49 protein-coding genes (2 of these 49 running past the window's edge) are annotated in these 57,671 nt (G+C 70.9%); 30 read left to right on the top strand and 19 right to left on the bottom strand.

What is annotated here, in order from left to right; translation table 11 throughout:
* Positions 1 to 6, top strand: the final stretch of a protein-coding gene (locus VAB18032_RS16555) for an IS701 family transposase (RefSeq protein WP_415877999.1). The gene continues 1,278 nt to the left of window position 1, outside the view; 6 of the gene's 1,284 nt are visible here — the last part of the coding sequence; its start codon lies off the left edge, out of view; it ends in the stop codon at positions 4 to 6.
* Between the two features lie 123 nt (positions 7 to 129).
* Here VAB18032_RS16555 and VAB18032_RS16550 read toward each other — a convergent pair whose 3' ends face one another.
* From VAB18032_RS16550 to VAB18032_RS16525, 6 genes are all read right to left on the bottom strand, one after another.
* A complete protein-coding gene (locus VAB18032_RS16550; protein WP_013734017.1) occupies positions 130 to 4,074 on the bottom strand; it encodes a tetratricopeptide repeat protein in 3,945 nt (1,314 codons plus the stop codon).
* Between the two features lie 192 nt (positions 4,075 to 4,266).
* Complete coding sequence (locus VAB18032_RS16545) at positions 4,267 to 5,157, bottom strand: hypothetical protein (protein WP_013734016.1); 891 nt, start codon at positions 5,155 to 5,157, stop codon at positions 4,267 to 4,269.
* 13 nt (positions 5,158 to 5,170) lie between these two features.
* Positions 5,171 to 6,733, bottom strand: a complete 1,563-nt coding sequence (locus VAB18032_RS16540; RefSeq protein WP_013734015.1) for an AAA family ATPase — start codon at positions 6,731 to 6,733, stop codon at positions 5,171 to 5,173.
* Positions 6,734 to 6,743: 10 nt separating this feature from the next.
* A complete protein-coding gene (locus tag VAB18032_RS16535) occupies positions 6,744 to 7,298 on the bottom strand; it encodes a hypothetical protein (protein WP_013734014.1) in 555 nt (184 codons plus the stop codon).
* A 3-nt stretch (positions 7,299 to 7,301) separates the two neighbouring features.
* Positions 7,302 to 7,496 (bottom strand): hypothetical protein, encoded by a 195-nt coding sequence (locus VAB18032_RS16530; RefSeq protein ID WP_013734013.1) that lies wholly within the window; start codon positions 7,494 to 7,496, stop codon positions 7,302 to 7,304.
* Position 7,497: 1 nt separating this feature from the next.
* Positions 7,498 to 9,267 (bottom strand): hypothetical protein, encoded by a 1,770-nt coding sequence (locus VAB18032_RS16525; RefSeq protein WP_013734012.1) that lies wholly within the window; start codon positions 9,265 to 9,267, stop codon positions 7,498 to 7,500.
* Between the two features lie 745 nt (positions 9,268 to 10,012).
* Here VAB18032_RS16525 and VAB18032_RS30130 point away from each other — a divergent pair.
* The 4 genes from VAB18032_RS30130 to VAB18032_RS16505 all read left to right on the top strand — a co-directional run bounded on the left by VAB18032_RS30130 (position 10,013) and on the right by VAB18032_RS16505 (position 18,348).
* A complete protein-coding gene (locus VAB18032_RS30130; RefSeq protein WP_126711005.1) occupies positions 10,013 to 11,326 on the top strand; it encodes a hypothetical protein in 1,314 nt (437 codons plus the stop codon).
* Positions 11,326 to 13,284, top strand: coding sequence for a caspase family protein (locus VAB18032_RS16515; RefSeq protein WP_013734010.1), 1,959 nt, complete (start codon positions 11,326 to 11,328; stop codon positions 13,282 to 13,284). The genes VAB18032_RS30130 and VAB18032_RS16515 overlap by 1 nt, the downstream gene beginning before the upstream one ends.
* The gene (locus VAB18032_RS30125; protein ID WP_013734009.1) at positions 13,281 to 17,201 is read left to right on the top strand and encodes a CHAT domain-containing protein; all 3,921 of its coding nucleotides are present in this window, start codon (positions 13,281 to 13,283) and stop codon (positions 17,199 to 17,201) included. The genes VAB18032_RS16515 and VAB18032_RS30125 overlap by 4 nt, the downstream gene beginning before the upstream one ends.
* Positions 17,202 to 17,346: 145 nt before the next feature.
* Entirely contained in the window at positions 17,347 to 18,348 is a 1,002-nt protein-coding gene (locus VAB18032_RS16505; RefSeq protein ID WP_013734008.1) for a CehA/McbA family metallohydrolase, read from the top strand.
* A gap of 159 nt (positions 18,349 to 18,507) precedes the next feature.
* On the opposite strand, the gene VAB18032_RS16500 is transcribed toward VAB18032_RS16505, so the two are convergent.
* From VAB18032_RS16500 to VAB18032_RS16485, 4 genes are read right to left on the bottom strand one after another with little or no spacing between them, the layout of a single operon-like run.
* On the bottom strand, positions 18,508 to 18,996 hold the full coding sequence (locus VAB18032_RS16500; RefSeq protein WP_013734007.1) for a hypothetical protein: 489 nt from the start codon (positions 18,994 to 18,996) through the stop codon (positions 18,508 to 18,510).
* Positions 18,997 to 19,000: 4 nt separating this feature from the next.
* On the bottom strand, positions 19,001 to 20,317 hold the full coding sequence (locus VAB18032_RS32900; RefSeq protein WP_013734006.1) for a WXG100-like domain-containing protein: 1,317 nt from the start codon (positions 20,315 to 20,317) through the stop codon (positions 19,001 to 19,003).
* A complete protein-coding gene (locus VAB18032_RS16490) occupies positions 20,314 to 20,625 on the bottom strand; it encodes a type VII secretion target (protein WP_013734005.1) in 312 nt (103 codons plus the stop codon). The genes VAB18032_RS32900 and VAB18032_RS16490 overlap by 4 nt, the downstream gene beginning before the upstream one ends.
* Complete coding sequence (locus VAB18032_RS16485) at positions 20,612 to 21,007, bottom strand: hypothetical protein (RefSeq protein ID WP_013734004.1); 396 nt, start codon at positions 21,005 to 21,007, stop codon at positions 20,612 to 20,614. The genes VAB18032_RS16490 and VAB18032_RS16485 overlap by 14 nt, the downstream gene beginning before the upstream one ends.
* A 427-nt stretch (positions 21,008 to 21,434) precedes the next feature.
* Here VAB18032_RS16485 and VAB18032_RS16480 point away from each other — a divergent pair, with 427 nt between their 5' ends.
* Positions 21,435 to 22,136: a CBS domain-containing protein gene (locus tag VAB18032_RS16480; protein WP_013734003.1), complete on the top strand. Its 702-nt coding sequence runs from the start codon at positions 21,435 to 21,437 to the stop codon at positions 22,134 to 22,136.
* 69 nt (positions 22,137 to 22,205) lie between these two features.
* Here the strand turns inward: VAB18032_RS16480 and VAB18032_RS16475 are convergent, their stop codons facing one another.
* Entirely contained in the window at positions 22,206 to 22,982 is a 777-nt protein-coding gene (locus tag VAB18032_RS16475; RefSeq protein WP_013734002.1) for an SDR family oxidoreductase, read from the bottom strand.
* Between the two features lie 233 nt (positions 22,983 to 23,215).
* Between VAB18032_RS16475 and sigJ the strand changes: the two genes are divergently transcribed.
* Complete coding sequence (gene sigJ, locus VAB18032_RS16470; RefSeq protein WP_013734001.1) at positions 23,216 to 24,100, top strand: RNA polymerase sigma factor SigJ; 885 nt, start codon at positions 23,216 to 23,218, stop codon at positions 24,098 to 24,100.
* A gap of 113 nt (positions 24,101 to 24,213) precedes the next feature.
* Here sigJ and VAB18032_RS16465 read toward each other — a convergent pair whose 3' ends face one another.
* The gene (locus VAB18032_RS16465; RefSeq protein WP_013734000.1) at positions 24,214 to 24,840 is read right to left on the bottom strand and encodes a DUF6518 family protein; all 627 of its coding nucleotides are present in this window, start codon (positions 24,838 to 24,840) and stop codon (positions 24,214 to 24,216) included.
* A gap of 70 nt (positions 24,841 to 24,910) precedes the next feature.
* The gene (locus tag VAB18032_RS16460) at positions 24,911 to 25,546 is read right to left on the bottom strand and encodes a CG0192-related protein (RefSeq protein ID WP_013733999.1); all 636 of its coding nucleotides are present in this window, start codon (positions 25,544 to 25,546) and stop codon (positions 24,911 to 24,913) included.
* Between the two features lie 126 nt (positions 25,547 to 25,672).
* Between VAB18032_RS16460 and VAB18032_RS16455 the strand changes: the two genes are divergently transcribed.
* The gene (locus VAB18032_RS16455) at positions 25,673 to 26,020 is read left to right on the top strand and encodes a hypothetical protein (protein WP_013733998.1); all 348 of its coding nucleotides are present in this window, start codon (positions 25,673 to 25,675) and stop codon (positions 26,018 to 26,020) included.
* A 6-nt stretch (positions 26,021 to 26,026) separates the two neighbouring features.
* On the opposite strand, the gene VAB18032_RS16450 is transcribed toward VAB18032_RS16455, so the two are convergent.
* Complete coding sequence (locus VAB18032_RS16450) at positions 26,027 to 26,791, bottom strand: FadR/GntR family transcriptional regulator (protein WP_223165704.1); 765 nt, start codon at positions 26,789 to 26,791, stop codon at positions 26,027 to 26,029.
* A 179-nt stretch (positions 26,792 to 26,970) separates the two neighbouring features.
* Between VAB18032_RS16450 and VAB18032_RS16445 the strand changes: the two genes are divergently transcribed.
* The 8 genes from VAB18032_RS16445 (at position 26,971) to VAB18032_RS16410 (ending at position 34,680) form a co-directional block, all read left to right on the top strand.
* Positions 26,971 to 28,218 carry an ABC transporter substrate-binding protein gene (locus VAB18032_RS16445; protein WP_415878016.1) on the top strand — a complete coding sequence of 416 codons (1,248 nt, stop codon included), beginning with the start codon at positions 26,971 to 26,973 and terminating at the stop codon, positions 28,216 to 28,218.
* A 70-nt stretch (positions 28,219 to 28,288) separates the two neighbouring features.
* Positions 28,289 to 29,239, top strand: a complete 951-nt coding sequence (locus VAB18032_RS16440) for a carbohydrate ABC transporter permease (protein WP_198408908.1) — start codon at positions 28,289 to 28,291, stop codon at positions 29,237 to 29,239.
* Entirely contained in the window at positions 29,236 to 30,051 is an 816-nt protein-coding gene (locus VAB18032_RS16435; protein ID WP_013733994.1) for a carbohydrate ABC transporter permease, read from the top strand. Before VAB18032_RS16440 ends, VAB18032_RS16435 begins: the two co-directional genes overlap by 4 nt.
* Positions 30,052 to 30,056: 5 nt before the next feature.
* Positions 30,057 to 31,205 (top strand): galactonate dehydratase, encoded by a 1,149-nt coding sequence (gene dgoD, locus VAB18032_RS16430; RefSeq protein WP_013733993.1) that lies wholly within the window; start codon positions 30,057 to 30,059, stop codon positions 31,203 to 31,205.
* 2 nt (positions 31,206 to 31,207) lie between these two features.
* Positions 31,208 to 31,846: a bifunctional 4-hydroxy-2-oxoglutarate aldolase/2-dehydro-3-deoxy-phosphogluconate aldolase gene (locus VAB18032_RS16425; protein WP_043724549.1), complete on the top strand. Its 639-nt coding sequence runs from the start codon at positions 31,208 to 31,210 to the stop codon at positions 31,844 to 31,846.
* Positions 31,843 to 32,799: a sugar kinase gene (locus VAB18032_RS16420; protein ID WP_013733991.1), complete on the top strand. Its 957-nt coding sequence runs from the start codon at positions 31,843 to 31,845 to the stop codon at positions 32,797 to 32,799. Before VAB18032_RS16425 ends, VAB18032_RS16420 begins: the two co-directional genes overlap by 4 nt.
* Before the next feature lie 23 nt (positions 32,800 to 32,822).
* Positions 32,823 to 34,052, top strand: coding sequence for a D-mannonate dehydratase ManD (gene manD / locus VAB18032_RS16415; RefSeq protein WP_013733990.1), 1,230 nt, complete (start codon positions 32,823 to 32,825; stop codon positions 34,050 to 34,052).
* A complete protein-coding gene (locus VAB18032_RS16410) occupies positions 34,042 to 34,680 on the top strand; it encodes a gluconokinase (RefSeq protein ID WP_013733989.1) in 639 nt (212 codons plus the stop codon). The genes manD and VAB18032_RS16410 overlap by 11 nt, the downstream gene beginning before the upstream one ends.
* 39 nt (positions 34,681 to 34,719) lie before the next feature.
* On the opposite strand, the gene VAB18032_RS16405 is transcribed toward VAB18032_RS16410, so the two are convergent.
* The 3 genes from VAB18032_RS16405 to VAB18032_RS16395 are packed head-to-tail and all read right to left on the bottom strand — an operon-like array spanning position 34,720 to position 36,759.
* Positions 34,720 to 34,941 carry a hypothetical protein gene (locus VAB18032_RS16405; RefSeq protein WP_013733988.1) on the bottom strand — a complete coding sequence of 74 codons (222 nt, stop codon included), beginning with the start codon at positions 34,939 to 34,941 and terminating at the stop codon, positions 34,720 to 34,722.
* 22 nt (positions 34,942 to 34,963) lie between these two features.
* Complete coding sequence (locus tag VAB18032_RS16400; protein ID WP_013733987.1) at positions 34,964 to 35,806, bottom strand: ABC transporter permease; 843 nt, start codon at positions 35,804 to 35,806, stop codon at positions 34,964 to 34,966.
* The gene (locus VAB18032_RS16395) at positions 35,803 to 36,759 is read right to left on the bottom strand and encodes an ABC transporter ATP-binding protein (RefSeq protein ID WP_013733986.1); all 957 of its coding nucleotides are present in this window, start codon (positions 36,757 to 36,759) and stop codon (positions 35,803 to 35,805) included. The genes VAB18032_RS16400 and VAB18032_RS16395 overlap by 4 nt, the downstream gene beginning before the upstream one ends.
* Positions 36,760 to 37,199: 440 nt before the next feature.
* Between VAB18032_RS16395 and VAB18032_RS16390 the strand changes: the two genes are divergently transcribed.
* From VAB18032_RS16390 to VAB18032_RS16335, 12 genes are all read left to right on the top strand, one after another.
* Entirely contained in the window at positions 37,200 to 39,353 is a 2,154-nt protein-coding gene (locus VAB18032_RS16390) for a TOMM precursor leader peptide-binding protein (RefSeq protein ID WP_013733985.1), read from the top strand.
* A gap of 55 nt (positions 39,354 to 39,408) precedes the next feature.
* Positions 39,409 to 39,591, top strand: coding sequence for a hypothetical protein (locus VAB18032_RS32240; protein ID WP_013733984.1), 183 nt, complete (start codon positions 39,409 to 39,411; stop codon positions 39,589 to 39,591).
* Positions 39,592 to 39,770: 179 nt separating this feature from the next.
* The gene (locus VAB18032_RS30785; RefSeq protein WP_081476133.1) at positions 39,771 to 39,989 is read left to right on the top strand and encodes a thiazolylpeptide-type bacteriocin; all 219 of its coding nucleotides are present in this window, start codon (positions 39,771 to 39,773) and stop codon (positions 39,987 to 39,989) included.
* Positions 39,990 to 40,063: 74 nt separating this feature from the next.
* Positions 40,064 to 40,249, top strand: a complete 186-nt coding sequence (locus VAB18032_RS33545) for a thiazolylpeptide-type bacteriocin (RefSeq protein WP_046564718.1) — start codon at positions 40,064 to 40,066, stop codon at positions 40,247 to 40,249.
* An 89-nt stretch (positions 40,250 to 40,338) separates the two neighbouring features.
* Positions 40,339 to 42,297 (top strand): TOMM precursor leader peptide-binding protein, encoded by a 1,959-nt coding sequence (locus VAB18032_RS16370; RefSeq protein ID WP_013733981.1) that lies wholly within the window; start codon positions 40,339 to 40,341, stop codon positions 42,295 to 42,297.
* A 10-nt stretch (positions 42,298 to 42,307) separates the two neighbouring features.
* On the top strand, positions 42,308 to 43,936 hold the full coding sequence (locus VAB18032_RS16365; protein WP_013733980.1) for a SagB family peptide dehydrogenase: 1,629 nt from the start codon (positions 42,308 to 42,310) through the stop codon (positions 43,934 to 43,936).
* 41 nt (positions 43,937 to 43,977) lie between these two features.
* Positions 43,978 to 46,767: a lantibiotic dehydratase gene (locus tag VAB18032_RS16360; protein WP_158309502.1), complete on the top strand. Its 2,790-nt coding sequence runs from the start codon at positions 43,978 to 43,980 to the stop codon at positions 46,765 to 46,767.
* Entirely contained in the window at positions 46,760 to 47,809 is a 1,050-nt protein-coding gene (locus VAB18032_RS16355; RefSeq protein ID WP_043724535.1) for a thiopeptide-type bacteriocin biosynthesis protein, read from the top strand. Before VAB18032_RS16360 ends, VAB18032_RS16355 begins: the two co-directional genes overlap by 8 nt.
* A complete protein-coding gene (locus tag VAB18032_RS16350; protein ID WP_013733977.1) occupies positions 47,806 to 49,035 on the top strand; it encodes a M50 family metallopeptidase in 1,230 nt (409 codons plus the stop codon). Before VAB18032_RS16355 ends, VAB18032_RS16350 begins: the two co-directional genes overlap by 4 nt.
* Positions 49,036 to 49,232: 197 nt before the next feature.
* On the top strand, positions 49,233 to 51,071 hold the full coding sequence (locus tag VAB18032_RS16345; RefSeq protein ID WP_013733976.1) for an AMP-dependent synthetase/ligase: 1,839 nt from the start codon (positions 49,233 to 49,235) through the stop codon (positions 51,069 to 51,071).
* Between the two features lie 153 nt (positions 51,072 to 51,224).
* Positions 51,225 to 51,818, top strand: coding sequence for a hypothetical protein (locus VAB18032_RS16340; protein ID WP_126711024.1), 594 nt, complete (start codon positions 51,225 to 51,227; stop codon positions 51,816 to 51,818).
* 172 nt (positions 51,819 to 51,990) lie between these two features.
* Positions 51,991 to 52,656 carry a hypothetical protein gene (locus VAB18032_RS16335; protein WP_013733974.1) on the top strand — a complete coding sequence of 222 codons (666 nt, stop codon included), beginning with the start codon at positions 51,991 to 51,993 and terminating at the stop codon, positions 52,654 to 52,656.
* Positions 52,657 to 52,721: 65 nt separating this feature from the next.
* On the opposite strand, the gene dinB is transcribed toward VAB18032_RS16335, so the two are convergent.
* The gene (gene dinB / locus VAB18032_RS16330; RefSeq protein WP_013733973.1) at positions 52,722 to 53,909 is read right to left on the bottom strand and encodes a DNA polymerase IV; all 1,188 of its coding nucleotides are present in this window, start codon (positions 53,907 to 53,909) and stop codon (positions 52,722 to 52,724) included.
* A gap of 90 nt (positions 53,910 to 53,999) precedes the next feature.
* Positions 54,000 to 55,574 (bottom strand): FMN-binding glutamate synthase family protein, encoded by a 1,575-nt coding sequence (locus tag VAB18032_RS16325; RefSeq protein ID WP_013733972.1) that lies wholly within the window; start codon positions 55,572 to 55,574, stop codon positions 54,000 to 54,002.
* A gap of 293 nt (positions 55,575 to 55,867) precedes the next feature.
* Between VAB18032_RS16325 and VAB18032_RS16320 the strand changes: the two genes are divergently transcribed.
* Entirely contained in the window at positions 55,868 to 57,550 is a 1,683-nt protein-coding gene (locus tag VAB18032_RS16320; RefSeq protein ID WP_013733971.1) for a serine/threonine-protein kinase, read from the top strand.
* A gap of 48 nt (positions 57,551 to 57,598) precedes the next feature.
* Positions 57,599 to 57,671, top strand: the beginning of a protein-coding gene (locus VAB18032_RS16315; protein ID WP_013733970.1) for a hypothetical protein. Its footprint extends 818 nt past the window's final position; the window shows 73 of its 891 coding nt (coding positions 1-73); the start codon lies at positions 57,599 to 57,601; the stop codon falls past the right edge of the window.

The raw sequence follows: 57,671 nt of genomic DNA, 5'->3' as shown, positions 1-57,671 counted from the left end.
AAGTGACGTTGGAGTACTAGGCGGCCTACCGGTCCTGGGGCTGGCAACGGGTCACCCGCCTACGCCCCGCCTGGGAAAACGCCCCCCTCTTCGACGTCCTAGTGCGGGAGCACCGACAGCCGGCTACTCCTACGTCGTTTCACCTTGCTCGGGAAGGTTGGCCAGTAGCTCATTGATTGCCTGAACGAGTTCAGTTATGCCGATTTTACGAGCGGCGGCCAGGCTAAGTTCCAGCACAGGACGAGCCTTATCGCTCAGGCCCGCGCCGACTAGCAGTTGGCCGAGGGTGTGACCCACCACTGCCATGCCGTCGGGACGTTGCAGGCGGATGAGAAGATTGAACGATGTGACCAGTCGCGGAAAGGCCGACTCATAGTCGTAGCGCATTAGGTCGATCTGGGCCAGTCCCCACGTTGCATTTGCGACTGCGTCGAGATCCCCGTGACTCTCGTGTACCTCCAAGCGCTTGCACTGTAGCTCAGCGGCACCATCGTAGTCGCCGCGTTGGTGGAGGATGTCGGCGATTCTTCCCCAGGTGATAGCGGTTTCTCGGGTGTCGCCGAGGCGTTCGTAGACGGGTAGCTGTCTCTCGCGGCGGATGCGGAGTGCTTCGTCGTAGTCGCCGCGATCGAAGTGGATGTCGGCGATTTGGCCCCAGGTGATGGCGGTGGATCGGGTGTCGCCGAGGCGTTCGTAGACGGGTAGCTGTCTCTCGCGGCGGATGCGGAGTGCTTCGTCGTAGTCGCCGCGTTGGTAGTGGATGTCGGCGATTCTTCCCCAGGTGGTGGCGGTGGATCGGGTGTCGCCGAGGCGTTCGTAGACGGGTAGTGCGATGTCGTGGTGGATGCGGAGTGTTTCGTCGTAGTCGCCGCGTTGGTAGTGGATGTCGGCGATTTTGCTCCAGGTGGCGGCGGTGAATCGGCTATCGCCGAGGCGTTCGTAGACGGGTAGTGCGATGTCGTGGTGGATGCGGAGTGTTTCGTCGTAGTCGCCGCGTTGGTAGTGGATGTCGGCGATTCTTCCCCAGGTGGTGGCGGTGGATCGGGTGTCGCCGAGGCGTTCGTAGACGGGTAGTGCGATGTCGTGGTGGATGCGGAGTGTTTCGTCGTAGTCGCCGCGTTGGTAGTGGATGTCGGCGATTTTGCTCCAGGTGGTGGCGGTGGATCGGGTGTCGCCGAGGCGTTCGTAGACGGGTAGTTCGATGTTGTGGCGGATGCGGAGTGCTTCGTCGTAGTCGCCGCGTCGGTGATGGATGTCGGCGATGCTGCCCATTGCGGCCGCAGCCTCTTGCTCCGATCCAGCCACCAGGAACAGGTGATGCGCCTGTCGCAACAGTCTCTCTGCCTGCTCCGGCTCGCCTCGGACGCTTACGAAGTCCGCCAGTTCTGCCATGATCCGCGCCTGGTCGAGCGGGTCGGGGTCCTGCTCGTCCGCGTTCTGCACGTGTTGTAGGGCGCGGTCGAACAGGGCTTCCGCCGCGTCACCGTCACCGCTGGTCTGGGCGGCGTCGGCAACCTGTCGCAGCAGGAAGCTCGGCACCGGCGTGTGGTGCCGGTCGAGCAGGGTGATCGCTTCCTGCCCGAGCCGATAGGCGTTCACCGCGAGGCCGGAGCGTAGGGCCCAGACGGCCAGCGCAGCGCAGACGGCGACGACCACCGGGTTGTCCGCAGCTATAGCCAGCCGAGTCAGTTGCAGGTCTACCGCCGGGCCCCTCCGGGACTGACGCTCGGTGCCGCCCCAGGCGTTGAACAGCGGCTCGACTGCCAGTGCGGCCAGCGTGGTCTGCTCCTGAGGCGTCAGCGGAGCGAGCCGTCCGGCGACCAGCGGGTTGACGGCCACGGCCGGACGTTGCGGATCGTAGACATCCGGGAAGGCGTCCAGGAGCCCGAGTGCACGTAGCCGGTCCACTGATCCACCGGCATGGTTGGCCAGCACCTCGATCGCCGATGCGGGCACCGGCAGGTCGAACAGGGTTACCGCCCGCAGCAGGGCGACGTGCGCTGGCCCGGTCAGGACTAGCAGGTCGTCCAGGTCGAGGTTCTCCAGGAAGGCGCGAAGGTCGGCGTCCGAGGGCAGGTCACCCTGTTTCAGGTACGCCTCCAGCCCGGCCACGGCCGTTTCAGCCCGTTCCAGGGACACCTGCTCGCTGTAGACCAACCGCCGCCCGATGAGATCCTGTAGGCCCGGGTTGCCGCCGCTCGCGTCGAGTGCCCGCTGCGCCAACTTCGCCCGCTCGGCCTGCCGCTCGGTGGGGATGAGCCCCTGCTGGCGCTGAAGCAGCTTGTAGCGCGCCACGCTGGACAGCGGACGCAACTGCACCGTCTCCAGTCGCGACTCCAACCCGCCGAGGGTGAACAGGTAACGGCTGGTCAACAGCAGTCGGCTGTCGGTCTCCAACGGGTCGAACGCGCGCAGCACGGCCGCCAGCACCGGCGCGGACCCGGTCTTTACCCGGTGCAGGCCCGTGGGGTCAGGGTCGAGAATCTGCTCCAGATCGTCGATGACCAGCAGCAGTGGACGCTGCCCGTCGCCTTCCTGGGCGCACGGGCCGGTCAGTAGATCGATCAGGACATCTTCAAGGGCTTCGGGTCGATCGCGCACCTCCGGCCGACGGCATTCGATCAGGTCCCGAGCGGTCGGGTAGGCGCGTACCGCCTTGGCGATCTCATCCAGGATCGCCATCGCGCTGTAGTCACCGAAGACGACCGCGACCGCCCGCTCCGGGAAACGGTCCACGATCCGGGCGGCCAGGCTGGATTTGCCCAACCGCCCCTGGCCGTGCAGCAGTACTCCGGCCCGCTCGCCGGAGCGCAGCGCCCGCAGCGCCTGCTGCAACTCGGGCCGTCGGCCCACGAACATGTCCGCCGAGGCGACCGGCACCTGTTCCTTGCCCGCGAGGAAGGTCGTGATTCCGCGTACGGCCCCGACAAGTGACCGCCGTCGGGTGCCTGCCACCAGGGGCCCGCCACCGGTCGGCCCCAGCCACAGCCGTGCCAGGTGCCAGTCCGCGCGTACCGTCATGTCTGTCGACTCGAACAAGGCCCGGCGTGCCTCGCCGACCGCCTCCGCTAGATCGGCCCGCTTTGCCAGCTGGCCGTAGAGCTTCTCGGCGAAGATGATGGCGGCCCGGTCGTTGACCGAACCATCCCACCCCAGCACCGCCGGCACACCTGCGGTGACCAGCGCGGTCGCCAACGAGTGCGCCACCAGGGGCGTGCCACCCTCGGAGCGTCCCTGACCGGTGCGTCTGCCGCTGCCGGGCGGCAGGTGGCCGGTCGCGTCGGCCGCGGTGGCGGTCAGGCAGGCCGAGACGAACATCAGCCGGGGCATCGTGGTCAGCAACCTGACCAGGTCGGCGGCGGTGGTCGGGCGTGCGTCGCCCACCTCGTTTTCGAGGATCAGCGCCGGCACGCCACGGCGGCCCGGCTGCGCCGACCAGTTGTTCACCCCGTGGCAGGACAGGTGCAACACCGGGAATCCGCCCAGGTCGGCCAGCCGATGCGCCAACTGCTCCGGGTCGCCGGTGTCCTCGACCATCAGGTCCAGCCGGGTGTCCCCGACCGTACGCAGGATGGCCGCCTCCTCGGCCTCGAAGTCGAGTTCATGCTGCCCGCGCGGGGCCGCCGCCATGAACGCCAACCCCAACCGGAAACCGTCGAGCAGCGGCGTGGGCCCCGGCGACCCGAGTCGGCGGACCACCGAGAACTGGGTCCATTCCTGCATCAGGAACCCGCCGCTTGGCCGGGCCAGCAGTTCGTACGGCGCCCGCAGCACCGCCCAACCCCGCTCCGAGGGGGTACGCGGCCCCTGGACCTCGAAGATCAGCGGTGCCGGTGCCTGCTTCAACAGGCCGGTCAGTTGGCGGTGCTCACCGTCCAACCAGTCGAACAACTCACGACCCAGGGCGATGAACACCTCATCGTCGTTGTTCGCCTGCACCGCGCGCACGTAACGCGCCGCCAACGTGTCCAGCAGGGTCGCATCCTCGGCGCTCAAGGTCCGTCGAGGCCCGACCCGCTCCCCGTCGACCAGCACCTCGAAGCCGGTGTCGTCAAGAACCAGACCGGTGGCCATGCGAGCCTCCCCCTACCGCTTTTCCTACCCTGCCGACTGCCGTGAATCCGAGACACGACAAGCCGTCGATGGCCACTTCTGAACTCGGCGAGCGAGTCGCCGTATCGCCGAAACGGCGGGGTAGACGGCGGCGGGAAGCCGCCATTCCGGCGTAACGGAGTCGATCACCGCCCTGGCCGATGGCAGTGCGGGTCAGGAGGAGCCGACAGGGTTCAGGCGGCGAGGCACGCACTGGTTGTCCAGGTCGGTTCCGGTGAGTTGGGGGAACTGGTTGGCGCACCAGCGGGCGACGGCCTCCTTCGAGCTGCCCGGTGGGAGCGCGAGGGTGATCCAGAGGGGCTCACCCTCGTACAGTTGCTGCCGCCCGTAGTCGGTGCTCAGCAACAGGACCACCTGGGTCTCGCCGTCGAACCTGTTCCGCAGGTCAAGATGCTCGGCCAGGATGTCCTCCGCGTAGAAGGTGTGTGAGCCGTTGGCCGCGATCTGGTTGCGGTCGACGATGCCCACCGTCTTGGAGGCCATCTGGGCGACGTACTGACCCGCCAGGGAGACCGTCGGCAGGTCCTGCTGGCGGAACTGGTGCAGCTGGGCCAGGGCCAGGTCCTCCGGATCGTCGAAGGTCGGCTCAGCGGACTCGCTGGTCGGTACGACCGGCGGGTCCGGGGTCGGCAGCCCCGCCTCCTCGGGGGGAAGGTAGTGCGGCCCCCCGGCCGGGAAATCGGGATAGGAGGTGCCGGTCGAGGTGTCGTCGTCGGTCGATCCGACCGCGACGACGAGCGCCACGACCATCACCAGCAGGGTGACACCGGCCGCCACGACCGCCTTGCCCATCGAGATTCCGCTCGGCTGCGGGACCACCTGGTCGGAACTGACCCACTCGCCCCGCAACGACGGCTGAGGGGTCGGCCCTGTCGCATCCGACGCAGCCGGGCCGCCGACCGGACGGCCCGACTGCGGCCGGCCGGCGGGTGACTCCTGCGGCCTGCCGGTGGAGGACTCCGGTGGCAGCTCATCGGCCAGGTCCCCGACCAGGGCACGAACATTCCAGATGATCCCGCCGTCGGGCTGCTGATCATTACTCATCTGATACTCCTGGTCAGGTGTCTCCCGGGACGATCACCCGGCGGCGGCCACCGGCAGCCGGCGTACCGGCGGCACCGGCGGCACCGGCGGGAATCGCCCGCTCCCGGCCCCAGGCCCGCAGCTCGGCGATCTCCTCGGGATGGGTACGGCTCATCGGGTTGGTGTTGACGAAGGTGTCCACGACGAACTCGGGCCGCAGGCTGGTGGTGCCCTCGGTGTGGACCGTGTATCCCAGCTCGCGCAGCGCCGCCTCGATGTCGGAGCCGGCGAAGCCGTCGGAGGCGGCCACGAGCCGACCGACAAGTTCGTCGTCCGGTTCGGTGCGGAGGTAGCGGCCGTGGTAGAGCCGGATGATCTCCGCCCGTTCGGTCTCGTCCGGCAGGTCGACGAAGAAGAGTTCGTCGAAGCGACCCTTACGCAGCAGTTCCGGCGGCAGGGAACGGACGTCGTTGGAGGTGGCCACGACGAACACCCGGGACCGTGACTCCTGCAACCAGTACAGGAACTGGCCGACCATGCGCCGGCTCACCCCGGTCGAGTCGTACTGCCCGGAAAGACCCTTCTCGATCTCATCGATCCAGAGCACACAGGGCGCGGTCCGGTCGGCCATCTCCAGGGCCTCCCGCAACCGGGCCTCGGACTGCCCGACGTACATGCCGAGAATGGCGGCGAAGTCGAGCCGGTACAGCGGTAGTCGCCACTGGGCGGCCACCGCCTTGGCGGAGAGGGACTTTCCGCAGCCGGGTACCCCGACCAGCAGGACCCCCCGCGGTGGGCGCAGCGAGGTCTCCCGCAAGTCGGAGAGCATCACCTTGTGGCGGCGGTCCAGCCAGGTACGGAGCTGGTGTAGACCGCCGATCATGCGGTCGGCCGGTCCCAGCGGGACACGTTCCAGGCCGGCCAGATCGGAGAAGTGCTTGTCCTTGACCTCGGTGAGCCGATCGAGATCCTCTCGGTGCAGGCGTCCGGCCGTGGCGATGGTGGCGAGGATGTTCACCGCGGTGCCCTCGGGGACCCCGACCAGGAACTGGGCGGCGCGTCGGGCGTCGGTCGCGGTCCAGTCGATGGTGATCGCGCCCTGCTGCTCCTTGAGGAAGCCGACCACGATGTCGTACATCTCGTCGACGTTGGGCGGCTCCAGGGTGATGCTCATGCCCAGCCGTTGCAGCCCACTCCACAACGGGGTGTCGGTGATCAGCACGATGCTGCCGGAGTGGTCGTCGGCCAGGCGGGCCAACTCCGCCATGTGACGGGTGACCGAGGAGTCGGCGTCGAGCATGTCCGGGTCCACGAACGCGGTCGTGGCCTGGGCCCGCCGGGTGAACTGACTGGCGGCGAAGTCCATCGCGGCCACCAGCGACCGGTCGTCCTGTAGGGAGTTGTTGGTCCGCAGATCCCGCAGGCCGGTAGCCCGGGTGTAGATGGAGAAGGGCAGGTTGACCCGACGGGTGCTGGAGGCCACCTCGCGCAGCAGCCGCACGGCGCGTACCTGCTCGGGGGTCCGGATGCCGATGAGGGGAACCCGTGCGGCGATGTAGCTGTCGAGGTCCCGGCGGGCCTCGTCGTAGTGGGACAACGGGCGCTCCTCAGGTTGGTCGTACGGGAGGATCGACGATGATCCGGCGGCCCGGCCGGGCCGGGGCGGCGGCCCAGCCGGTCCCGGCGGGCGAGCGGTCCTGCACGGTCAGTGGGTTGTCGCGCAGGGTGCGCAGTCTGGCCTGTACGAGCCGGTCGTCGAGCCCGGCCCGGCGGGCGTCGTCGATGCCGTCCTCCAGGGCCCGCTGGACCAGGCGGATCTGTTCGTCGACCTGATCGCGTAACGCCCGCGCCAGCTTCCCGGGCAGGGCGGGATGGGCCGCGACGGCCCGGATGGCGGCCAGTCCGCGCCTGGCCTGGGTCAGGGCACGGGCCATCTCGAACTCGTCACGGGTCGCGGCCATGGCGTCGATCAGCGCATCGGCCCAGGTCTGCAAGCGGTACGCCAGGGCATCGGTCAGTCGGGTGACCAGCCGCAGCCAGACCTCCGCCGGGTAGTCCTGCTCGACCAGGGTCGGCAGACCCTGCGGATCGTTGGCGGAGCCGGCCCGCCACTGCTCAAGGAAGGCGGCCCACCGCTGGTAGCCGCCGTCACCGACCAGCACCGGTCAGCCCTGCCGAGGGCGGCGGATCACCATCTCACCCGGTGGCATCGGCTCCCAGTCGGGCAACCCCTCGGCGATGCGGCGTACCCGATCGGTGTGGCGTTGACGCGGCGGTGTGGGCTGCCGGGCCCACGGCACCACCTCAGCTTCGGTGGGCCCGTCCGGGGTCGGCTGGTCGGCGCTGTCGGTCGACGGCATGTCAGTTCTCCTCCAGGGGGTCGACCGCGCGACGCTCGTGCGGGCTGCGTGGTGCGCCCGCCGTGGCGAGGTTGGCGATCAGCTCTTTCACCTGCGTCTCCTTGCCGTCGGCTGCGCTGAACCGGCTGGTCCAGTCGGTCAGCTCGGCTCCGGCCGCCCGCAGCACGAGCACGGAGTCCTTCTTGGCCGTCGCCACCCGAGCCCGAGCCTTGTCCTGACCGGCGCGGGCCTTGTCGGCCGCCCCCTTGAGGTAGACCAACCAGGCGACCCCGCCGAAGACGGCGATCACGATGCCCAACCCCACGTTGCTGGCGGCGGAGACGAAGAGTAGGACGAGAATGAGCACCACGGCCGGCACGATGAGCCGTTGACCCCACCGGAAGGCCAGGCTGTTGAGGTACGGCTGCGCGTACCGGTCCCAGTGCTGGTTCAGCGACCGTTCCAGGGCGTTCATCGGCTGGTCGAAAGAGCCCGTCCAGGCGGGTGGTCGAAATCCGGCGAGTCCGGCGTTGCCACCCAGGTCAAATCGCATCTGGACCTTGGCGGGCATCGCCAGGCGGTAGTCGCGGGTGAAGGCGGTGTGCGCCTCGTCCATCCAGACGTGACAGAACGCCACGGCCAGCCGCTGGGTCTGCGTAGACACCCCGATGCCCTCGGGTTCGAGCGCCGACTGGGTCTGGATGGTCAGATAGTCGCGGGTGTCGTCCAGGGTGGTGGTCTCGGAGAAGGCGGCCTCGGCTGCTGCCAAATCACCACCGGCCTGGACGATCGACTCGTTGGCGGCGAGTTCCCGACGCAGTGGCAGTTCCTCGTGGTCGTACTCGTCGACCAGCCGGTCGAGGATGTCGTCGATGGCGTCCTCGATGCGGCTGTTCGGCGGCGCCTCCGCGTCCATCAGGGCGGTGTACCGGTCGATGATCGACTGATGGGCCTCGGCACCGGCCAGGACACGTTGCAGTTGTGGCCACTGGGGCGATGTGGTCGCCAGGCGGGGGAACTCTGCGGCGAGTTCCTCCTCCCGGACGTGGGTCTCCATCTCCCGGCGCCAGCGGTTGACCTGGGCGACCATCGACTCCTTGTCGTCGAGCAGCAGGTGACGCCAGGTGTCCAGTCGGTCCCGGACCACCTCCATGCCGGCCGGTCCGAAGGCGCCCTGGGCGATGGCCTCCAGGATCACCGCGAACTCGCGGTTGAGGGCCTTGGGGTCCTGCGCGTCGAGGTAGTGCCGTAGCCACCGGGCGGCGCTGGCCAGCCGCCCCTGCCGACGCAGGACGAGCATCATGAACAGGGAGGTGCGATGCGGGGAGCGGCGGTACGCCTCCTCGACCGCCCGGACGCACAGATCCGGATCGTCGCCGGCCCAGGAGGCGAGGGCGACCAGCACGGGGGCCAACCAGTAGCGGGGGGTCTGCACCATCAACTGGTCGCCCACCGCCCGGACGGACTCCTCGCTGACCAACCCGAGGTCGAACGACTGGAGCATGCCGACCGCGGTTCTGCGGACCACCTTGTGATGGCCGAACTGATGCTCAAGGTCGCCCTTGAGGGTGTTGATCGCGATCTCGGCGCGTTGCAGGTTGGCGGTCCGCTCCGCCTGCTCGACGAAGCGGAGGAAGTCCGCGCGCAGCGCCAGGAGTTCCTCCCGGGCGGCCGTCTGCTGTTGCCCGAGTTGGACGACATGGGTACCCACCAGGTCCAGGGTGCGGTCGAGGTCGACAAGCATCCGCTTCGCGTCACGGACTTCGCTACGTATCGCGTTCAGTTCGGACATGATTCTCCGGCTCACGTGTCAAAGGGGATGAGCGAGCTTTCCCGGTAACGGGATGAAATGTGGATCGGACCGCGATTGCTGGTCCCATGGACGGTACTGGCAGGCATCCTGTCTGCTACTTCGACTGAAGGGATTGAATGAGTGTCCGAACGGATGTCGGAAACAGTGTCCGGGTGGGGCTGATCATTCAGCTCCGACAGACGTTCGGCTGATCGTTGCGGTCGGGAGGTTGGGTGCGGTCGCCCCGCAGGGCAGTTGTGGCAGATGTCGATCGACAGCCTCCGGGCCGGCGCCGACCCGTCGGGCTTGAGGCTGGCCCCACCTCGGCCGGTTGCCGCCGTCCAAAGTGGGGCCAGGGGATCCTGGCGGGCTGCCGTCGTTCCTTCTGCTGCGTCAGGGTCGAGCCTGACACCCCCGGGCCCGGCGGATCCCGCCTTTCTACGGGATTCCCGTGACCGGACCGGGTCATCGTTGGGAGATGCCTCAGCCGGGGAGGAGTTATCTCACGACCAAGCCGGATTCTGTCGACTGGGCGACACTTCCGCTCCTGTTCTGGAGGTTTCGGTGATGATCGGAGCCCGCGCGATGAACTCATCGGTCGTGTGTATCTCGACGCCAATCCCATGGCATACCGCGGGCGTGACATGTAGATGTCGAAATGGGTGACCCGGTGCAATCCGTACGGCCCTGACAGTGGACTGATGCTGGCTGCCGACCATTCGACGAACGGTGAACTGGAGGGTCGATGACCGCAAACCCCTCAAGGCATCCGGCGGAGGAACGGCTGCAATCCTCCGATGTGCTGGCTCGACTGCCGCTTCGACCGGAGCAGGTGCGGGGGGTCGACGAACCGGATCCGTCCTTCGGCGCGGGCACGGTGAGCTGTGGTCGTCCCCTGATCTTCCCGGTGCCGGTCGAGGATCTGCCGGTCGAACTGCGCCGCCGTGCGCAGGCGTCCGGGCGGCACTACTACGGGCTGTTGGTCGCCTTCGACCTGAACGAGCCGCCGGACGCCCGGCGCTACACCTCGGTCCGCTTCGAGGTCGCCCTCGACGACGCGGAGGCCGTGGCGGTACGGCTCGACCGGGACGGCGGCACCCTCGGCCTGAGCTACGCCGCCAGCTCTCCGCATCCGTTGACCCCGGCCGCCGACCGCGCGATCCTCGCCGCCACCACCCGGCAGGGCTGGCTGCTCCGCCTGGCCCCCCGCTCCGGCCGTCCCCGAGCCTGGTCGTTCGGCCTGCACCGGCACCGGTTCGGCTGGACGTACGAGGACCCGTCCGGGGCGATGTTCCTGCCGCTGACCTACGGGATGCACGCCATGATCGAGGTGCCCCCGTCGACCCGGCTCCTGTCCGGGCGCATCGGATTGCGGGTGGAGACCCTCGGCACCTGGCGGCATCGGCCGGTACACCGGTCCGCCACCCTCGCGGACTCGGTCGCCTTCCGTGAGGCCCTGCCGGAGAACCCCGTACCGAGTGGCGCGGCCGTGCGACTGTGCCTGGCCGCCGATGTGACAGGTTACAGCCGCCGACCGAATCATCTTGCCGAACGGACTCAGTCGTGGCTGGTGCGGTCCCTGGCCGAGGCCCGCGCCGGCGCCGGCCTGGACGAGGCCACGGTCGTGGTGCAGGCCCAGGGCGACGGGCAGTTCGCTGTCCTGCCGGTGGGCATCGATGAGTCGCGGGTGATCCCGGACCTGATCTGCGGTCTGGCCGAAGCCCTGCGTCGGACCAACGACGGCCTGAGCGCCGAGGAGCGGGTACGACTGCGGGTTGCGCTGCACCGTGGCTTGATGAAACCGGCCGACAGCGGCTGGGTCGGCACTGCGGCGATCGCGGTACATCGGATTCTCGACAGCCCACCGCTACGCGCCGCCATCCGGGACACCCCGACCGCCGACTACGTCCTGGGCGTGCCCGACCTGCTCTACCAGGACGTCATCCGGCACTCCGTGGTTCCCCCGCTGCCCCACCAGTTCACCGAGATCACCATTGACCTGCCCGACAAGGGCTTCGTCGAGCACGGCTGGCTGCATGTGCCCGTGGGGAGCCGATGATGACCAGGAGGATCTTCGCGCTGCTGGTCGGGATCGACCGCTACCGGGCCGCAGGCCAGCTTCAGGGATGCCACAACGACGTGCTCGCGGTGCGGGACTATCTACAGGTACGTGCCGGGGTGAGCGACCCGCGAGCCATCCGGCTGCTGGCGAACGAAGACGCCACCCGCAGTGCCGTCATCGCGGGCCTACGTGAGCACCTGGGCCAGGCCGGGCCGGGCGACACCGCCTTGTTCTGGTTCAGCGGGCACGGCTCCTGGGCCGCGGTGCCAAAGGAACTGTCCCACCTGGAGCCGTCCGGTCAGATGCAGACTCTGGTCTGCCATGACAGCCGACACGACGAGGTGCCGGACCTCTACGACAAGGAGCTGCTGCTCCTGTGCGACGAGATAGCCGGCACCGGTGCTCACCTGGCGGTCGTGCTGGACAGTTGCCACTCGCAGAGCGCCACCCGCGACCTGGTCCGCTACGCGCCCGCCTCGACCACCCCGCCGAGACTCGAAGCGCTGCTGCCGCAGTTGCGCCGCGTGCTGACCCGGCCACCTGCCCAGCATGTCGCACTGGCGGCCTGCCGGACGGACGAGACGGCAGGGGAGACCTGGGCGGACGGGCGGGCGTACGGCCTGTTCAGCTGGTCCTTGCTGAGCGCCATGCGTCGGCTGGCGCCCTCGGCGACATACCGCGACCTGCTGGTGGCGGCGCGATGCGAGGTGGAGCGCCAGTCCCGGCAGCAGGTCCCGCAGCTGGAGCCGGTCACCCCCGGAATCGCTGATCAGCCCTTCCTGGGCGGACGGGTCACCCTGCCCGCCATCGGTATCCGGATGCGTCGAATCCGGGGCGAATGGGAGATCGACGCTGGCTCCTGCCATGGGTTGTCCCTGCCCTCGGCCGCCCAGGACGTCCGGGTTGCCGTGCCCGGGCCGCTGCTGCGCGAGGCGCGGATCGTGCGGGTCCATCCTGGACGCAGTGTGGTGGAGCCGCTGGGCTGGGAACCCGACGAGGACACCCAGTACCCGGTCGTGTTGAGCCGGGTCCCGATGCCGAGGGTCACGGTGGCGGTCGACGGCGTACACCGCTCCGCAGCCGACCCGGTGCTCACCGCGCTGGCCTCGGCCGCGCCGGGCGGCGGGCCCTCTGCGCACGTACGACCGGTCGAGGGGGACGACGAGCGCAGCGCCGACCTGCTGCTGGACGTACACCTGCCGGACCGGGTGCGCATCCGCGACGCGGACGGCTTCCCGCTCTGCGCCGAGCTGGCCGTCGACGACGGCGGCCGGCGGGCCGTCCTGGCCCTCGAACATCTGGCTCGGGTGCACCAGATCAAGGCCCTGGTGAACCCGATCTCCGGGCTGGCGGGTGCGGTCGGCATGGAACTGGTCGAGGCCCGTCCGGGTGAGTCGACGGCACCCGCGTACCGCCCGCCCCTGCTGCCGGCAGGAGACGGCACCCTGCATCTTCGCTATCGGTGGGAACAGGGGACCTGGCGACCCCCGACGGTCTTCGTCCAGCTGCGTAACAACAGCGGTCGGAAACTCTTCTTCGTCCTGCTGAACATCACCGAACGGCACCGCGTCCACGCCACGCTCTTCGCCGGGGATCATGTCGCACCCGGGCACGTCGGGGCGGCGCTGTACGGGCGAGCGGTCGAGTTCACGATCCCGGCCGGCGATCCGGTGCAACCGGGTGCGCGCACCCGGGACTGGCTGCTGCTGCTCGCCGCCGAGGAACAGTTCAGCTCCGCTCCGTTCGAGCTGCCCGCGATCGAGGACATCTCGGCTGACAGGAGACGCTCTCCACTGGCCGTCGCCGGTCTCCTGGGCCGCCTGGGGCTGGCCGCCGTGCACCGCGATGCCGGTGCCGCCGGTACGGGTGCCAGCGACTGGATCACCCTGGCGGTGCCGGTGGTCACCGAGGTGCCCGCCGGTCGCGGTGCCCACCTGGCCGGTGAGCGTCGGTGAACGGCCACGAGGAGATCGAAGAGGTACCTCTCGACGACTGGATTGCACACCTGACCGTGCTCGTAGCCTCCCCGCCCGACGGTGAGGACCTCGCCGAACTGGCCGGGCTGCTCGGGCAGGCGTACGGCGAACGCTACGTACGCGACCAGGACGAGACGTCGCTCCTGGCCGCCATCGTCGAATTCGACCGGGCGCTGACCTACGCCCCCCACCACGAGCAGGCACCGTTCTGGCACTGGGGAAAGGGCATGTCCCACCTCGAACGGACCTGGCTCGACGACGAGAGCACCGACGACGAGAGCACCGATCACGAAAGCGCGGTCGGACACCTGATCGAGGCGTACCGGGGGTGGCCGTCGGAGGACACGGAACGCGATGACGTGGCGAACACCCTGCTGGAGGCGATCTGGAACCGGTATCTCTGGCGGTACGCGCAGAGCGAGACGCCGGAGGCGACGGTCGAGTACGGCGCCGAAGCCATGCATGCCCTCGAGGTGGTGCTGACCAGCCCTACCGGTGAGGAGTCCACCGCGTACGCCCGGATGCTGCTGGGTGTGCTCCTGCTGAACCGGTACGACAATGGCAGCAAGGACGTACCGGATCTGGATCAGGCGATAGCGCTGCTCGCCGAGTCGCTGGCCCGGCTCTCCCCGGACACCACCGCCCACTATTTTCTCGCCTGCACGGAGCTGGTCGCGGCCTACCTGGAGGCGGCCGGCCTGCGCGAGGACCGGACGAGCGTCGAGTCGGCGATCCAGGCCGCCGACCGGGCCGTGGAGGCATGCCCGCCCGGTGACGCCATGCGGCGTCACCTGCTCCGCCACCAGGCCGAGGCGTACGCCGCCTTGTGGCGCCTGGACGCAGATCCGGCGAACCTGACCCGGGCGATCGACCGCTGGCGTGCGGCGCGTGCGGAGGATGACGACCCTCTCTGCCAGGTGGCCCTCGCCGAGCTGCTGTACGCCGCCGGTGACCTCGACAGCCTCACCGAGGCGGTCGCCCTGTGGGAACAGGCGCTGCCCTCGGTGCCCCGACCGCGGTGGGTGTGGGTACACCTCGGCGCGACGCACCTGGCGCGCTGGGAGCTAGCCGAGGTGCCGGGCAGCCTGGACGCCGCTGCCCGCTGTCTGGATCATGCCCTCACCGAGGGGGAGACACCGGATGAACTGCTGTCGGTGCACGTCATGCGGGTGATCGTCGTCAGGGCGTTGCTGGGACACGAGTCTGCCCGGGACCCCGATCGCGCTCCACCGGGCCTGCACCGGGTGCGGGAGATTCTCGACGAGGGGGGACGCGCACTGGATGACGCGCCGGATAGCAGCCCACACGACCGGGCTCTACTGGCCGCCGTACTGCTGCGCTGCGAGCTCTCCTATGTCCTGCAGGCGCTGGTCGAGCCGGACTCGCCGAGGATGCATCATCTGTTGGCCGTGGGGCGAATGGGCGGTGCGGACCAGCCTGCGGACATCACCTTGGTGCTGGACTTGGTCGAAGGAATTCTGCGGCAGTTCGACCAGGTCAGCCGCAGCGACAGCACCCCGGATGATGGCCTGCCGACCTTCCTGCGAATCGTTGCCGACGAGCGGATGACCGAGGCGGACAGAACCCTCCTCCGGTCGGTGTTGCCGAACTTTCTGCAGGCCCGAGCCGCTCGCTACTTCGATGACCGCCCGCACCGCGCCGCGCAGGCCATGGCGGCGGCCCTCGCGCGCGGTCACTCCCAGACCGCGGCCGTCATTGAGGCCCAGATGCTGGCGGCCGTGTCAGAGGCGCTCGGTCGGGGTCGCCTGGGGGATGTGGAGGGGATGCGGACGGCGACCCGGCGAGCCGTTGCGCTGCGGCGTCGGCTCGGCCCGTCGCGGCTGAACGCGGCCATGCTGGATCCACTGGTCCGCCTCTGTGAGGACCTGGTGGACAACATCGACGGCCGAGGGATCCGGCCGCAACCGCCGGTTCCGCTGCCACCGGGTCCTCCCACCCACTCCGCAACCCTCTCGGTGCTGGTCGGCGGGGTCCAGGTCATGGCCGCCCTCCGGCGCGCCGACCTGCCGCTGCTGCGCCAGTGGGCGGACTATCTGACCGACCTTGCCGGCCGTTTCCCGCAGCACCATGTCCTGCGGATAGGGAGTTTGGCGACAGCCGCGAAGGCCCAGTTCCCCCTGGCGGTCCTTGGACAGCGGCAGGCCGCCGCCTCCGCCGTCGCCATTCTGGAGCAGGCGACAGCGGAGGCGGGGACCAACATGGCGATCTGGGCCGAACTGGTTCACGACCTCGCATACGCTCTGCGCCTGGCCGGTGACCCTGACCGGGCGCGGGCCCGGCGGCTCGGGCTCGACGGCCTGCACGGCCGTGCCCGGCGGGTGCTCCTGCAGGCAGGCACGGATTACGCCATGGGTACCGCCCGGGAAGCCGCCGCGACCGCGACCACCGTCGCCAGATGGTGCCTCCAGGACCAGGCCGACGACGATCTTGTCACCGCCCTCGACGCGGGGCGTGGCCTGGTCCTGCACGCGGCGACCGCCTCCCGCAACGTGGCCGAACTACTTGAGGAGGCTGGGCAGGCCGAGTTGGCCACGGAGTGGCGACAGACCGGGGGACTGGGCCGTGACCAGCTCACCGGCGCTGCCCTCGCTTCGGTGCTCGCGGCCGGGGAGATTCCCGACGACCTGCGGTTGCGTGTGCTGGATGCCCTCGACCTGACCACCCACGGCCCGCTGGCACAGGTGCGCCCCGGCGAGATCAGCAGCGCACTCACCGCATTGGAGGCCGACGCGCTCGTCTATCTGGTGCCGGCCGCGCCCCCGGTGCCGGGCCTCGCGGTGGTGGTCCCCAGCGTCGGCGAGGTCGAGATCCTCGAACTATGCGATCTGGTGGCCGGCGACAACGCGCCGGTGCGCAGGCTGCTGCGAGCCGCCTTCGGTGCCGACCTCGCCGGGGCGGGGAGGCGGGCACCCCGAGATGCCGGCCCGGTCGGCGGGCCCCGTCCGCCGTCTGCGGGAACCGCCATCGACGACCTGTGCCGGTGGGCCTGGCGAGCAGCCATGAGCCACCTGGTGGCGCACCTGCGACCGCCGGATTCGGCGGGCCCGGCTCGGGTGGTCCTCGTCCCGATGGGCGTACTGGGGTTGGTGCCCTGGCACGCCGCCTACCGCGAGACTACGTCCGGTCGCCGCTACGCCGTGCACGACCTGGTCGTCTCCTACAGTCCCTCCGCCCGGCTGCTCTGCACCGCCGCGGCACGCCCGGTACAGCCGATCCGCTCGGCTCTGGTGGTCGGGGATCCGCTCGGTGACCTGCCGTTCGCGGGCATCGAGGCCCAGGCGATCCACCGACGGTTCCACCCCGAGGGCCGCTATCTCGGCGGACCGGCCGACGATTCCGGGCACCTGGCACGCCCGGAAGCCGTCCTGGAGTGGGTACGCACGGTCGGGGCGGGATCATCCCTGCTGCACCTCGCCTGTCACGGGCGCGTCGACCCGACCCGACCTGCCGACTCACACCTGGTGCTGGCCGATGGTCTGCTGCCGGCCCGTGACCTGTTGGAGGTGTCCCGGCTGGCGGCGCTCGACCTGGGTCAGGTGTTCCTCGCCGCCTGCACGACGAACCTCGCCGGTGGGCTGCCCGACGAGGCGTTCAGCCTGGCCACCGCGTTCCTCGCGGCCGGCGCCCAGACCGTCTTCGGCTCCTTGTGGTCGGTGCCCGACGTGGGTACCTCCCTGCTGATGTACCAGGTCCACCACTTCCTGTATGAGCAGGGATGTGCACCGGCCGAGGCGTTGCACCGGGCCCAGTTGTGGATGCTGGACCCGGACCGTGAACCGCCCGAAGGTATGCCGGCGGAACTGGCCACCCACTGTTCCCGCGTCGACAACGCCGCGCCGCTGGCCTGGGCCGCCTTCACCCACCTCGGGCGGTGACCCGGGCGTCAGCGCCCACGACCCGGTCCCGGCTTGTTCGCTGCCGACCACTCGGCCAGGTGGCGGCGTCGCCAACGGTGGCTCGCTCGCGGATCCGCCGGGGTGCCCCCTGACGTCCTGGTTCGGATGGATAACCTGGACGTCGATGTCCGATGTCGCGCAGTCGCGCTATCCGCCTCGACGGGCGGCGGGCCGAGGGCCCGGTTGGTACCGGGGCGACCTGCACGTGCACTCGCTGCTGTCGCAGGGTGCCGACCTGACTCCCGCTCACCTTGCCGCCGCAGCCCGTACGCTCGGCCTCGACTTCATCGCCACCACCGAGCACAACACGGCCGCCGGGCACGGCGAGTGGGGGCCGTACGCCGGCGACGACCTGCTGGTGATCCTGGGCCAGGAGGTCACCACCCGGACCGGCCACTGGCTCGCCCTGGGCCTTGCCCCCGAGCAGGCGGTCGAGTGGCGTTACGGCGTCCGGGACGACGTGGTCGGACAACACCTGGATCAGGTACGCCGCAGTGGTGGACTCTGTGTGGCGGCGCACCCGCACGCGCCGTATCCATCGGGCACGCTGATGTACCCGTACGACTGGTTCGACGCGGTGGAGGTGTGGAACGGGCGCTGGGCCTCGGACCTGCCATGGAACGCCGACAACGAGGCGGCCCTGGCCGAGTGGGGACGCAGCCTGGCCCATGATGTCCATCGAGGACGGTGGCAACCGGCGATAGGTAACAGTGACGCGCATCTCGCCGGTCAGCTCGGTACGCCGCACACCGTGGTCCATGCCGAGGAGTTGAGCTGCGATGCGGTGCTGGCCGGCGTCCGCGCGGGTCGAAGCTGGATCGCCGAGTCGCCCGCCGTCACCCTCGACGTCACCGCCACCGCCGCCGACCGGACAGGGGGAGTGGGCGAGCACCTGGCCACCGACGGCGAGCCCATCGTGGTACGGGTGCAGGTCTGCGGTGTGCCGTCCGGCACGATCACCCTGCACACCGAGCATGGCGTCGTGCACCGCCATTCGCTGCCCGACGACGGCGCGGGCGTCACACAGTGGCGGACGACCGCGGACGAAACGTCCTTCGTCCGCGTCGAGGTACGCCACCCCGGCCGGCAGATGGGCGCCCTCAGCAACCCCATCATCCTGAGCTGAGGAAGTCGCGTCGCCGTATCGCCGAAACGGCGGGGTACGCCTCAGCGGGAAACCGCCACTACGGCGAAACGGAGTCGATCATCGCCGCCCGGACTTATCCGCTCAGCCTAGGGGTGAGGCTGCCGACGAGGGTGCGCCGCAGTGATCGGCCGGGCGTGATCACGTGTGCGGCTGGGCCAAGCGCTCGAAGTAGCGGTACCAAAGCTCTCGACTATCGGCGTCTGGTGTCGTGCCGGGCGGGAACCAGGTGAGGCCGAGTACGGGATCCCAGGCCGCGATCAGGGTGTCGAGGCCGGCGATGAGCGCCGCCGGCCACAACACCGACGCGGCCAGTTCGGTGAACGCCAGCCGGGCCTCCGCCAACTGGATGTCGCGGTCCCGGCCGGTGTACCCGAAGTCCCACAGGATCTGATAGCCGTCCAACAGTGACTGTTCCGCCTGGCTCGCCTGTGCGTCTGCCAGGTAGTTGTCCGCGACCTCGCCGCCAACCTCCTTGCCGCCGGCGACACCCCACCGGGCCGGACGGCTCACGTAGACGCCACCCTTGCGGCCGGCGAACTTTCGCATGCTCAGCGCGGCGGCAAGCTGTTCGGCGACCTCCTCCGGCGAGGAGTCCGCGTTGATGAAGATCTGCTCCTGGACCGACATGGCGTCACCGTGACCCGTCGGGCAGAGTGATGATCCGATCCTCGCCGAGGATGATCTGGACGCGATCCGGTAGTGGAGTGCCGTGCTGCCGGTGATGTCCAACCGCTCGGGCGTACCCTCTGCGCGCCTCATCTTCGGTGAGACCCACCGCGCGACCATCTATCACCACGTCGCCGCCACCTTCTTGTTCCAGCTGTTTGCCGGCTGTCAGGATGTTACGTCGGACGGCTTCACTGCTGGCCTGATTGAGGCTCTTGAGCTCGGTCACCACACCCGGGTCATCAGGACTGGCACGGGTCATCGCATCAGGGTTCTTCTGGAACTCGATGTCGTCGATGCGCTCCCGCGGATGCACCATGATGCCCTCGGCACCGAGCCGGTCGGCGACGTGCCGCTCCTTGTCGTCGAACAGGCCGTGAGGATCCTGTGTGCCTGGACGGAATTCGTCTCCGAGGGCCCCCCGGTGCTTGCCTGGGTCGAAATCGGGAGGCCTCGGCTCGCTGCCGGGCTGGCGTTGTCCGCGCGGGTTCTCCTCCGGCGATCGTCGGCCTCCGGATGGTGCGTCGCGGAGTCGGGCGAGGGCTTTTTTGAGCTGGTCGATGAGGGTGCCGAGGCGGCGGATGGTGGGGATGAGGTGGCGGAGGCTGTTGAGCAGCCCGCGCAGCAGCCGGGCGATGCGGGCAGCCCATGCGGCGACCAGCGTGGTGACCTGTTCGACGACCAGGGGAGTGGCCAGGCCCGCGGTGGCGATGAGTTCGGTGGCGTACACGATGAGGCGGGAGACGCAGGTGGCGATGGTGTCGCGGACCAGCAGTCGGACGGCGGCGACCAGGCCGGCGGCGCCTTCGGTGATGGCGGCCATCGTGTCGGCGCCCTGAGCGAGGCCGGTGAGGGCCTGGTGTTGTTCGGTGGACCAGGCACGGTAGGCACGGGCGGCCTCGCCCTGCCAGGCCGCGATGTCGGTGGTGACGTCGCGGGCCAGCGTGGCGGCCTCGTCGCGCAGCGCGGATGCCACGTTGCGCCAGGTCTGGGCGTGTGCGGTGATCTGCGCCGGGTCACCGGCGAGCCAATCGAGGGCTTCGCTGAGAGGTTTGACGTGTTCGATGAGCCAGGCGATGCCGTACTGGAGCAGGGCGCCGACCGGGTCGGAGACGAACGCGAGGGCGTCCAGGCCGGCGCTGACCACGCCGAGGGTGCCGTCGATCCAACTGCCGGTGGTGACACCCTGGTGGATCAGTTCGATGTCTTCGAGGATCCAGACCCCCGCCCAGGCGCTCGGCCCGGTGTGCACCGGGGCGGCGACGAGCGGGTTGCCGGTCACCGGACGTTCCGTACCCGATCCAGGGCGCGAGTGTCGGTGGCCCGGTAGTTCTCGGCGCTGGTGCGTAACCGGCCGGCGGTGTCGCGGACCGAGGTGGCGGCGGTGTCGAGGCCGTCGACCAGGATTCGTTGCAGGCCGTTGAGCAGCGTGGGCATGATCGCGCAGAGTTGACCGTACGCGTCGGCGCTGAGCCGGACGTGCTGGCCGGCCTGTCGGGCGGTGTGGAGGGTGTCGGCGTGCCGGTCGAGGCGTGCGGCGTGGGTCACCAGGTCGTCGGGGTCGACCTGGATGTGCTCACCGGTCGGCATCCGGTGCGTCCTGCCCGGTCATGCGGCGGTAGGAGTCCAGCAGCGCCGGCCCGGCCGGGTCGTCGTCGCCGAGGGTCTCGGTGGTCGCCGTGGTGATGCGGCGCAGCAGGTCGGCCTGGGCGGCTCGGGTGGTGGCCAGCACCTGCCGCGCGGTGTGTGCCGCGGACTGTTGGCGGATCCGTTCGTCCAGACGCAGGTCGACCAGGTGGCCTGCCGAGTCGACGGTGACCTCGACGCTGCGGTCGATGTTGTGGGCGGTGCCGGTGAGGGTGCTGACGCGTGCCGACAGGGCCTGGGCCCGCTGCGCCCGGTCGGCGAGCGACGCCTCCCACTCGTCGAGCCGGCGTTGTGTCGCGTCCAGCGCGGCCTCGTCCGCCCACATGCGAGCCTCCCGGGACATCGCCGGTCGCCAGAGGCGAGGTCGCCGTCACGTTATCAACCGGTCGCGCTGCGTGCTGCCCCGCGCACGCACGCCGCCGGGTCCACCCGCGCCGCCACCACCGCCCGAGCCGCCGCATCCGTTGCGCTTCGACCACCGCCACCACCGCACGAGCCGCCGCGACCGCGCGCTCCGACCACTGCCACCGCCGCGCGAGCCGCCGGATCCGCGTGCGTCGACCCCGCCATCGCCGCCCGAACCGCCCGGTCCGGGCGCTTCGACCATCGCCGCCGGGCGCGCTGTCCGGTCGCTTGCCGACGGGCCTGGTCGGGGTGGGCCAGAGGTCCTGTCCAGGCGGGTCGGGCAGCACTGACCGGCCCGTCCGGGTCCGGCATAGCGTGGATTCGCAAGCCTTACAGAGGAGGTCGTGATGCGGGCCTGGCAGGTGGAAGACGTGATGACCAGGGACGTCGCCACGGTGGTGGAGCAGACGCCGTACCGGCAGATCGTCGATCTGCTTGCCGAGCGGCGGGTCAGTGCCGTGCCGGTGGTGGATGACTTCGGGCACGTGCTGGGCGTGGTGTCCGAGGCGGACCTGCTGCACAAGGTGGAGTGGATGGGTGAGCCGCACGAGCGGCGGGTCTTCGAGGGTGCCCGGCAGCGCAGGTCGCGCCGCAAGGGTGAGGCGGACAACGCCCGGGAGCTGATGACGACCCCGGCGGTGACCACGTCCCCGCACACCTCCCTGGTCGCCGCGGCCAAGCTGATGGACCGTGAGCAGGTCAAACGCCTGCCGGTGGTGGACGACATGGGCCGGGTCGTCGGCATCGTGACCCGTTCCGACCTGTTGCGGGTGCACCTGCGCCCGGATGCGGACATCCGCCACGACGTGGTGCAGGAGGTGCTGCGCCGGGTGCTGGCGGTACGCGAGGGTGCCGTCCGGGTCGAGGTCCGCGACGGTGTGGTGACCATGACCGGCCGGCTGGACCGGCGCTCCGCGGTCGACATCGCGGGACGGCTCGCCGCCCGGGTGAGCGGCGTCGTCGAGGTGGTCAACGAGTTGGCCTTCGACTTCGACGACACCGACCTGCCCCGTTTCGCATCGTTCCCCGTGCAGCCGACCCGCCTGTAGCGCCGGTGGCGCACGCGGCCGGGCCCGGCCGGGAGACCCCCGTGGTGTCCCGACCGGGCCCGATCCGGTCTAGGCCGACGCGGAGTGCCCGACCTGGTCGGCGAGGAACTGCCCCCAGCTGCGGGTGCCTCTCGTCGCGCCGGGCAGGCTCAGGTTCGCCCCCTCCCGGTAGGCGTGCCCCGCGCTGCCGGGCATCCGTACCGGCATCAGCAGCCGGCGTCGACCGGTGGCCCGCAGGTAGCTGCGAATCAGCTCGCCCAGCGCGTACACCTGCGGGCCGGCCAGGTCGGGCACCAGGCCGGCCGGCGCGGCCTGGGCCAGCGCGGCGAGCCGGGCCGCGACCTCGCGGCCGTCCACCGGTTCCAGCCGCATCCCGCCGGGCGCCGGGATCACCGGCAGGGCCGACATCTTTCGGACCAGAGTCAGGGTCAGCTCGTGGAACTGGGCGGCGCGCAGCGTCGTCCACGGCACGCCGGAGTCGGCGACAGCCTGCTCGGCGGCGAGTTTCATCCGCAGCCAGGCCAGCGGCACCCGGTCGGCGCCGATCACCGAGACGAACACCAGATGGCGTACGCCGGCCTGCTGCGCGGCCCGCGCCAGGGTGCGCGCCAGCTGGTCGTCGCCCTTCTGGCCGCCGGCCAGGTGCAGCACGATCTGCACGTCGCGGACCGCGGAGTCGACGCCCTCCCCGGTGGCCAGGTCGCCGGTGACGTGGGTGACGCCGGGGGAGGGCTGCCCGCCGTGACGGCTGAGGACCCGAACCCGGTGGCCGGCCTCGTGCAGCAGTGGGACGACCAGCCGGCCGAGGGTGCCGGTGCCGCCGGTGACGAGGATCGGTGGGTGCACGACGTTCTCCCTGCGCCAGGACCGGGCATTACGCGCGGTCGATTACCGTTCGTGGCTTCACCGGCTCGACCCCGCCCTACCGATCGATGTGACCGCCGGGTGAGCTGGATCACCCGGCGGTCACATTGGGGCGCGAGGTGGGGTCGAAGCGTTAGGAAGGGCCCCTTCCTAACGCCTGCGGTATAGGAAGGGCCCCTTGTTAACGACCAGTCGGTCCAGCAGAAAGGAACGACATGGACGGGCGTACCTGGCTGGCCGAGCGGTTCGAGGAGCATCGGCCGCACCTGCGCGCGGTGGCCTACCGGATGCTCGGCTCGCTCGGCGAGGCCGACGACGCGGTGCAGGAGACCTGGCTGCGGCTGTCCCGTACCGACGTCGACGGGGTGGACAACCTCGCCGCCTGGCTGACCACGGTGGTCGCCCGGGTCAGTCTGAACACGCTGCGCGGCCGCCGGCGCCGCCGCGAGGAGCCACTGGACGTGCGGGTACCCGACCCGGTGGTCGCACCGGCAGGCCCGGACGATCCCGAGTACGCCGCCGTGCTTGCCGACTCGGTGGGGCTGGCGTTGCTGGTGGTCCTGGACACCCTCACTCCGGCGGAACGGCTCGCCTTCGTGCTGCACGACATGTTCGCCGTACCGTTCGACGAGATCGCGCCGATGATCGACCGGTCACCGACGGCGGCCCGGCAACTGGCCAGTCGGGCCCGCCGTCGGGTACGCGGCCAGGCCCCCCGACCGGACGCCGATCTGGCCCGGCAGCGGCAGGTGGTCGACGCCTTCCTCGCCGCCGCCCGCGACGGTGACCTCGACGCGCTGGTGGGCGTCCTGCATCCGGACGTGGTGCTGCGTGCCGACGGTGGCGTGGCCCGTACCCGGCACACCACCGTGCTCACTGGGGCCCGGGACGTCGCCGCTCAGGCCGTCACCTTCGGCCGGTTCTCCCCGTTCGCCCGGCCCGCTGTGATCAACGGCAGCGCCGGTGTGGTGGTGACCGCAGCCGGTCGGCCGTTGTCGGTGATGGCCTTCACCGTCTCGGCCGGCTTGATCGCCGAGGTCGACGTGATCGCCGACCCGGACCGCCTGGCCCGACTGGATCTCGCCGCCTTCACCGACTGACGACTGCACCGGACGGCGAGGTGACCGGTGTCGCGCCCCGCCTCGCGCCGTCGAGATCGTCCGGTCGGGAGCGGTCGGGCGGGGCGAGTCGATGCGGTGGGTGTGGCACCCGGTCAGAGGCCGAAGCCGGCCAGTCGGAAGGCTGCGAAGCCGATCAGAGCCAGGGGGAGTGCGGTGGCCAGCGCGAGCAGTCGTGCCCGGGTGCCGCGGGCGACGACGACCACGACCAGGACGCCCAGCGTGGTCTTGATCAGGACGTCCCAGAGCGGGTCGATGCCGTAGTTCGGGTGGTTGATCCGGCTGGCGTCGATCAGGGCCTCGGCGAAGAGGACCGCGCCGGGCAGGGCGATGCCGACCGGTTGTCGCCATCCTCGCTCGTGCGCCCAGACACCGCCGATGCCGAAGACCACTCCGGCGAGGACGCCGAAGCTCATCCAGAGCAGCGAGGTGGGTGCCCACAGTATCGACCACTCGTCGCCCTGGATGAGCGCCGCTGCGGCGTAGTAGCCGGGGACCGCGACGACGAGCGCGACGGCGGCGCCGATGGCCGCGCGTACCCAGCCGGTCCGGACCCAGAAGCCGAAGGCGAACGCGGCGACCGCCCAGACCGCACTGGAGTTGCCCAGGTCGGCGAAGGGGAAGGGGACGAACTTGATCCAGATGAAGTCGAGGATGCCGAGCAGCAGTCCGCCGAGTACGGCGGTGAGCGCGATGCTGCGGCGGTCGGGGTGGTGTCGCATGAGATCGGAGCATACTCGGTATGCATCGATGGTCCCGAGGGTGCCCCTGCCGCTGCGTGGCTGACGGGCGTCAGCGCAGCGCGGCGTACGCCAGGGGGATGCTCACGCCGTCCCAGGCGCCGCTCAGCGTCGCGACCGTGCCGTTCGGCGTACCGCCGGCGGCCGCGTCGGGACGGCGGAGGAGGGTCAACTCCACCGTGTCGGTGACGATCACGGTCAGGGTGCCGTCCACCACCCGGCGTACCGCGCCGACGGCCGGCACGTCGATGCCGCCCGGGTCGCTGCTGATCTCCATGCTCGGCGCGCGCACCTCACGGTGGCCGTCGACCTCGAAGTACTCCTCGGCCTGCCCGGTGTCGGCGAGCACGGCCTCGGCCAGCGCGGCCGCGTACACCGGATCGGCGCAGGCGTCGTAGACCCAGCGGGTGCCCAGCGCCGAGTGCTCCATGGTGCCGATCAGCCAGGCGTCGGCGGACGGTAGCGGCGCACCACGGTAGGTCAGCGGCACCTGGTGCACCGGGCCGGCCCCGGCGCGGACCAGCAGGGTCTCGATGCCGACCTCACCGGCCGGGTCGTCGAACCGGTACGCGGCCACCCGCACCACCTCGGCGGCGGCGTCCCCCTGGTACCAGCCACGGCTGGGCAGCCAGGCGGTCAACAGTTCGAGCTTGGTGGGGCGGATCTCCGCCCGGTGCAGTAGCGCCATGCGCGGCATCGTATGCCCGCTCGGTGTCCGGCGCGGTCCCGGCGGACGTGTGCGCGGCGCGGGAGCGGGTATCGCAGCCCTCTCACCGGACGGGCGGCCACCGACGCGTACCGAAGGAGCGTGACAGTGACGGATCTCGGTGCGAAGGTCTCCTACCTCGCCCTCGGCGCCGGTGTCCCGGTCTACGCCCCCGGCGGCGCGTTCGTCGGGGTCGTCGAGCATGTCGTCGCCGACGAGGCGCAGGACATCTTCCATGGTGTGATCATCGAACCGTCCCGGGAGCACCATGCCCACCGCTTCGCCTACCGGGAGCAGATCGGTGAACTCCACGAGCGGGGTGTGGTGCTGTCGGTGCCGGCCGGGCAGTTGCACGAGCCGAGCACGGACATGCCGGCCGAGCAGGTGGAGGAGTCCGACGACCCGGTGCGGCTGGGCCTGCGTCGGGCCTGGGAGTGGCTGATCCGACCGCGGTGACCCGTTTCAGGCCAGGTGCGGGTCGTGCAGTGTCTGCTCCCAGATCGACGACATCTCCTCGAACGCGTGCTCCATGATCTGCACCATGGCGCGGCGGGCGCTGTCGCCGTCGTGTCGTTGGATCCCCTGGGCGACCTCGGCGTGCAGTTGCAGGGCCTGCTCGTGCGGGTAGTGCGGCATCAGGTGGTAGTGATGCCGGCCGATGAGCACCTCGGCGACCAGGTCCTGGAGCTTGACGAACATCTCGTTGCCGGAGGCGCGCAGCACCCGCTGATGGAACTCGATGTCCAGGCGGAGGAAGCGTTCCTCGTCGCCGGCCTTGCCGGCGGCCCACATCTTCGCGGCGAGCCCCACCAGCTCGCTCGCGTCGTCGTGGTCGACGCGCTGGGCGGCCAGCCACGCGGCGTGCGGCTCGATGGCGGTACGCAGCTCGGTGATCGAGCGGATCTGGGCGATGCGTCCGGCCGAGGCCAGCCGCCAGCGGATCACCTGGGGATCGAAGACGTTCCAGTGATCGGCTGAGCGGATCATGACGCCGACCCGGCGGCGGGTCTCGATGAACCCCATCGACGCGAGCACCCGCAGAACCTCTCGGATCACCGAGCGGGACACCGCGTAGCGGTCGACCAGTTCATCGATGTTGAGCACGGCGCCGGCGGCCAGCTCACCGCCGCAGATGGCGGTGCCGAGGTGGTCGAGGACGCGTCCGTGCAGCCCAGCCTCGGCAGGGGCGGCCTGTGCGGGTGCAACCCCCGGTGAGGGCACAATCACGTCACGGATCATATCAGTCCGAGGTACCCCTTGTATAAGTCTGCTTTTTCGGCCTAGCATCCGGACGTTAAGCGGATGTAAAAACCCGTTGTCGTGCCCGTCCCCCCGGGGTCGCGACCAACACAGAAGGAGAGACGGACGTGGGACGTCGGTCAAAAATCGGGATATCTCTGGCGATGGTGTCCGCCTTGACGTTGTCCGCCTGTGGCGGCGGCGACGACAGCGGTTCCTCCGACACCGTGCGGGTCACCCTGGTCAACCATGTCTGGACCGAGAACATCCGGAAGGCGTTGCCGGAGTTCGAGCGGGAGACCGGCATCAAGGTCGAGGTCACCCAGCTCGGTGAGGACCAGCTGTCGGACCAGTACAACGTCAAGCTGAACGCCGGCTCCAGCGACATCGACGTGATGATGTACCGCCCGCTGCAGGAAGGCCGGCTGTTCGCCAAGAACAAGTACCTCGCCGACCTCACCGACAAGGCCAAGGGCAGCAGCGACTTCGACCTCGCCGACATCCAGGCGGCGCCGCTGAGCACCACCACCTACGAGGACAAGGTGGTCGGCGTGCCGATCATCACCGAGCAGCAGGTGCTCTACTACCGCAAGGACCTGCTGGAGAAGTCCGGCTTCAGCGCCCCGCCGGCGACCCTGGACGAGCTCAAGGCCCAGGCCGCGAAGATCCAGGCGGACAACCCGGGCGTGGCCGGCTTCGTCTCGCGTACCGGCAAGGCCGCCGCGGTCACCCAGTTCTCCAGCTTCCTGTTCAGCTTCGGCGGCGACTTCGTCGACGAGGCCGGCAAGTCCGCGGTCAGCACCGACGCCGCCAAGCAGGCGTACGCGTACTACGGCGGTCTGCTGCGGGAGCACGGCCCGGCCAACATCAGCACCGACATGAGCTGGTCGGAGGCGATGGCGATCTTCACCCAGGGCCAGGCCGCCTTCTACACCGAGGCGAACTCGCTCTACAAGAACGCCACCGACCCGGCCAAGTCGAAGGTCTCCGACACCGTCGGGTTCGCGCCGTTCCCGGCCGGCCCGGCCGGCTCGAAGCCGTACAACGTCCCCTCCTGGGCGCTGGCCGTCAACGAGGCCTCGAAGAACCAGGACAACTCCTGGAAGTTCATCGAGTGGGCGGCCGGTAAGGCGCAGACCCTGGAGCAGCAGAAGTCCGGTGTGCCGGGTGCCCGTACCTCCGTGTGGGAGAACCCCGAGGGCATCGCCACCTACCCGAAGGACATGGCCGACGCGATCACCGTGAGCCTGGCCAACGGTGTCGGTCACGACCGGCCGGTGGTCGAGCGGGTCGCGCAGGCCCGCGAGATCGTCGGTCAGCCGATCGTCGACGCCATCACCGGTAAGGACGCTGCCGCCTCCGCCGAGGCCGCCAACCAGGCCTTCCAGAAGTTCCTGGACGACGAGGCCCGCTAAGTCCGGGCACGGGGGTGGTGGGGCGGACAGCCCCGCCACCCCCGTCCGGCCTCCCCATCACGGAGATCTGATGCCAGCTGTAACCGCACCCAGCCGGACGCCACGCGGCGCCGGAGTCATGCCTGACACGCCCGGCTGGGCGCGTTGGGCCAACGACCATCGCAAGTGGCTCTTCGCGGCCCCGGCCATGGCCTTCGTCGCCGCGCTGATCATCTTCCCGCTGGCCTGGACCATCTACCTCAGCTTCACCGACTCCTCGGGGTCGGTCCGGGCCGAGTCGGAGTTCATCGGCCTGCGCAACTACCTGGACGTGCTCACCGACACCGACCGGTTCTGGCCCGCCGTGGGCCGGACCGCCGCGTTCACCGGTGCCGCGCTGTTCTTCGAGGTAGTGCTCGGCATGGCGATCGCCCTGCTGCTGTGGCGTCCGTTCAAGGGCGAGAAGTGGGTCCGGGTCGCGATCCTGCTGCCGCTGGTCGCCACCCCGGTGGCCGTCGGCATGATGTGGCGGCTCATCTTCGACCCCAACATCGGTATGGCCAACCAGATCCTCAGCTGGGTCGGCATCGGCCCGCAGCCGTGGCTGGCCGGGCAGAACACCGCGCTGCCCACCACGATCTTCATCGACATCTGGCAGTGGACCCCGATGGTGGTGCTGATCCTGCTGGCCGGCCTGACCTCGCTTTCCGACGAGCCGCAGGAAGCGGCGATGATCGACGGCGCGAGCACCTGGCAGCGCTTCCGGCACGTCACCCTGCCGCTGCTGATGCCCACCGTGATCGTCGCGGTGCTGCTACGCGGCATCGACGCGCTGAAGACCTTCGACATCCTCTACGCGACCAAGGGGCGCGGCGGCGGCTCCTTCAACGAGGTGGAGACGCTCAACGTGTACGCCTACGGCCTGAGCTTCGACTACAACGAGTACGGCCTCTCCTCGACGGTGCTGATCCTGTTCTTCCTGATCATCATCGGCGTGATGTGGCTCCTCACCTCCCGCAAGAAGAAGGAGGCCGCCCGATGAAGACGAGTCTCGGATTCCGGATCTTCCGCACGGTGGCCCTGGTCGTCGTCGTGCTGTCGCTGGTGGCGCCGCTGGTCTGGATGGTCGCCGCCTCCTTCAAGACAAACGTCGACATCTACGACACCAGCAAGGCCCTGATCTTCTCGCCCACGCTTGACAACTACGGCACCGTCCTGCAGCAGGCCAACTACATCCAGTTCATCGGCAACAGCCTCTGGGTGGCCTTCGCCGCGACCGTGCTGTCGCTGCTGCTCGGCGTGCCGGCCGCGTACTCGATGAGCCGGTTCAACATGCGCAAGTCGGCGCTTGTGGTGCTGATGGCCCGGGTCATCCCCGGTGTCTCGCTGCTGGTGCCCTGGTACTACGTCTTCTCGAACCTGCGCATGGTCGGCGGGTTCAGCGTGCTGATCCTGAGCCACATGTTCGTGTCCCTGCCGTTGATCGTCTACATCATGATGGGCTTCTTCGACGGTCTGCCGGACGAGTTGGAGGAGGCGGCGCAGGTCGACGGTCTGACCCCGATCGGGGCGTTCCGGCGGGTCACCCTGCCGCTGTCGGTGCCGGGCATCGCGACCGCCGGCATCCTGTCCTTCATCTTCTCCTGGAACAACTTCATGTTCGCCCTGGTGCTCTCCGGCGCGGACACGAAGACCCTGCCCGTGGCGATCTTCGACTTCGTCGGCTACGCGAGCATCGACTGGGGCGGCCTGATGGCGGCGACCACGGTGGTCACCCTGCCCATCATGATCATCGCGCTGTTCGTGCAGAAGTACATCGTCTCCGGACTCACCGCAGGCGCGACGAAGGGCTGAGCACCATGACCACCATCTCCCGCGTCGAGACGTTCCTCGTCGCACCACGCTGGCTGTTCGTCCGGGTGGAGACCACCGACGGCATCGTCGGCTGGGGCGAGGCGACCTGCGAGGGCCGCTCGGAGACCGTACGCACCGCCGTCGAGCAGCTCAGCGAACTGCTGATCGGCCAGGACGCGCTGCGCATCGAGGACCACTGGCAGGTGATGACCAAGGGCTCCTTCTACCGGGGCGGCCCGATCCTGGCCAGCGCCGTCGCCGGCCTGGACCAGGCGCTGTGGGACATCGCCGGCAAGCGGTACGGCGCCCCCGTGCACCAGCTGCTCGGCGGACCCGTCCGGGACCGGATCCGGGTCTACGGCTGGGTCGGCGGTGACGAGCCCAGCGAGGTGCGCGACCAGATCGCCGCGCGGGTGGAGGCGGGACTGACCGCCGTGAAGATGAACGCCTCCGGGCGGATGAGCCCGCTGGCCACCGTCGCCGAACTCGACGAGGTGGTCCAGCGGGTCGCCGCCGCCCGCGAGGTGCTCGGCGAGCACCGGGACGTGGCCGTGGACTTCCACGGCCGGTTCACCCTGGCCAACGCCCGCCGGGTCGCGCCGCTGCTGGAGCCGTACCGGCCGTTCTTCCTGGAGGAGCCGGTGGTGCCGGAGAACTCCCACCTGATCGGGGAGTTCGTCCGCTCCACCACCACCCCGGTCTCCACCGGGGAACGGCTCTACAACCGGCAGGAGTTCCTGCCGGTGCTCCAGGCCGGCATCGCGGTGGCCCAGCCGGACCTGTCGCACGCCGGCGGCATCACCGAGGTACGCAAGATCGCCGCGCTGGCCGAGACGTTCGACGTGCAGCTGGCCCCGCACTGCCCGCTCGGGCCGATCGCCCTGGCCGCCTGCCTGCAGGTCGGTTTCGCCACGCCGAACTACCTGATCCAGGAGCAGAGCATCGGCATCCACTACAACCTCGGTGCCGAGGTGCTCGACTACTGTGTCGACCAGCAGCCGCTGACCTTCGTCGACGGGTACGTCCAGCGCCTCACCGCTCCCGGGCTGGGCATCGAGATCGACGAGCAGGCGGTACGCGCGGCGGACAAGCGGGGTCACGCCTGGCGTAGCCCGATGTTCCGACACGTCGACGGTTCGTACGCGGAGTGGTGACCATGACCGACCTGCTCACCGCCGAACTCACCGCGCAGCGGCTGCTGGCGATCATCCGGGGCACCGACACCGCCGCCGCGATCGCCACCGGCACCGCCCTGCTGGCCGAGGGAGTGTCGATCATCGAGGTGGCGCTGACCACCCCGGGCGCGCTCGACGCCATCGCGGCGATCCGGGCGGACGCGCCCGCCGGCACCCTGGTCGGTGCCGGCACGGTGCTCACCCCGGCGGCCGTGGCCGACGTGGCGGCGGCCGGTGCCCAGTTCGTGGTGACGCCGGCCGTGGTCGACTCGATCCCCGAGGCGGTCCGCCGAGGCCTGCCGGTCGCCGCCGGCGCGCTCACCCCGACCGAGGCGTACACCGCCGTCCGGTGGGGCGCCAGCGTGGTCAAGCTCTTCCCGGCGTCGGTAGGCGGCACGGCCTACCTGAAGGCGGTGCGCGACCCGTTCCCGGACATCCCGTTCGTCGCCGTCGGCGGGGTGGGTCTGGCCGAGCTGCCCGGCTACCTGGCGGTCGGCGCGATCGCGGTCGGCGTCGGCGGCCCGCTGGTGGGCGACGCCGCCTCCGGCGGCGACCTCGACGCGCTGCGGGGGCGGGCCCGCGCCTACCGGGCGGCGGTCCGCGAAGCGGGGCCACAGTGACCGCGCCCGTGGACGTGCTCACCCTCGGCGAGGCGTTGGTGTCGCTGCGCTCGTCCGGCCCGCTGGCCCTCGGCGGTCCACTGACCATGCACCTGGCCGGCGCGGAGACGAACGTGGCGATCGGGCTGGCCCGACTCGGCCACCGGGCCGCCTGGGTGGGCCGGGTCAGCGACGACGAACTCGGTGAGTTCGTGCTGCGCCAACTGCGGGCCGAGGGCGTGGGCACCGACGGCGTACGCCGCGACCCCGACCGGCCCGCCGGCCTGATGTTCCTGGAACGGCGCACCGCCGACCTGAGCCGGGTGCAGTACCAGCGCACCGGCTCGGCCGGCTCGGCGCTGACCTGCGACGACGTCGCCGGACCGCTCGCCGCGGGTGCCCGGGTACTGCACCTGAGCGGCATCACCCCGGCGGTGTCCGACAGCGCCCGGGAGGCGACGATGTTCGCGGCCCGGCAGGCGGCCGCCGCCGGCATCACCGTGTCGCTGGACGTCAACTACCGGGCCCGGCTCTGGTCCCGGGACGCCGCCCGCGCCGTGCTCACCCCACTGGCCGGGTACGCGTCGATCGTCATCGCCTCCGTCGACGAACTGGACCTGGTCGCCGGGCCCGGCACCGACGAGCCCGGCGTCGTCGCCGAACTGCTGGGCCGGGGCGTGCAGACCGTGCTGGTCAAGCTCGGCGCCGACGGGGCACGCGCGTACACCCGCGACGGAGCGCAGCACCTCGCCGCGGTGCCGGTCACCGCGGTGGACACCGTCGGCGCCGGCGACGCGTTCACCGCCGGCTACCTCTCCGGCCACCTCGACGGACTGGACCTACGCGACCGGCTGCGGCGCGCGGTGGCGCTCGGCGCCTTCGCGGTCACCGCGCACGGCGACTGGGAGGGTCTGCCCCGCCGTGACGAGCTTTCCCTGCTGACCGGCAACGCCGCCGGCACCACCCTCCGCTGACACTGCGAGAAAGGCACCCCCTCGTGAAGATCGTCGCTGCCGACGTCATCGTTTCCAGCCCTGACCGCAACTTCGTCACACTGAAGATCACCACAGCGGACGGCATCACCGGCCTGGGCGACGGCACCCTCAACGGCCGGGAACTCTCCGTCGCCTCGTACCTGCGCGACCACGTGGTGCCGCTGCTCATCGGGCGCGACGCGCACCGCATCGAGGACGCCTGGCAGTTCCTGTACCGCTCGGCGTACTGGCGGCGCGGCCCGGTCACCATGGCCGCCATCGCCGCAGTGGACGTCGCGCTGTGGGACATCAAGGCCAAGGCCGCCGGCATGCCGCTCTACCAGCTGCTGGGCGGTGCGTCGCGCAACGGCATCATGGCGTACGGCCACGCCTCCGGCCGCGACGTGCCGGAGCTGTTCGACTCCATCCGCGCGCACCTGGAGCAGGGCTACCGCTCGATCCGGGTGCAGACCTCGGTGCCCGGCATCAACGCCGTGTACGGGGTGGCCGCCCAGCCCAGCACCGGCGGCAAGCGCTACGACTACGAGCCGGCCCAGCGCACCCCGCTGCCCGCCGAGGAGGACTGGGACACCCGCGCCTACCTGCGGCACCTGCCCGGTGTCTTCGAGGCGGTCCGGAACGAGTTCGGCCCGGAGCTGCCGCTGCTGCACGACGGCCACCACCGGATGACCCCGATCCAGGCCGCCAAGCTCGGCAAGGCCCTGGAGCCGTACGACCTGTTCTGGCTGGAGGACTGCACCCCGGCGGAGAACCAGGAGGCGCTGCGGCTGGTCCGGCAGCACACCACCACACCGCTGGCCATCGGCGAGGTGTTCAACACGGTGTGGGACTACCAGACCCTGATCCGCGAACAGCTGATCGACTACGTGCGCTCGGCGGTCACCCACACCGGCGGCATCACCGCCATGCGCAAGCTGCTCGACTTCGCCGCCCAGTACCAGATCAAGTCCGGCATCCACGGCCCGACCGACATCTCCCCGGTGGGCATGGCCGCGGCGCTGCACCTGGACCTGGCCATCCACAACTTCGGCATCCAGGAGTACATGCGCCACGGTCCGCTGACCAACGAGGTGTTCCGCCAGTCGTTCACCTTCACCGACGGTTACCTGCACCCGGGGGAGCAGCCCGGTATCGGGGTCGAGTTGGACGAGGAGGCCGCCGCCCGATTCCCGTACCAGCCCGCGTACCTGCCGTTCAACCGGCTCAAGGACGGCACGGTCCATGACTGGTGAGCCGTCGACCCGGCACATCGTGGTGATGGGGGTCTCCGGCGCGGGCAAGACCACGGTGGCCCGGGGGATCGCCGCCCGGACCGGACTGGCCTTCGCCGAGGCCGACGAGTTCCACTCCGAGGCCAACGTGGCGCGGATGCGGGCCGGGATACCGCTGGACGACGACGACCGCTGGCCGTGGTTGCAGGCCCTGGCCGACTGGATGACCGCCCGGCACCGGGAGGGCGTCTCCACCGTGCTGACCTGTTCGGCGCTCAAGCGCTCCTACCGGGACCTGCTGCGGCAGGGACCGCCGGGGGTGTTCTTCGTGCACCTCGACGGCCCGACCGAGGTCATCCGGGAGCGGATGTCGGTGCGTACCCACGAGTACATGCCGCCCAGCCTGCTCAACTCGCAGACCGCGACACTCGAACCGCTCTGGCCGGACGAGCCGGGCATCGTCATCGACCTGCGGTCGACCAGCGAGGCGCTGGTCGACGAGGCGGTACGGCGGCTCGGCCTGCCGGCACGCGACGAGTCGCCAGAGGCGCTGGCCGGAATTGAGGTGCCGGTCGACACCGAGCTGGTTGCCGCGACCGAGGCGGTGGCGGTGGTCGAGGAACGACCGGACCTGTCCGGACGCGCGTGACGACAACGGTGGCGACCCCGGGCGGGGTCGCCACCGTTGTCACCGCTGCGGGTGGCGGCGGACGAAGTCCTGGTAGGTCTCGTTGGCCAGTTCGGCTTGACGCAGTTCGGCTTGGCGCAGCTCCGCGGCCGACCGGGCGCGGGCCAGCCGCAGCTCGTGCCGGCGATCCCGGAACCGGGACCAGCCGCGCACGCCGGCCCAGGCGATCCAGCCGCTGGTGGCGACCAGGCCGGTCAACGCGAAAGCGAGCAGGAACTCCATCTGTTCCTCCGTCTCCGGCGGGTCAGCTGACGTCCCGACGCGCCGCCAGCCAGCTGCCGAGCCCGAACATCAGCAGGGTGTAACCCAGCAGGACCGTGGCCGGCAGCACCGCACTTGACGATTCCAGCACGCCGGGCGTGCCCCCGTCGAACTGGGACCGGGCGCCCAGCGCGCCGGCGAGCGCGCCCGAACTCGGCGCCAGCAGGAGTTTCTGCAGCACCTCCAGCGGGCTCAATACCAGGGCGAGCCCGCTTATCGCGTTCTCCAGGACCAGGGTCCACACCAGACCGATCGCGATCGCCGTGGCGGTGCTGCGGAAGACGATCGCGAGGAACCAGCCGACGCTGGCGTGCGCGGTGCAGATCAGCCAGGCGGCGGCCACCGCACCGGCCAGGTCCGCGACCGGCGGCCAGTCCGCGCCACGTCCCTCCACCACCGCGAGCACCCCGGTGACCACCGCCAACGCGCCGAAGGTGAGCACGGCGACCAGCAACGTCAGCCCACAGAGGACGACGGCGTGACCGGCCAGCACCTGCCCGCGCCGGGGGCGCTGCGTGAAGATCAGGTTGAGGGTGCCCCAGCGGTACTCGTTGCCGACGACCAGGGCACCGAGGATGACCACGATGGCGCCGCCGAAGAGGGGAAACAGCCCGATGCCGGTGGTGACCAGTTGGCCGGGCAGGACGGCGGCCAGCAGCGTCTCGGCGGCGTCGGCCTGCTCCGGGTCGCCGGCCAGGGTCAGGTGCACCAGGTACGGGATGCCGATGCCGAACGCCAGGGCGAGCAGCGTCCAGGTCGCCGTTACCGTCCACACCGCCGGGCGTCGCCGGTCGGCGAACCAGGCGGCACGTACCGAGGCGATCATCGCTGGGCTCCCGTCGTCGCTTCCGGCTGGTCGGATCGTCGGTGCGCGGACGCGGTCGGCGTGGTCAGCTCCAGGAACGCCTCCTCCAGCGAGTGACGCAGCGGACGCAGTTCGCGTACGTCGACCCCGGCGGTGACGAGTCGTCGGTTGAGCGCTCCGGCCAGGGCCGGGTCGGTGCTGACCCGCAGCGTCCCGTCGACCTGTTCCACCGCCCGGACCCGGTCGTCGGCGCCCAGGCAGGCGATCGCCTCGTCGGCCGGGTCGGCGTCGATCAGCAGTACGCCGGTGCCCAGGGCGTCGCGCAGCTCGTCCGGCGTACCCTCGGCGATCAACCGGCCCCGGTCGATGACCGCGATCCGGTCGCAGACCTGCTCCACCTCGCCGAGCACGTGACTGGAGAGCAGGACCGTCCGTCCACCCTGGCCGAGTGAGCGCAGCAGTTCCCGCATCTCCGCCACACCGGCGGGGTCGAGGCCGTTGGTGGGTTCGTCGAGGATCAGCAGGGCGGGCTCCTTGAGCAGCGCGGCGGCGACCCCCAGCCGCTGTTTCATGCCCAGGGAGTAGGTGCGGAACGGCGAGCTGGCCCGGGCGGTCAGGCCGACCTCGTCGAGCACCCGGTCGGCGGCGGCGTCCGGTACGCCCGCGTACCGGGCGGCCAGCCGCAAGTTGTCCCGGCCGGACAGGTGCGGGTAGAAGGTGGGCGACTCGATCAGGGCGCCGATGCGGGCCAGTTGCCGTCCGGGGGGCTGCCCCAGGACCTGGATCCGGCCGGCGCTCGGGCGCACGAGCCCCACCAGCATCCGCATCGTGGTGGTCTTGCCGGCGCCGTTGGGCCCCAGGAAGCCGAGCACCTCACCCTCACGAACCCGCAGGCTGAGCCCGTCGACCGCGGTGACCCCACCGGGATAGCGCTTGCTGACCTCGTGCAGTTCGGCGGCGAAACTCGCACCCATCAACGGCACACCGTAACCGGAAAATCGGGCAATGGGGACCGGTCACGTTGATTTCCACGAATGTTCATGTCTGGTGCCTCGTTTCCTGTGCCGCCACGCAGGGTTGCTTGCACATCGCCAATTAATTCCTTCGGTGAGTTCGGCGGGGGTGCCCGGTGGGCAGGCGTCGTATGGCCGCGTGGCGGTGATCCAGGTTGGACGCCGTTCGACGCTGTGACCTGCGTTGGAGCCTCGGACGCACCACAGGGTAGCGGAGGCGATCGACGCACGGAAGAACCTCCGGCCCCTTGAACGGACGTTTTGTCGCAGCTGCGGCTCACGACCGGGGCATTCACCGACTACATTGCTTTTTTTGAAAGAGTTTGTTGACGGGGCGAGTAGATCATGGGCAGCATGTAGTCGCTTTCGAGATGGCCGATGTCGATGCATGGGAGCGGTGGATGAGCGAGTCGCCGGACGCCGGGAAGACGCTGGCAATGCGGCCGAAGTTGCGGCACGACGTGGTCTTCCTCGACGCTCCGGCCGGGGCGTACCTGCGCGGCCCGGACACCGCCTTCCTGATCAAGGGCAGGACGGCCTTCCGCTGGTTGACCTCGCTGAGCCCGTACCTCACCGGTGAACACACCCTCGCGCAGCTCACCGCGACCCTCGACGACGGGCAGCGCGGGACCGTGCTCACCCTGGTCCGGGCGCTGATCGCCCGCGGCTTCGCCAAGGACGCGGGGGAGCGCACCGAGCTGCCGCAACCGTTGGCCCGTCGATTCGCCGCGCAGGTCGAGTTCGTCGATCACTTCGCCGACGACCCCACCGGCCGGTTCCTGCGCTTCCACCAGGCCCGGGTGGCGCTGGGCGGCAGCGGGGCACCACTACTGGCGGCAGCCCGCGGTCTGCTGCGCAACGGATGCGTCACTCTGGACCTGTACCCCGAGGACGACCCGGGCTGGTACGTCGAAGCCCTCCGCGCCGACCTCGACGAGCTGAGCGCCGACCAGATCGCGGCCGAGGTTAACGTGCACGCAGCGGCGCTGACGGTTGCCGGCGCCGACGCGGTCGTCTACTGCACCGGCCCGGAGGGCCTGTCCCGCCTCGCCGACCTCGCCCGCACCTGCCACCGCGACGGTCCACTGCTGGTGCCGGTGCACTGGGACGAGCAACGCACCGTGATCGGGCCGACCGTGGCCACCGGCCAGACCCCGTGCTGGCTCTGCGCCCAGCTGCGACTCACCGCCGCGGCCGATCCGGCGACGTCGGCGCGGTTCTGGCGCCAACTCGCCGTCTCGGTCGGCGCACCGGCGGTGCTGCCCGAGGTGACCGGCCGGATGGTCGGCAACGCCGCCGCGTTCGAACTGTTCCGGGTGCTCACCGGCGCCCTCCCGGCGGACACTGCCACCGGGGTGCTGCTGCTGGACACGACCACGCTGGAGTCCACCCGGGAGCGAGTGCTGCCGCACCCGGCGTGCCCGGTCTGCCGGCACGTCGAGGTGCCCACTCCCCCGGCGCCCGCCGACAGCGACGACGAGACGACGTACCAGCGGGCCGAGGTGCTGGTGGCGCCGAACGCCGGCGTCTTCACCCGGTTCGTCGACGACCCACTGGAACAGGCGCCGCTGAAGACGGCCCGGCTGCGGCTGCCCGGCCGCAGTGGGCCCCGCGAGGTGACCGCCTTCGACGTGCACACCGTGATGGGCGCCCGGCTGGCCGCCTACCGCACGGCGATCCGCGACCACGCCGGCCGGTACGCCGACCCGTCCGGCACGCTCATTACGAGCGCCGCCGAACTGCGGGAACGTGGCGCTGATCCGGTGTCCTGGACGGAACTGGACACGGCGGCCGGCGCACCGCCGGACGATCCGCGGCGGCGGTGGCTGCCCGCCCGGGTGCTCGGCGGGGCCGACGAGGTCTGGGTTCCGGCCGCGCTGGCACTGCCGACCGGCGGCCACGACACCGAGGGCTGGGCCGAGCCGACGGTGGCCGGGGCCGCCGTCGGGGCCACCCTCGACGAGGTGATCGACCGTGGGCTGGCCGACGCGCTGGCCTACCACGCGCTGATCAGCGCGATGCGCGGTCGTTCGGGCCCACGCCTGGTCGGTGACGAGGAGTTGATCGGCGACGACGACACCGCGTTCGTGGTCAAGGCGGCGCACCGGCTCGGCTGCCGGCTGACGGTCGTCGCGCTGCCGGCCGCCGCGCCGGCCCACGCGGTGCTCGCCGTCACCGAACTGCCCGGCACCGACCGCCGCTACTGGGCGCTGGCCGGTGGCTTCGACCCGGTCACCACCCGGCTGGCCGCCGTGCGGGACGCGGTCGGCCACGTCCAGGTGCGGCACTTCGAGCGGACCGACGCCGACCTCGGCGACCCGGTGCTGCGGGACTTCGAGCCGGCGACGCTCCTCGCCGACCTCGCCCCGGTCGGCTCCACCACCGACCCTGCCGACATCCCAGCCGAGACCGACCGGGCCGCCGTGCTGGCCGCGCTGGCCCAGCGGTCGATCAGCGCGCTGCTGGTGGAGACCACCACCCGCGACATCCATGCCGGCGGGGCGTTCCGCAGCGGCGTGGTCCTGCTGCGCCACCACGGCCGTACGGCCGACTGAAACCACCACGACACGTGGTCCCGACGAGGCACACATCGTGAAAGGAGGTGGAAACATGCCGATCACCCTGAACGACGAGCTGCGCGAACTGGAGACCGAGACCTTCGAGATCGAGGAGGTCGCCGACGGCGAGGAGATGCTCGCGGCGACCAGCTCCAGCTGCTCCTGCTCCAGCTGTTGCAGTTGCAGCACGTCCAGCTGCTGCAGCACCAGCACCAGCACTTCCAGCTGCGGCTGACCGGGTGAACGGGTTCAACCCGACGCCGATGACCCTACGTCCTGGTGGGATCGCAACACGACGCCCAACCGCCGCCGGTGCGAGCCGGCGAGCAGCCCTGCGTGCCTCCGCTGGAACCATCGTGGTGGTGCGGCCCCTACCAGGACCACTGGCGCCGATCGCGGCTCAAGGAGACGTCCGTGCCGACACAACCCCCGACATCCGGTTCGCTCGCCGACTCGGTCCGTAGCGAACTGCGCGACCTGCAGACCGAGACGTTCGAGGTCGAGGACATCGCGGATCTGTCCGCCGACCTGATGGACATCTGCAGCAGCAGCACCAGCACGTCGAGCTGCTCCAGTTGCAGTACGTCCAGTTGTTGCAGCTGTACCTCGTCGAGTTGCAGCAGCACCAGCTAGGTCACCTGCCGCCGGACGTTCCGCACGCCCGGCGGTCGACGTGACCCGCACACCCCGAGGGGAGGTGTACCCAGATGCCGGAGCTCACTGAGGAACTACGCGCGCTCGAGACGGAGACGTTCGAGATCGAGGACGTCGACGCGATCGACGCCATGGTCATGGACTGGTCCAGCTCCAGCTGTTCCTGCTCGAGCTGTTGCAGTTGCAGCACGTCCAGCTGCTGCAGCAGCAGCACCAGCACCGGATGCGGCGGCGGATAACCGCCGCCGCCACCGTCCCCGCCGGCGGTCCACGTCGGCGGGGCACCCGGTACCCCGCCCCCGCCGCACGACCGCAGACAGGTGAACGCATGATCGTCGACGTCCGGACGACCTCCACCGGATGGGACAGCAGCCTCAAGCAGCTCGGTGAGGTGCTCCACGAACGCCGCCAGGACCGGCCGCCCGCGCCGGGCCCGACGCCGCTGGACGGCCTGACCGTCCGCATCGCCGCGCTGGGGCTGATCGACGCCAACCGCGACAGCGCCGAGACGGTGTCCGGCGGCGACGTCCTGCCGGTCTGGTTGTCCAGCGCCACCGCGCTGGTCGGCCCACGCTGGTCGCCGCCGACCCAGGGGGAGCACGTCGGACCCTGCCCGCTCTGCGTGCAGCGTCGCTGGCAGGCCATCCGGGTACGCGAGGAGCGTCACGCCCTGGAGCACGGCGCCCGAGTCGGCACGGTCGGCGCGCTGCCGCACCTGACCCCGTTCGCCGTCGACGCCCTGTGGCAACTCCTCCTCACCGCCGCCGACTCGCCGCCCGACCGGCCGGGAGTGGGCCGCCTCTGGCAGCTGCGCATGGACACCCTGGAGACGACGACCGTGGCGGTGCTGGTCGACTCCGAGTGCCCGACCTGCGCCCGTCCCGTACCGGACACCGCCGAAGCGGCGGTCATGCCGCTGACCAGCCGCCCCAAGCCGGATCCGGAGTCGTACCGGCTGCGGTCGGCCGGGGAACTGGACCTGCCGGTGACGGCGCTGGCCAACCCGCTCGTCGGTGCGCTGGGCGGCAACGCGCTGCGTGCCTACAATGCCACCGCCACCGCGCCGGTGACCGGCTACTTCCGGGTACGCAGCCGCTACGACCTGCACGAGATGTGGTGGAGCGGGCACGCCAACAGCTACGGCAGCAGCGAGACGTACGCGCTGCTGGAAGGGCTGGAACGGTACGCCGGCCAGTTCCCCCGGGCCAGGACGACCACGGTCTTCGACAGCTACACCAACCTCGCCCCGCACGCCCTCGACCCGGCCGGCCTCGGCTACCACCCGGCGTTCTACCACGGCCACGGGCTCTACTACGCCCCGTACTCGCCGACCGAGCCCATGCACTGGGTCTGGGGCTACTCGTTGCGGGACCGGGCACCCCGGCTGGTCCCCGAGCAACTGGTCTACTACCTGGACCGGCGTACCGACCAGCGCAAGTTCGTCCAGGAGTGCTCCAACGGCTGCGCCAGTGGCAGTTGCCTGGAGGAGGCGCTGCTGCACGGCATGCTCGAACTGGTCGAGCGGGACGCCTTCCTGCTCGCCTGGTACGGCTCCGCGCGGCTGGCCGAGATCGACCCGGCCACCTGCCGCGACGAGCGGGTGCACTTCATGATCGACCGGGTGAACCTGCTCGGGTACGACCTGCGCCTGTTCGACACCCGCGCCGACCTGCCCGTCCCGGTGGTCACCGCGGTCGCCGTCAAGCGGGGCGACGGGCTCGGGCAGCTCTGCTTCGCCGCCGGGGCCAGCCTCGACCCCGACGACGCGGTCCGTGCGGCGGTCTGCGAAACCGCGTCGTACGTGCCCGGGTTCGACGAGCGGGTGGCCGCCAGCGAGGCGGAACTGCGGGAGATGACCCGCGACTACACCAAGGTCACCGAACTCAGCCACCACGCCCTGCTGTACGGCCTGCCGGAGATGACCGACCACGCCCGGTTCCTCTTCGACAACCCGCCGCTGCGGTCGATGACCGACCTGTACGGCGACTGGTTGGCGACCCGACCCACCCACGACGACCTGTGGGCCGACACGGAGTACCTCGGCGGCCTGATCGCCGGGCTGGGCGGTGACGTCGTCGCGGTCGACCAGACCTGCCCGGAGCAGGAGATCGCCGGGGTGCACACGGTGGCGGTGGTCGCCCCTGCCCTGGTGCCGATCGACTTCGGCTGGCAGCGGCAGCGGGTGCTCTACAGCGACCGGCTGGAGCGGCACCTGGCCCGAGGCACGCACGGACCGGACCGGCTCGGTGCCACCGGTCGCAACCTGAACCCGCACCCCTTCCCGTAGGAGCACCGGCATGCAGCTTCCGGCCCGCGACATCGTGCGGGAGTACACCGAGGCGGTCTTCCGCCGGGCCCGGGTTCCGATGGAACCCCTCAACTTCGAGGTGGACTGGGGCGACCAGCCCTCCCGCCACACCGCGTACCCGGCTGCCCGCACGGTGCCGCTGCCGACGCGACTGCCCGAACTGGCCACCCTGCGTGACCTGTTCACCGGGGCGTCGCCGTCGGCACCGACGGGCTGGTCGATGACCCGGCTGGCGGCTCTGCTCCGGCTGTCGTACGGGGTGCTCGACCGGCGGATGACCGTCAACTGGAATCAGGACGTCGCCAAACGTGCGCACTTCGAGCACGCGGTCTGGGGGCGGGGCACCGCCTCCGGCGGCGGCATGTACCCGGTGGAGGTGCACCTGGTGGCCGGGGCGTCCGCGCCGCTGCTGCCCGGTGTCTACCACTACGACACCGGCCGCCATGTGCTCCAGCGGCTGCTGGTCGGGGACGTCAGCAGCAACGTTCGAGCTGGGCTGGCCGGACCCGAGGACACCGACAGCTTCCTGGTGGCGAGCATCCGGTTCTGGAAGAACTCCTTCAAGTACAACAGCTTCTGCTACCACGTGGTCACCCAGGATCTCGGTGCGCTGCTCGGCTCCTGGGAGCTGCTGGCGTCGGCGCTGGGTGTGCCGCTGCGTCGGCTGCTCTGCTTCGACCCGGAGCCGATGGACCGGCTGCTCGGGTTCGACAGTGACGAGCAGAGCGTCTTCGCGGTCGTGCCGTTGAGCTGGCACACCGACACCGGGGCCGGTGACCCCGCCGTGCCCACCCGGGCCGGGGACGGCGAGGTCACGCCGGCAACCGTCCAGGTCGGCCACGCCGCGCACGAACGCTCCCAGCGGGTGCGGCGGTTCCCGGCCGTGACCGCGGTGCACCGGGCGGCGGCCACCGCGCCGGCGGTCGACCCCGCCGCGGTGCTGGACGCCGCACCCCGGCCACTGCCCGGCGATCCGGTCGCACTACCCGAACCCCGCCTCGACCTGCTCGACCGGCCCCTGTCGGCGGTGCTGACCGGCCGGTCCAGCAGCTTCGGCCGGTTCCGACGGCCGCCCGAGCTGACCGTCGCCGAACTCGGCACCACCCTCGCGTTCGCCGCCGCCGGCCGCCCTCACCCGGCCGACGCCGGCCTACCCGCCGACGCTGCGGCGCTGACCCGGCTCTGGGTCTTCGCCAACCACCTCGACGGGCTGCCCGCCGGCGGCTACGCCTACTGCGCCCGGCGACACGCGCTGCTGCCCGCCGCGTCCGAACCCGACATCGGGATGTCGGCGTTCCTGCAACAGCAGTACTTCCTCACCAACTACACCATGGGACAGGTCGGCGCGGTGCTGGCCGTCTCCGGACGGCTCGACGCCGTGCTCGACGCGTACGGTCCCCGGGGTTACCGGATCCTCAACGCCGAGATCGGCGCGGTGGCCCAGCGGGTGTACTGCGCCACGACCGCCCAACGGGTCGGCTGCGGGGCGGTGCTGGGCTTCGACAACGTCTCCATGGACACCGCGCTCGGGCTGGACGGCAGCGACGAACGGACGGTGCTGTTCCTGCTCCTCGGCCGCAACTCGGACGCCGTCGCCGACCTGGAGTACCGGCTGTGACACCCCCGACCCACACCGACACGCCGACGAAGGAGATGCCCGTGACGGTGTCGTTGCCCGCCCCGCCGGCCACCGAGATGTCCTGGCTGATGCCCGAGGTGTTCATGCTGCGCACCGGTGGGCTGCCCCTGGAGGTCGCCGACCGGCTCGCCTTCGACCGCAGCGCCGCCTGGGCGAACCAGGTCGTCGACCTGGAGACGCGGCTACGCGACACGGGCCGGGACCTGGCCGACACGTTGCAGGCGGTGGTGGCCCGCCACCTGCACGACGACGGGCTGCGGCAACGACTCATCCGGTTACGCCGCGACGTGTACAACCTGCGCCGGCCGCGCCCGGCCGACCCGGACGCCTGGGCCGACGTCCTCGACGCCGACACCCACCGCGCGTTGACCGACTGGCTGCAGACCTTCGACGCGTACCGGCGCGGGCTCGCCGACGGCCCGGCGGTGCTGGCCGAGGAGTTGACCGAACGCCGCGCGGTGCTGCGGGATCTGGCCGACGACCCCGACCTGCGCGGCGGAATCCTGCTCGCCTCCCCGTCGCTGGACCAGTACCTACCCGGCTACCTCGCCACGCCGGGCCGGCCCGGCAAACGGACCCGCCGGGTGGAGCGGTCGCTGCTGGAGTACGCACTGCGCACCGCCTGCAAGACCAGCCCGTTCAGCCGACTGACCACCGTGAACGTCGGAACCTTCAGCCACGGCGGCGGCCGGCTGCTCGACGTACGCCCGGCCACCGGCGCGGGCAAGACGGCGGTGGCCCGGCTCAACCTCGCCGCGCTGGGCCGGCTTTCGGCCATCGTGCTGGCCGACGAGACGCTGCGCGCGGACCTGCCGGTCACCGTCACCACCGGCTGGCGCATCGAACGGGGCCGGCTGCGCTACCTGCGCCGACGGCGGACCAGTTCGGAGGACGGCGACGCGGCGATCACCCTGGAGTCCATCCACGAGTCGCTGTTCGTGCTGCCCACCGGGCAGGTGCTGCACGACATCCTGGCCGCGCTCGACGGCGGTCGGGTCCGGCGGCTGTCCGAACTGGCCGCCGAACTGGCCGTCGACGGCCGTCCCGCCGACGAGGTCGGGCAGTACCTGCACCACCTGCTGCGCGTCGGTCTGCTGGTGGTGCCGAACCTGCAACTGGACATTCACGCCGACGATCCGGTGGAGGGCTACCGGCGGGCGCTGCGCGACATCGACCGCCCGTGGGCCGACCGGCTCGCCGACCGGGTGGCCAGCGTCAACCGCCTCGCCACCGACTACCCGGACGCCGACGTCGACGGCCGGCGGGCCGCGCTGGCCCAGATCCGCCAGGAGTTGCTCGCCGCCCACACCGACCTCGGCCGCGCCGACATCCCGGCCCCCCGGACCCTGGTGTACGAGGACGCCACCCTGCGTACCGACGCACCGGTCACCGCCGACCGCGACCGGTGGGACCGCACGGTGCTGCCCGGCCTGCGGGCACTGGCGCGGATCATGCCGGTGTTCGACGTCAACCTGCCCCGTCGGGTGGTCACCAAGGGCTTCTTCCTGGCCCGTTACGGGGTCGGGGGCCGGTGCGACGACCTGCTCAGCTTCGCCCACGAGTTCCAGCAGGACTTCTTCGAGCACTACACCGGGCGGTCGATGCGCCGCCGGGCCTTCGACGCCGACAACACCTACGTCCGGCAGGAGAACTGGTTCCGGCAGGACGAGATCACCGCCCTGGACGACGCGCGCATCGAGGTGGCCCGGCGGGTCAACGAGGCGTACGCCGCCCTGCCGGCCGACGCCGAGGAGATGATGCTGGACGAGACGTTCATGGCCGAGGTGGCCGCGATGGTGCCCGACACGCTCGGCACCCTCGACCCGCGTTCCTTCTTCCTCCAACTCGCCGACCAGGGCGACCGGCAGCGGGTGGTGGTCAACCGGGTCTACTCCGGCATGACGCTGCTCTTCTCCCGCTTCGCCCACCTGTTCGCCGCCGAGGATCTGGCCGGGGCGCTGCGCGCCGAGTTGGCCCGGCTCCAACCACCCGGCGCGGTGCTGGCCGAACTGCGCGGCGGGTACGACGCCACCAACCTCAACCTGCACCCGGCGGTCACCCCCTACGAGCTGGTCTGCCCCGGGGAGATCAGCTTCCGGCCGACCGCCGAGCAGATCCACATGGACGACCTCAGTGTCGAGCACGACCCGGTGGCCGACCGGCTGCTGCTGCGCTCGCGCCGGCTCGACGCCGAGGTCATCCCGGTCTACCTGGGTTTCCTGCTGCCGATGGCGCTGCCCGAGGTGCAACAGGTGCTGCTCAACTTCGCCCACCTCGGGATGGCCCAGCCGGATCTGTGGGCCGGCACCACGGTGCCGCTGCCCGAGGGGGGCATGGTCGGTTATCCCCGCATCGTGCACGGCGACCTGGTGTTGCAACGGCGGATGTGGAAGCTGCACCCCGGTCACCTGCCGCCCGCGCGTACCCCGCAGGTCGACGACGCCGAATGGTTCCTCGCCTGGCAGCGGTGGCGGCGGGAGAACGGCCTGCCGCGTCGGGTCTTCGCCACCCCGGAGGGCACCCGGCTGGTTCCCGCCGCCGACGACGGCGAAGCACCCGCCGGTGGTGGCGCGGCCGGTGGTGGCGCGGCCGGTGGTCGCCCGGAGCACAAGCCGCTCTACGTCGACTTCGACAGTTACCTGTGCCTGCAACTGTTGGAGGCGACGGGCCGCTCGGCGGGCAGCCGGCTGGTGCTCGTCGAGATGCTGCCCGACCGCGACGAGCAGGTGGTACGCGGGGCGTCCGGGTCGTACGTGACCGAACTGACCGTGGAACTCAACGGTGTCCGAGGGGGAGTGGACCGTGACTGACTATCCGTCGCCGGTGGACCACGGCTGGCTCAGCGTCCACGTGTTCTACGCCAGCAACGCCAACCCGATGCTGGTGGAGGGCGTGCGGCCGCTGGTGGACGAGTTGCGTGAGGAAGGGCTGATCAGCCGGTACTTCTTCATCAAGTACTGGATGGAGGGCCCGCACGTCCGGCTGCGGGTGCTGCCCGCCCCGGGCGTCGACCCGCAGGTGGTGCGCTCACGGGTGGACGAGGCGATCGCCGCCTTCCTGCGTCGCCGCCCCGCGCTGTACGAGGTGGACAGCGAAGGGCTGGGTGACCTGTACAAGCAGATGTTCCTGGCCGAGTACGGCCAGCAGCGCTGGGACGCCGAGTACGGTGCGACCGGCAGGATGCCGATGCGGGCCAACAACAGCTATCACCACATCCCGTACGAGCGTGAGTACGGCCGCTACGGCGGCCCGGCCGGCATCGAGCTGGCCGAGTGGCACTTCGAGCACTCCAGCGACGTGGTGCTGGACCTGCTGGCCACCACCAACGTGCACGTACGGCCGGTGCTGCTGGGCCTGTCGGCGCAGCTGGGCATGATGCTGTGCGCGGTGTTCCTCGACGACGACCGCCGCATCGCCGAGTTCCTCGACGAGTACCGCCGATTCTGGGAGGTCTCCTACTCCGAGCCGAGCGACGACTACCACGCCAGCTTCGACACCAGCTATCGGCGGATGGACGCCGCGCTGCGCGACCGGCTGGCCGCCATCCGGACGGCGGCACGGGGCCCCGCGTCCGCTCAGGCCACCGGGGTCGAGGGTCGCTGGGCGGCGCACTGCCGTGAACTGCGGGACCGGGTGGTCGCGGCGGCCGGGCAGGGCAAGCTGGTCTTCCAGCGCGGCGATGCCGAGCCTCGGGTGGTCGAGGATCTCGACGCGGTCGTACCGATCGTGCTCAGCTCGTACCTGCACATGACCAACAACCGGCTCGGCGTGAGCATCCTCGACGAGATCTACCTGTCGTACCTGATGCGGGCCGCGCTGCTCGACGAGCCGGCGCCGGCCGGGCCCCGATGACCACCGTCGAGGCCGGCCAGGCCGCCACCTGGGCCCGGCCCCGGCTGCGCCCCGGTATCGTGCTCGGCCCCGGGACGTGGCGGGACGGCAAACTCGTGCACCATGTCAAGGACCCGGAGACCGGCTGGTTCTACCGGGTGGGGCCACGCGAGCACTTCCTGATGTCCCGGATGGACGGCACCCGGAGCCTGGACGACCTGGCCGACGAGTACGCCACCGCCTACCAGCGCCGACTCGGGCCGGAGAACTGGCAGCAACTGTTCGCCATGCTGCACAAGCGGCAACTGCTCGACGGTGCGACGGACCCGGACGCCCTCGCCGCGCTCACCGCCTCGGCCGCGGCGGGCGCGGCGAAGACCCGGCGTGGCCCGCTGTCGGCCCGGCTGCCGCTGTTCGACCCGCAGCGGCTGTTCGACCGGGTGCTGCCCTGGCTGGCCCCGGTGTTCAGCTGGTGGTTCGTGGTGCCGGCGCTGGCGCTCGCGCTGGCCGTCGCGGGCTATGTGGTGTGGCACCTGCCGGAGTTGGCCGGCGGGGTCGGCGGTGGCCGGCCGCTGCCGGCGATCCTGGTCGCGGTGGTGGTCACCTGGTTGATCGTGTTCCTGCACGAGTGCGCGCACGGACTGACCTGCCGGCACTTCGGCGGTCGGGTCACCGAGATCGGGGTGATGTGGCGGTTCCCGCTGCTGGCCCCCTACTGCAAGGTCGACGACGTGGTGCTGTTCACCCCGCGTCGGCGGGTGGCCACGGCGTTCGCCGGTGTCTTCGTGAGCATGCTGGCGCTGGTGCCGTTCGCCGCGTTACGCCTCTGGGGTCCGCCCGGGGTGCTGTACGACCTGGCCGGCACGATGCTGCTGTTCGGCACCGCCACCGCCGCGATCAACCTGGTGCCGTTCCTGCGCCTCGACGGCTATTACATGCTCAGCCACGCGTTGAACCTCGCCGACCTGCGCGTCGACTCGTACCGCTTCTACGGCCGCCTGCTGCGCCAGGGCCCCCGGGCGGTCGCCGGCTACCGGATCCGCGACCGGGTGGCCTTCACCCTGTACGGCCTGACCTCCGTCCTGCTGGCCGGCACCGTACTGACCTTCCTGATCCGCTACTGGTACACCACCCTCGCCAACTGGCTCACGCCCACCTGGGCGGTAGTCATCCTCACCACCGAAGCCGTCCTCCTGGCCACCCTCATCACCCACCTGACCCGCCGCCGCCCCACCCCCACCCCCTGACCCACCCCCACCCCACCCCAAGCTCCGCCGATCTTGCGCTTTCCGTCTGTGCATACCCCTCGAAACGCCGCGAATCAGGGACCAAAAGTGCAAGATCGGCGGGGCGAGGACAGGGGGCGTGGGGGTGGGTTTTTGGGTTTGTGGGGTGGGGTGGGGGTGGGCGGGGGGAGCATGGGGGCGGCGTTACGGAGGACGTGATGGCGGGCGTGCGGGAGACAGCGGTTGAGTCGATCGTCAGCGGCGAGGACGGCAGCCTGGCCGAACAGGTGTGGCGCAACGCGGCCGAGGATCCGGATGCGGTGCAGTTCATCCGCCCGGACCCGGACCCCCGTTCCTGGCCGGTACGACGCTCCGGCCACGGCGGCGCGCTGCCGGTGACCTGTCGGCAGTTCCGCGACGACGTACTGGCGCTGGCCCGTGGCCTCATCGCCGCCGGAATCGTCGGCGGTGATCGGATCGGCCTGCTCAGCCGTACCCGCTACGAGTGGACACTCGTCGACTACGCGCTCTGGTCGATCGGGGCGGTCACCGTACCGATCTACGACACCTCCAGCCCCGACCAGATCCGCTGGATTCTCGCCGACTCCGGTGCGGTCGGCTGCGTGGTGGAGACGGCCGATCACGCCGCCACGGTCGACGGGCTGCGGCCGGAGCTACCGGTGCTGCGGCAGACCTGGCGCATCGACACCGGCGACCTCATCACGCTGGCCGCCCGTGGGCGTGCGGTCGACTCCGCGGCGGTCGACGCCCGTCGCCACGCGGTGACCGGCGACCACCTCGCCACCATCGTCTACACCAGCGGCACCACCGGCCCGCCGAAGGGCTGCATGCTGGCCCATCGCAACATCTCCGCCGACATCGGCAACGCCACCGCCGTCCTGCCGCAACTGCTGCACCCGGGGGCGTCGACGGTGCTGTTCCTGCCGCTGGCACACGCCTTCGCCCGGCTGATCCAGGTCGGCATGGTGCGCAGCCGGGCCACGATGGTGCACAGCGCCGACATGTCCGCGGTGCTCGACCAGCTGCGCCGGTTCCGGCCCACCTTCATCCTCGCCGTACCGCGGCTGTTCGAGAAGATGCACGACCAGGCGCGGCGTACCGCCGAGGACTCCCACCGGGGGGCGCTGTTCAGCCTCGGTGAGTGGACGGCCCTGCGCTACAGCCGAGCTCTCGACCGGCCGGGTGGCCCGCGCCTGCCGTTGCGCCTGGCGCGCCTGCTGTTCGACGTGGTCGCGTACCGCAGGATGCGGGCCGCGCTCGGCGGACGGTGCCGGATGGCCATCGTGGGCGGCGCACCGACGGGGGAGTGGCTCGTGCATTTCTTCCGGGGCGTGGGCATCACCGTGTTGGAGGGGTACGGCCTGACCGAGACGTCCCCGGCGGTGGCGGCGAACCTGCCGTCGGCGATGCGGATCGGTACGGTCGGCCGCCCCCTGCCCGGGGTACGCATCCGAATCTCCGACCAGGGCGAGGTCCTCGTGCGCGGTGAGCTGGTGTTCCCCGGCTACTGGAACAACCCGGAGGCCAGCCAGGAAGCGGTGACCGAGGACGGGTGGCTGCGCACCGGTGATCTGGGTCGGCTCGACGACGACGGCTATCTGCGGATCACCGGCCGGACCAAGGAGATCATGGTCACCGCGGCGGGCAAGAACATCGCCCCGGCACCGATCGAGGAATGCATCCGGGCGCACCCTCTGATCAGCCAGGTGATGCTGGTGGCCGATGGTCGGCCGTACGTGGCCGCGCTGGTGACCCTGGATCCGCAGGCGTGGCAGCGGTGGCGCGACGAGCACGGGCACCCCGGCGCGGCGCTGGCCACGCTCCGCGACGACCCACGTCTGCGCGCCGATGTCCAACACGCGGTCGATCGGGCCAACCGGACGGTGTCGCGCGCCGAGCAGGTGAAGACCTTCCGGATCCTGCCCCGCGATCTCACCGAGATCGACGGCGAACTCACCCCCACCCTCAAGATCAAACGGGACGCGGTGCAGGACCATTTCGCCGACGAGGTCACCGCCCTGTTCCGTTCCCACTGACCCACCGTGCGGCGCGCCCACCGGCCTTGCGCGCCTGCCGGGTTCCCTCCATCCGGACCTGCCCGAGGACGACACGCCGGACGCTGTGTGGTCGGGCCATCGCGGCAGGTTAAGGTGCGTTCGCATCTGTTGGCTGGCGGCATGGAGAAGTCGGTGACGGATCGACGGCGGGGGCGGCTCGGGCACAGTCTGCTGCGGCTCGGACTCCTGGCCGTCGTCGTCGGCTGCGCCTGGGGTGTCCACGAAGTCGCGGCGGTCGGCATCGCCCACGCCGCCGAGTTGTCGGCGGTGGGTTTCGCCCACGTTGCCGGGTCATCGGCGGTCGGCGTCACCCAGGTTACCGAGGCGTCGGTGGTGACCAGGTCGGACACTGCGGCCCACCAGTCGACGCCGCCCTCCATGCCGGATGTGACCGCCGACGCGCCTGACGTCGCCACGGTCGTCACGCAGTTGACCGCCGGTCTCGACGGCGACCTGTCCGTCTACCAGGTGGCCGCGTACTGGCTGGCGGGCGGGAAGATCGTCGCCCATTCGTCGCAGCAGGGGGCCGGGTACGTGCCACTGGCACCGCTGTCCCCGGCACCCGCGTCGAGCGGGCTCGACTCCCGGCCGACCTCGCACAGCAGCGCCGCCGACCTGGGACCGGCCGCGTGGGCACCGCCGCCGGCGCGCAGCCAACTGACCCGTCGGGTCCGGGCCACCCGACGGCCGTCCCGATCCCCTCGTCCGAGAAGCCGACCGGCCTGACCGGGGCAGCCGCCGCGTACCCCTGCGCCGCCGTGCCCGTGCCGGTCGGCCGACGCGGCGTCTGACGCCTGCGGAACCGCAACCCCGCCTCCCCGGAGGTCCGGCCACGCCGGTACGCGCGGCCCGGCCGACCCACTGTGTCACTCGGACTTTCGTCTCCCCAGGAGTTCCCATGCACCAATCCCCCCCGGTCAAACGCGCCCGTTGGCGCGACATCGACTGGATCGTCGACCTCGTGACCGCTACCGTCGCCCCCACCACACTCGGTGCCTGGCTGGTGCCCGACGAGCGACGGCGTCCCGCCGTGCTTGCCGCCGCGGCACGCATCTGGGTCGAACACGCCCTGCTGTTCGGCGACGCCTTCCTGCTCACCGACGGCGCGGCGGCCACCGTCTGGTTCCACCGTTATCGTCCGATCCCACCGCCGTCGCGCTACGGCGAGCGCATCAAGGACGCCTGCGGCGAGCACGTGGACCGCTTCCGCCGGCTGGACCGGGCCCTCGGCGCGTGTCATCCGCAGGAGCCGCACAACCACCTGGCGATCCTCGCGGCGCCGCCGGACACGCAACGGGCGAGCCAGGCCGCGGCCGTGCTCGCCGGCAGTCACCGGTTGATGGACACCTTCGGTCTGCCGATCTACGCCGACCTGTACAGCGACGCCGATCGGTGGCTCTACCAACGCCTCGGCTATCGCAAGCACCACGAGGTGGTGCGGCCGGACGGGGCCCGCGTCGACCTGCTGTGGCGACCCGCCTCACCGACGCGGATCCACCCCACGCCGTTCGCCGGTCCCTGCCCCGACCAGCAGCTACCCGAACATGCCATGACGCCGGGTTAGTGCCTGCCACGCGAACCGGCCCGGTGTGATCGGTCCTGCGCCAGTCGAAGGGAGGCGTGTCCGCCTCAATCCGGCAGCAGGGGCATCTCCGGGCCGGCATCGTGACCGAGCAGCACCGCGCGGGTCAGGGCGGTGGAACCGAAACGTTCGCGGACCGCGTCGACGGCCGCGTCCAACTCGGCCGTCGGGTCGCTGTCCCACGGCAGGGTGAGCTGGACGTGCCCGTCGCCCAGGTTGCCGACCGCGACACCGATCAGCGTGACGCCGCGGCGTTCGATCTCGGGCTGAGCCGCCCGCAGCAGACCGCGAGCGGCGCCGAGCACGACAGGCGTGTCGGCGGTCGCCTTGGCCAGGGTGTGGGAGCGGGTGGCCCGGGCGTAGTCGGCGAAACGCAGCCGCAGGGTGATGGTGCGTCCGGTGCGGGCGGCCGACCGTAGCCGCCGGGTGACCCGGTCGACCAGGCCGGCGAGGATCGCCTCCAGCTCGGCCGGGCGCCGCCCCGAGCGGCCCAACGCGTGTTGCGCACCCATCGAGCCGCGACGCCGACCGACCTGCACCGGCCGGGGGTCGCGGTTGTGGGCCAGCGCGTGCAGGTGCCGTCCGGCACCTGCGCCGAGCAAGGACACCAGCGTCGCCTCACCGAGACGGGCCACGTCACCGACGGTACGGATCCGGTGCCGGCGGAGCTTGTCGGCGGTCACCGGCCCGACTCCCCACAGCCGCTCGACAGGCAACGGATGCAGGAAGGCCAACTCCCCGGCCGGCGCGACGACCAGCAGGCCGTCCGGCTTGGCCACCCCACTGGCGACCTTGGCCAGGAACTTCGTCCGGGCCACGCCCACCGTGATCGGCAGGCCGACCTGCTCGCGTACCGCCCGGCGCAGCCCGGCCGCGATCGCCTCGGGCGGACCGACCAGGCGGCGCAGACCGCCGACGTCGAGGAACGCCTCGTCGATGGAGAGCCCTTCGACCAGGGGAGTGGTCTGCCGGAAGACCTCGAACACCGCCCGGCTGGCCGCGCTGTAGGCGGCCATCCTGGGTGGTACGACGACCGCGTCCGGGCACAGCCGGCGCGCCTGCGCACCGCCCATTCCGCTGCGTACGCCCCGGGCCTTGGCCTGGTAGCTGGCCGCCAACACCACCCCACCGCCCACGATCACCGCCCGGCCGCGTAGCCGTGGATCGTCGCGCTGCTCGACCGAGGCGTAGAACGCGTCCAGGTCGGCATGCAGGATGGTGGCCTCGCCCGACACCCCGCCATCATCGCACACACGTACTAAAAGCGGGTTTGACCTGCCGTGAATCACCCCGACGAGACACCTCAACGCCGCACGGGTGCCGGGTCAGGTCTGCGCGGTCGGGGACGGGGTGGCGCTGCCGCCCTGCGGCGATTCCTGCGACATCAGTTCCGCGATGGCGGCGCGGTCGGCCGCGGACGGCAGTCCCCAATCCGGGCGGTACCCGTACACCTCGCGCAGTGGGGTGGAGGTGGTCCGGCCGCCGAGGATCTCCACGGCGTCGGTGTCGATCAGGCCGGGATGTTCGACACCGCACGCCTCGGCGACCTTCAGCAGGTCCCGCCGCAGCGTCTTGACGTAGTGCGCGGCGCGGACCGCCTTCGATGCCGGGTCCAGACCCCGGGTCAGCCAGGCGTTCTGGGTGGCCACCCCGGTCGGGCAGCTGTCGGCGTGGCACTTCTGGGCCTGGATGCAGCCGATCGCCAGCATCGCCTCCCGACCGACGGCCACCATGTCGCAACCGAGCGCGAAGGCGACAGTCGCGTTGTCGGGCAGGCCCAGCTTGCCGGAGCCGACGAAAACCACCTGCTCGTGCAGGTCACGCTCGGCGAACGTGGTGTAGACCCGGGTGAAGCCCTGCTGGAACGGCAGCGACACGGAGTCGGTGAAGATCAGTGGCGCGGCGCCGGTGCCGCCCTCGCCGCCGTCGACGGTGACGAAGTCGACGCCCCGGCCGGTGTCGCGCATCAGGTCGGTCAGTTCGGTCCAGAAGTCGAGGTCACCGACGGCGGACTTGATGCCGACCGGCAGGCCGGTCTCGGCCGCCAGCAACTCCACCCAGTCGAGCAGGCTGTCGCAGTCGGAGAACTCGGCGTGCCGGGACGGACTCACACAGTCCCGCCCGACCGGGATGCCCCGGGTCGCGGCGATCTCCGCCGACACCTTTGCCGCCGGCAGCAGCCCGCCCAGGCTGGGCTTGGCACCCTGACTGAGCTTGATCTCCAGGGCCCGTACCGGCGCGCCGGCCACCACGTCCTTGAGCCGGGCCAGGTCGAACCGGCCCCGGTCGTCACGACAACCGAAGTACGCCGTGCCGAGCTGGAAGATCAGCTCACCGCCGTGCCGGTGGTACGGCGACAGCCCACCCTCGCCGGTGTTGTGCAGGCACCCGGCGATCGCCGCGCCCCGGTTCAACGCCTCGACCGCCGGCCCGGACAGCGAGCCGAAGCTCATCCCGGACAGATTCACCACCGACTCCGGTCGGAACGCGCGGGCGCGTCCCCGGGCCGCGCCGAGCACCTTGGCGCACGGCAGCCGCACCTCGTGCCCGACCGTCGGCGTGGACGCCGGCACCGCCCGACCGAACGTACGGTGCTTGATCACCGGGTAGCCGGGGGTGAACTCGATGTCGTTGTCGGTGCCGAAGCCGAAGTAGTTGTTCTGCTGCTTGGCCGAGGCGTACACCCAGCGGCGCTGGTCGCGGGTGAACGGGCGTTCCTCGTTGTTGCCGGCCACGATGTACTGCCGCAGTTCCGGCCCGATCGCCTCGAGCAGGTAGCGGGCCCGGCCCAGCAGGGGGAAGTTGCGTCGTAACGCGTGTTCGCGTTGCAGCAGGTCGCGGGTGGCGACGGCGGCGAGCGCGGCGACGGCTGCGGGTACGGCGTGGCGGGCCCATCTCATCTGGCCACTCTTTCCGCCACCGTGCCAGGTCAAACGTCTCGCCGGCCGGTCAACGGCGACGACGCATTGACCGAGGGTGCTACCTGTGGCGGTGTGTCCGCGACCGACCATCACGCACCGGGCTCGGTGCCCGGCGGCGCCGCCCGCCGTCCACCGTCCCCGTCGCACGAAACACCAACCGGCCGGCGGCGGACGGCACCTGAGGGACGGATGGCCCCGACGAACGTGGTGACGATAATGATCACCGTATCCAGGAACACCGTCCAGCTGTGCGGAGCACGGGGAGCGGCGACATGATCGGATGGCAGGTTTCCGGTTACACCTCGGTCCGCCGGCTCGGTGCCGGTGCGTCCGGCAGTGTCGACCTCGCCGTCCACGACGCCACCGGCACCCCAGTGGCGATCAAGTACCTGACCGGCCGGCTCCACGACGACCTGTTTCGGGCTGCCTTCCGGACCGAGGCCCAGCTGCTGTCCGACATCGACGACCCGTACGTCTGTCGCCTCTACGAGTATGTCGAGGCGCCCGATGGGGCGGCGATCGTGATGGAACTGGTGAACGGGGTGTCGCTGCGCCAGATGCTGCGTGCCCAGGGGCCGACCACACCGGAGTCTGCGCTCTGCGTACTCAAGGGCTCGCTGGCCGGGCTGGCCGCCGCCCACGCCCGTGGGGTGGTGCACCGCGACTACAAGCCGGAGAACGTGCTCATCTCCGCCGAGGGCGCGAGCAAACTCGCCGACTTCGGGATCGCCATGCCGGTCGGCGCCGACTCCGGCGGCAGCGTCACCGGCACACCCCGTTACATGGCCCCCGAACAGTGGACCGGCGCCCCCGCCAGCCCGGCGTGCGACATCTACGCCGCGACCGCCACCTTCTTCGAGTGCCTCACCGGCCACCCCCCGTACGACGGACGGGACCTGGCCACCCTGCGACAGCAGCACGTTCGCGGGTCGATCCCGACCGACCCGGCCCCGCGCCCGATGCACGGGCTGCTGCGGCACGGCATGGCCAAGCGTCCCGCTGACCGGCCGCAGCCCGCGCAGGTCTTCCTCGCCGAGCTCGAACGGGCGGCCGTCGGGGCGTACGGAGCGGACTGGGAGGAACGCGGCCTGCGGGAACTGGGCCGGCGGGCCGCGCTGCTGGCCGCCCTCTTCCCGTTCCCGGACGGCAGCGGCGGCACCGTCAGCGTGGCCAGCACCGCGCTCGGCGCGTCCGGCGCACCGCCGGGCGGGGACGGCACCGGCGAGCGGCCGGCACCGCGCCGCACCGGCCGGGCCCGGGCAGCGCTGGTCGGTGGCGGGTTGGTGACGGCGCTGCTGGTCGGCGGCGTCGGGCTCGGCTACGCGGCGCAGGACGAGCCGCCGGTACCGACCGGTGCGGCGGCCGAGGCGAGGACGGACCTGACCGTCGACCCGGCCGCGACAGTCGGCGCCGTGCTCACACCTGCTCCGACCCTCACGTCCACGCCCGACGTGTCTGGCACCCCCACCCTCACACCTGCGGCCCCGACGACCGGCGGCACCACCGCCGCAGCCGGACCCAGCACCTCGCCGACGCCCAGCGACAGCCCCGCACCGTCCACCGTGGCCCCGACTCCGTCGACCAGCACCAGCCCCGCGCCACCATCGGACGCCGCGCCCACGATCGGCCGGGTCTCGGTGAGCCCCACCGAACTGGATCCGGTCGGCTGTCCCTTCGGACCCACCACGAGCACCGTCACCGCCATCGTCGATGACGACCACTCGGCCTCGGTCGACCTGCGGGTCCACTTCCGCTACACGATCGGGCAGCAGTCGCACGAGCGGAGCCTGAGCCTGCTGAAAAGCGGCCAGTTCCGGGGCGTGCTGGGCGATCTGCCCCAGCCCAGGTCCACCACCCGGATCCCGGTGACGGTCGTCGCGACGGACGCCGCCGGCAACACCGCCACCAGTCAGACGGTGTACGTCACCCTCTATCCCTTCTGCACGCCGGGCTGACCGGGCGTACCCACCTACCAGGCCGACGACGACGTGGGAGACCCAGCCGTGACCCAGCCCGACGACGTGACCCAGGCGCTACCGACCCAGCAGATGCCGCCGGCCCCGCCCGCGCACCCCC

Origin of the sequence: Micromonospora maris AB-18-032 (assembly GCF_000204155.1) — a bacterium.
Classification (GTDB): Bacteria; Actinomycetota; Actinomycetes; order Mycobacteriales; family Micromonosporaceae; genus Micromonospora; species Micromonospora gifhornensis.
Note: the sequence above shows the minus strand (reverse complement) of the source record. Positions and strands in the feature narration are given on the sequence as shown.

Coding starts and splice junctions, on each gene's coding strand:
- VAB18032_RS16550 (WP_013734017.1), bottom strand. CDS start 4,074: ATGGCCACCGGTCTGGTTCTTGACGACACCGGCTTCGAGGTGCTGGTC.
- VAB18032_RS16545 (WP_013734016.1), bottom strand. CDS start 5,157: ATGAGTAATGATCAGCAGCCCGACGGCGGGATCATCTGGAATGTTCGT.
- VAB18032_RS16530 (WP_013734013.1), bottom strand. CDS start 7,496: ATGCCGTCGACCGACAGCGCCGACCAGCCGACCCCGGACGGGCCCACC.
- VAB18032_RS16525 (WP_013734012.1), bottom strand. CDS start 9,267: ATGTCCGAACTGAACGCGATACGTAGCGAAGTCCGTGACGCGAAGCGG.
- VAB18032_RS30130 (WP_126711005.1), top strand. CDS start 10,013: ATGACCGCAAACCCCTCAAGGCATCCGGCGGAGGAACGGCTGCAATCC.
- VAB18032_RS16515 (WP_013734010.1), top strand. CDS start 11,326: ATGACCAGGAGGATCTTCGCGCTGCTGGTCGGGATCGACCGCTACCGG.
- VAB18032_RS16505 (WP_013734008.1), top strand. CDS start 17,347: ATGTCCGATGTCGCGCAGTCGCGCTATCCGCCTCGACGGGCGGCGGGC.
- VAB18032_RS16500 (WP_013734007.1), bottom strand. CDS start 18,996: ATGTCGGTCCAGGAGCAGATCTTCATCAACGCGGACTCCTCGCCGGAG.
- VAB18032_RS16490 (WP_013734005.1), bottom strand. CDS start 20,625: ATGCCGACCGGTGAGCACATCCAGGTCGACCCCGACGACCTGGTGACC.
- VAB18032_RS16485 (WP_013734004.1), bottom strand. CDS start 21,007: ATGTGGGCGGACGAGGCCGCGCTGGACGCGACACAACGCCGGCTCGAC.
- VAB18032_RS16480 (WP_013734003.1), top strand. CDS start 21,435: ATGCGGGCCTGGCAGGTGGAAGACGTGATGACCAGGGACGTCGCCACG.
- sigJ (WP_013734001.1), top strand. CDS start 23,216: ATGGACGGGCGTACCTGGCTGGCCGAGCGGTTCGAGGAGCATCGGCCG.
- VAB18032_RS16465 (WP_013734000.1), bottom strand. CDS start 24,840: ATGCGACACCACCCCGACCGCCGCAGCATCGCGCTCACCGCCGTACTC.
- VAB18032_RS16460 (WP_013733999.1), bottom strand. CDS start 25,546: ATGGCGCTACTGCACCGGGCGGAGATCCGCCCCACCAAGCTCGAACTG.
- VAB18032_RS16440 (WP_198408908.1), top strand. CDS start 28,289: ATGCCAGCTGTAACCGCACCCAGCCGGACGCCACGCGGCGCCGGAGTC.
- VAB18032_RS16435 (WP_013733994.1), top strand. CDS start 29,236: ATGAAGACGAGTCTCGGATTCCGGATCTTCCGCACGGTGGCCCTGGTC.
- dgoD (WP_013733993.1), top strand. CDS start 30,057: ATGACCACCATCTCCCGCGTCGAGACGTTCCTCGTCGCACCACGCTGG.
- VAB18032_RS16425 (WP_043724549.1), top strand. CDS start 31,208: ATGACCGACCTGCTCACCGCCGAACTCACCGCGCAGCGGCTGCTGGCG.
- VAB18032_RS16410 (WP_013733989.1), top strand. CDS start 34,042: ATGACTGGTGAGCCGTCGACCCGGCACATCGTGGTGATGGGGGTCTCC.
- VAB18032_RS16405 (WP_013733988.1), bottom strand. CDS start 34,941: ATGGAGTTCCTGCTCGCTTTCGCGTTGACCGGCCTGGTCGCCACCAGC.
- VAB18032_RS16400 (WP_013733987.1), bottom strand. CDS start 35,806: ATGATCGCCTCGGTACGTGCCGCCTGGTTCGCCGACCGGCGACGCCCG.
- VAB18032_RS16395 (WP_013733986.1), bottom strand. CDS start 36,759: ATGGGTGCGAGTTTCGCCGCCGAACTGCACGAGGTCAGCAAGCGCTAT.
- VAB18032_RS16390 (WP_013733985.1), top strand. CDS start 37,200: ATGAGCGAGTCGCCGGACGCCGGGAAGACGCTGGCAATGCGGCCGAAG.
- VAB18032_RS32240 (WP_013733984.1), top strand. CDS start 39,409: ATGCCGATCACCCTGAACGACGAGCTGCGCGAACTGGAGACCGAGACC.
- VAB18032_RS33545 (WP_046564718.1), top strand. CDS start 40,064: ATGCCGGAGCTCACTGAGGAACTACGCGCGCTCGAGACGGAGACGTTC.
- VAB18032_RS16370 (WP_013733981.1), top strand. CDS start 40,339: ATGATCGTCGACGTCCGGACGACCTCCACCGGATGGGACAGCAGCCTC.
- VAB18032_RS16365 (WP_013733980.1), top strand. CDS start 42,308: ATGCAGCTTCCGGCCCGCGACATCGTGCGGGAGTACACCGAGGCGGTC.
- VAB18032_RS16350 (WP_013733977.1), top strand. CDS start 47,806: ATGACCACCGTCGAGGCCGGCCAGGCCGCCACCTGGGCCCGGCCCCGG.
- VAB18032_RS16345 (WP_013733976.1), top strand. CDS start 49,233: ATGGCGGGCGTGCGGGAGACAGCGGTTGAGTCGATCGTCAGCGGCGAG.
- VAB18032_RS16335 (WP_013733974.1), top strand. CDS start 51,991: ATGCACCAATCCCCCCCGGTCAAACGCGCCCGTTGGCGCGACATCGAC.
- VAB18032_RS16325 (WP_013733972.1), bottom strand. CDS start 55,574: ATGAGATGGGCCCGCCACGCCGTACCCGCAGCCGTCGCCGCGCTCGCC.
- VAB18032_RS16320 (WP_013733971.1), top strand. CDS start 55,868: ATGATCGGATGGCAGGTTTCCGGTTACACCTCGGTCCGCCGGCTCGGT.